56 protein-coding genes, 1 tRNA gene and 1 pseudogene (2 of these 58 cut by a window edge) are annotated in these 57,671 nt (G+C 37.1%); 37 read left to right on the plus strand and 21 right to left on the minus strand.

Annotated elements, in window-relative coordinates:
• The 3 genes from ACSHZO_RS09530 to ACSHZO_RS09540 form a co-directional block, all read right to left on the minus strand.
• Nucleotides 1–116, minus strand: the 5' portion of a protein-coding gene (locus ACSHZO_RS09530; protein WP_435066987.1) for a phosphoenolpyruvate carboxylase. It extends 2,458 nt beyond the left edge of the window; only the first 116 of its 2,574 coding nucleotides appear in the window; the start codon lies at nucleotides 114–116; the stop codon falls past the left edge of the window.
• A 90-nt stretch (nucleotides 117–206) separates the two neighbouring features.
• A complete protein-coding gene (locus ACSHZO_RS09535; protein WP_026916117.1) occupies nucleotides 207–686 on the minus strand; it encodes an Lrp/AsnC family transcriptional regulator in 480 nt (159 codons plus the stop codon).
• Nucleotides 687–758: 72 nt separating this feature from the next.
• Nucleotides 759–1,916, minus strand: a complete 1,158-nt coding sequence (locus ACSHZO_RS09540; protein WP_298247211.1) for a M14 family zinc carboxypeptidase — start codon at nucleotides 1,914–1,916, stop codon at nucleotides 759–761.
• 280 nt (nucleotides 1,917–2,196) lie between these two features.
• Between ACSHZO_RS09540 and ACSHZO_RS09545 the strand changes: the two genes are divergently transcribed.
• Complete coding sequence (locus ACSHZO_RS09545) at nucleotides 2,197–2,616, plus strand: helix-turn-helix domain-containing protein (RefSeq protein WP_298247212.1); 420 nt, start codon at nucleotides 2,197–2,199, stop codon at nucleotides 2,614–2,616.
• A gap of 30 nt (nucleotides 2,617–2,646) precedes the next feature.
• Complete coding sequence (locus tag ACSHZO_RS09550; RefSeq protein ID WP_298247213.1) at nucleotides 2,647–3,027, plus strand: DNA topoisomerase IV; 381 nt, start codon at nucleotides 2,647–2,649, stop codon at nucleotides 3,025–3,027.
• 2 nt (nucleotides 3,028–3,029) lie between these two features.
• Here the strand turns inward: ACSHZO_RS09550 and mscL are convergent, their stop codons facing one another.
• The 6 genes from mscL to ACSHZO_RS09580 form a co-directional block, all read right to left on the minus strand.
• Entirely contained in the window at nucleotides 3,030–3,476 is a 447-nt protein-coding gene (mscL, locus tag ACSHZO_RS09555) for a large conductance mechanosensitive channel protein MscL (RefSeq protein ID WP_295180269.1), read from the minus strand.
• Nucleotides 3,476–6,124 (minus strand): DNA gyrase/topoisomerase IV subunit A, encoded by a 2,649-nt coding sequence (locus ACSHZO_RS09560; RefSeq protein WP_298247214.1) that lies wholly within the window; start codon nucleotides 6,122–6,124, stop codon nucleotides 3,476–3,478. Before ACSHZO_RS09560 ends, mscL begins: the two co-directional genes overlap by 1 nt.
• The gene (locus ACSHZO_RS09565; RefSeq protein ID WP_298247215.1) at nucleotides 6,124–6,615 is read right to left on the minus strand and encodes a hypothetical protein; all 492 of its coding nucleotides are present in this window, start codon (nucleotides 6,613–6,615) and stop codon (nucleotides 6,124–6,126) included. The genes ACSHZO_RS09560 and ACSHZO_RS09565 overlap by 1 nt, the downstream gene beginning before the upstream one ends.
• A complete protein-coding gene (locus ACSHZO_RS09570) occupies nucleotides 6,612–8,474 on the minus strand; it encodes a DNA topoisomerase IV subunit B (RefSeq protein ID WP_295180266.1) in 1,863 nt (620 codons plus the stop codon). Before ACSHZO_RS09570 ends, ACSHZO_RS09565 begins: the two co-directional genes overlap by 4 nt.
• 155 nt (nucleotides 8,475–8,629) lie before the next feature.
• Nucleotides 8,630–9,724, minus strand: a complete 1,095-nt coding sequence (ychF, locus tag ACSHZO_RS09575) for a redox-regulated ATPase YchF (RefSeq protein WP_298247216.1) — start codon at nucleotides 9,722–9,724, stop codon at nucleotides 8,630–8,632.
• A 148-nt stretch (nucleotides 9,725–9,872) separates the two neighbouring features.
• Nucleotides 9,873–11,069 carry a hypothetical protein gene (locus tag ACSHZO_RS09580; protein WP_298247217.1) on the minus strand — a complete coding sequence of 399 codons (1,197 nt, stop codon included), beginning with the start codon at nucleotides 11,067–11,069 and terminating at the stop codon, nucleotides 9,873–9,875.
• 277 nt (nucleotides 11,070–11,346) lie between these two features.
• On the opposite strand from ACSHZO_RS09580, the gene ACSHZO_RS09585 reads away from it, so the two are divergent.
• Nucleotides 11,347–12,627 (plus strand): carboxypeptidase-like regulatory domain-containing protein, encoded by a 1,281-nt coding sequence (locus ACSHZO_RS09585; RefSeq protein WP_298247218.1) that lies wholly within the window; start codon nucleotides 11,347–11,349, stop codon nucleotides 12,625–12,627.
• Nucleotides 12,628–12,692: 65 nt separating this feature from the next.
• Here ACSHZO_RS09585 and ACSHZO_RS09590 read toward each other — a convergent pair whose 3' ends face one another.
• Entirely contained in the window at nucleotides 12,693–13,277 is a 585-nt protein-coding gene (locus ACSHZO_RS09590) for a hypothetical protein (RefSeq protein WP_298247219.1), read from the minus strand.
• A gap of 212 nt (nucleotides 13,278–13,489) precedes the next feature.
• On the opposite strand from ACSHZO_RS09590, the pseudogene ACSHZO_RS09595 reads away from it, so the two are divergent.
• Nucleotides 13,490–14,366: pseudogene (locus ACSHZO_RS09595) on the plus strand (AraC family transcriptional regulator).
• Nucleotides 14,367–14,408: 42 nt separating this feature from the next.
• Here the strand turns inward: ACSHZO_RS09595 and ACSHZO_RS09600 are convergent.
• Complete coding sequence (locus ACSHZO_RS09600; RefSeq protein ID WP_298247220.1) at nucleotides 14,409–14,759, minus strand: 4Fe-4S dicluster domain-containing protein; 351 nt, start codon at nucleotides 14,757–14,759, stop codon at nucleotides 14,409–14,411.
• A gap of 134 nt (nucleotides 14,760–14,893) precedes the next feature.
• Between ACSHZO_RS09600 and ACSHZO_RS09605 the strand changes: the two genes are divergently transcribed.
• The 8 genes from ACSHZO_RS09605 (at nucleotide 14,894) to ACSHZO_RS09640 (ending at nucleotide 22,077) form a co-directional block, all read left to right on the plus strand.
• Nucleotides 14,894–15,958: an acyl-CoA reductase gene (locus tag ACSHZO_RS09605; protein ID WP_435066994.1), complete on the plus strand. Its 1,065-nt coding sequence runs from the start codon at nucleotides 14,894–14,896 to the stop codon at nucleotides 15,956–15,958.
• A 74-nt stretch (nucleotides 15,959–16,032) separates the two neighbouring features.
• Complete coding sequence (serC, locus tag ACSHZO_RS09610; RefSeq protein ID WP_298247221.1) at nucleotides 16,033–17,100, plus strand: 3-phosphoserine/phosphohydroxythreonine transaminase; 1,068 nt, start codon at nucleotides 16,033–16,035, stop codon at nucleotides 17,098–17,100.
• 17 nt (nucleotides 17,101–17,117) lie between these two features.
• Nucleotides 17,118–18,071, plus strand: a complete 954-nt coding sequence (locus ACSHZO_RS09615; protein WP_298247222.1) for a D-2-hydroxyacid dehydrogenase — start codon at nucleotides 17,118–17,120, stop codon at nucleotides 18,069–18,071.
• Nucleotides 18,072–18,077: 6 nt separating this feature from the next.
• Nucleotides 18,078–18,626 (plus strand): hypothetical protein, encoded by a 549-nt coding sequence (locus ACSHZO_RS09620; RefSeq protein ID WP_298247223.1) that lies wholly within the window; start codon nucleotides 18,078–18,080, stop codon nucleotides 18,624–18,626.
• 30 nt (nucleotides 18,627–18,656) lie between these two features.
• On the plus strand, nucleotides 18,657–19,076 hold the full coding sequence (locus ACSHZO_RS09625) for a DUF6146 family protein (protein ID WP_295179202.1): 420 nt from the start codon (nucleotides 18,657–18,659) through the stop codon (nucleotides 19,074–19,076).
• A gap of 29 nt (nucleotides 19,077–19,105) precedes the next feature.
• On the plus strand, nucleotides 19,106–19,411 hold the full coding sequence (locus ACSHZO_RS09630; RefSeq protein WP_298247224.1) for a DUF6787 family protein: 306 nt from the start codon (nucleotides 19,106–19,108) through the stop codon (nucleotides 19,409–19,411).
• Nucleotide 19,412: 1 nt separating this feature from the next.
• Complete coding sequence (locus ACSHZO_RS09635) at nucleotides 19,413–19,739, plus strand: hypothetical protein (protein ID WP_298247225.1); 327 nt, start codon at nucleotides 19,413–19,415, stop codon at nucleotides 19,737–19,739.
• 28 nt (nucleotides 19,740–19,767) lie between these two features.
• A complete protein-coding gene (locus ACSHZO_RS09640; protein ID WP_298247226.1) occupies nucleotides 19,768–22,077 on the plus strand; it encodes a TonB-dependent receptor in 2,310 nt (769 codons plus the stop codon).
• Between the two features lie 56 nt (nucleotides 22,078–22,133).
• On the opposite strand, the gene ACSHZO_RS09645 is transcribed toward ACSHZO_RS09640, so the two are convergent.
• Genes ACSHZO_RS09645 through msrA form a run of 3 tightly spaced genes read right to left on the minus strand, consistent with a single transcriptional unit; the run spans nucleotide 22,134 to nucleotide 23,631 of the window.
• On the minus strand, nucleotides 22,134–22,439 hold the full coding sequence (locus tag ACSHZO_RS09645) for a hypothetical protein (protein ID WP_141877847.1): 306 nt from the start codon (nucleotides 22,437–22,439) through the stop codon (nucleotides 22,134–22,136).
• A 42-nt stretch (nucleotides 22,440–22,481) separates the two neighbouring features.
• Nucleotides 22,482–23,078, minus strand: coding sequence for a GTP cyclohydrolase I FolE (folE, locus tag ACSHZO_RS09650; protein WP_298247227.1), 597 nt, complete (start codon nucleotides 23,076–23,078; stop codon nucleotides 22,482–22,484).
• Complete coding sequence (gene msrA / locus ACSHZO_RS09655; RefSeq protein ID WP_298247228.1) at nucleotides 23,068–23,631, minus strand: peptide-methionine (S)-S-oxide reductase MsrA; 564 nt, start codon at nucleotides 23,629–23,631, stop codon at nucleotides 23,068–23,070. Before msrA ends, folE begins: the two co-directional genes overlap by 11 nt.
• A gap of 147 nt (nucleotides 23,632–23,778) precedes the next feature.
• Between msrA and ACSHZO_RS09660 the strand changes: the two genes are divergently transcribed.
• From ACSHZO_RS09660 to ACSHZO_RS09700, 9 genes are all read left to right on the plus strand, one after another.
• On the plus strand, nucleotides 23,779–26,214 hold the full coding sequence (locus ACSHZO_RS09660) for a DUF5916 domain-containing protein (RefSeq protein ID WP_298247229.1): 2,436 nt from the start codon (nucleotides 23,779–23,781) through the stop codon (nucleotides 26,212–26,214).
• Nucleotides 26,215–26,265: 51 nt separating this feature from the next.
• Nucleotides 26,266–26,946, plus strand: a complete 681-nt coding sequence (locus ACSHZO_RS09665; protein ID WP_298247230.1) for an ABC transporter ATP-binding protein — start codon at nucleotides 26,266–26,268, stop codon at nucleotides 26,944–26,946.
• The gene (locus ACSHZO_RS09670; protein ID WP_298247231.1) at nucleotides 26,943–27,713 is read left to right on the plus strand and encodes a TIGR02757 family protein; all 771 of its coding nucleotides are present in this window, start codon (nucleotides 26,943–26,945) and stop codon (nucleotides 27,711–27,713) included. Before ACSHZO_RS09665 ends, ACSHZO_RS09670 begins: the two co-directional genes overlap by 4 nt.
• Before the next feature lie 56 nt (nucleotides 27,714–27,769).
• The gene (locus ACSHZO_RS09675) at nucleotides 27,770–28,987 is read left to right on the plus strand and encodes a GAF domain-containing sensor histidine kinase (protein ID WP_298247232.1); all 1,218 of its coding nucleotides are present in this window, start codon (nucleotides 27,770–27,772) and stop codon (nucleotides 28,985–28,987) included.
• A 61-nt stretch (nucleotides 28,988–29,048) separates the two neighbouring features.
• Entirely contained in the window at nucleotides 29,049–30,251 is a 1,203-nt protein-coding gene (locus tag ACSHZO_RS09680) for a sensor histidine kinase (RefSeq protein ID WP_298247233.1), read from the plus strand.
• A gap of 44 nt (nucleotides 30,252–30,295) precedes the next feature.
• On the plus strand, nucleotides 30,296–32,197 hold the full coding sequence (locus tag ACSHZO_RS09685; protein ID WP_298247234.1) for a BatA domain-containing protein: 1,902 nt from the start codon (nucleotides 30,296–30,298) through the stop codon (nucleotides 32,195–32,197).
• Nucleotides 32,194–33,447 carry a dihydroorotase gene (locus ACSHZO_RS09690; protein WP_298247235.1) on the plus strand — a complete coding sequence of 418 codons (1,254 nt, stop codon included), beginning with the start codon at nucleotides 32,194–32,196 and terminating at the stop codon, nucleotides 33,445–33,447. The genes ACSHZO_RS09685 and ACSHZO_RS09690 overlap by 4 nt, the downstream gene beginning before the upstream one ends.
• A gap of 2 nt (nucleotides 33,448–33,449) precedes the next feature.
• Nucleotides 33,450–33,773 carry a hypothetical protein gene (locus ACSHZO_RS09695; protein WP_298247236.1) on the plus strand — a complete coding sequence of 108 codons (324 nt, stop codon included), beginning with the start codon at nucleotides 33,450–33,452 and terminating at the stop codon, nucleotides 33,771–33,773.
• Nucleotides 33,773–34,429, plus strand: coding sequence for an alpha/beta hydrolase (locus tag ACSHZO_RS09700; protein WP_298247237.1), 657 nt, complete (start codon nucleotides 33,773–33,775; stop codon nucleotides 34,427–34,429). Before ACSHZO_RS09695 ends, ACSHZO_RS09700 begins: the two co-directional genes overlap by 1 nt.
• On the opposite strand, the gene ACSHZO_RS09705 is transcribed toward ACSHZO_RS09700, so the two are convergent.
• Both ACSHZO_RS09705 and ACSHZO_RS09710 read right to left on the minus strand, forming a co-directional pair.
• Nucleotides 34,426–34,917 carry a hypothetical protein gene (locus ACSHZO_RS09705; RefSeq protein ID WP_298247238.1) on the minus strand — a complete coding sequence of 164 codons (492 nt, stop codon included), beginning with the start codon at nucleotides 34,915–34,917 and terminating at the stop codon, nucleotides 34,426–34,428. The genes ACSHZO_RS09700 and ACSHZO_RS09705 overlap by 4 nt on opposite strands.
• A gap of 1 nt (nucleotide 34,918) precedes the next feature.
• On the minus strand, nucleotides 34,919–35,680 hold the full coding sequence (locus ACSHZO_RS09710) for an MBL fold metallo-hydrolase (RefSeq protein WP_298247239.1): 762 nt from the start codon (nucleotides 35,678–35,680) through the stop codon (nucleotides 34,919–34,921).
• 104 nt (nucleotides 35,681–35,784) lie between these two features.
• Between ACSHZO_RS09710 and ACSHZO_RS09715 the strand changes: the two genes are divergently transcribed.
• A complete protein-coding gene (locus tag ACSHZO_RS09715) occupies nucleotides 35,785–37,245 on the plus strand; it encodes a TonB-dependent receptor (protein WP_295179167.1) in 1,461 nt (486 codons plus the stop codon).
• A 77-nt stretch (nucleotides 37,246–37,322) separates the two neighbouring features.
• Here the strand turns inward: ACSHZO_RS09715 and murA are convergent, their stop codons facing one another.
• The 3 genes from murA to ACSHZO_RS09730 all read right to left on the minus strand — a co-directional run bounded on the left by murA (nucleotide 37,323) and on the right by ACSHZO_RS09730 (nucleotide 39,691).
• Entirely contained in the window at nucleotides 37,323–38,636 is a 1,314-nt protein-coding gene (gene murA / locus ACSHZO_RS09720; RefSeq protein ID WP_298247240.1) for a UDP-N-acetylglucosamine 1-carboxyvinyltransferase, read from the minus strand.
• A gap of 12 nt (nucleotides 38,637–38,648) precedes the next feature.
• Nucleotides 38,649–39,296: a DUF4290 domain-containing protein gene (locus tag ACSHZO_RS09725; RefSeq protein WP_295179163.1), complete on the minus strand. Its 648-nt coding sequence runs from the start codon at nucleotides 39,294–39,296 to the stop codon at nucleotides 38,649–38,651.
• Between the two features lie 101 nt (nucleotides 39,297–39,397).
• The gene (locus ACSHZO_RS09730) at nucleotides 39,398–39,691 is read right to left on the minus strand and encodes a DUF493 family protein (RefSeq protein ID WP_295179161.1); all 294 of its coding nucleotides are present in this window, start codon (nucleotides 39,689–39,691) and stop codon (nucleotides 39,398–39,400) included.
• An 80-nt stretch (nucleotides 39,692–39,771) separates the two neighbouring features.
• Here ACSHZO_RS09730 and ACSHZO_RS09735 point away from each other — a divergent pair, with 80 nt between their 5' ends.
• The 5 genes from ACSHZO_RS09735 (at nucleotide 39,772) to ACSHZO_RS09755 (ending at nucleotide 44,297) form a co-directional block, all read left to right on the plus strand.
• Entirely contained in the window at nucleotides 39,772–40,305 is a 534-nt protein-coding gene (locus ACSHZO_RS09735; protein WP_298247241.1) for an ATP-binding protein, read from the plus strand.
• Nucleotides 40,306–40,310: 5 nt separating this feature from the next.
• Complete coding sequence (locus ACSHZO_RS09740; RefSeq protein WP_298247242.1) at nucleotides 40,311–42,215, plus strand: RecQ family ATP-dependent DNA helicase; 1,905 nt, start codon at nucleotides 40,311–40,313, stop codon at nucleotides 42,213–42,215.
• Nucleotides 42,208–43,158 carry a methionyl-tRNA formyltransferase gene (gene fmt, locus ACSHZO_RS09745; protein ID WP_298247243.1) on the plus strand — a complete coding sequence of 317 codons (951 nt, stop codon included), beginning with the start codon at nucleotides 42,208–42,210 and terminating at the stop codon, nucleotides 43,156–43,158. Before ACSHZO_RS09740 ends, fmt begins: the two co-directional genes overlap by 8 nt.
• Before the next feature lie 185 nt (nucleotides 43,159–43,343).
• Nucleotides 43,344–43,616, plus strand: a complete 273-nt coding sequence (locus ACSHZO_RS09750) for an HU family DNA-binding protein (protein ID WP_006990442.1) — start codon at nucleotides 43,344–43,346, stop codon at nucleotides 43,614–43,616.
• 120 nt (nucleotides 43,617–43,736) lie between these two features.
• Entirely contained in the window at nucleotides 43,737–44,297 is a 561-nt protein-coding gene (locus ACSHZO_RS09755; RefSeq protein WP_298247244.1) for a YqgE/AlgH family protein, read from the plus strand.
• Here ACSHZO_RS09755 and ACSHZO_RS09760 read toward each other — a convergent pair whose 3' ends face one another.
• Complete coding sequence (locus ACSHZO_RS09760) at nucleotides 44,298–45,143, minus strand: aminotransferase class IV (RefSeq protein WP_298247245.1); 846 nt, start codon at nucleotides 45,141–45,143, stop codon at nucleotides 44,298–44,300. It abuts the gene before it with no gap.
• Nucleotides 45,144–45,194: 51 nt separating this feature from the next.
• Nucleotides 45,195–45,581: an START-like domain-containing protein gene (locus tag ACSHZO_RS09765; RefSeq protein ID WP_141877870.1), complete on the minus strand. Its 387-nt coding sequence runs from the start codon at nucleotides 45,579–45,581 to the stop codon at nucleotides 45,195–45,197.
• 190 nt (nucleotides 45,582–45,771) lie between these two features.
• On the opposite strand from ACSHZO_RS09765, the gene ACSHZO_RS09770 reads away from it, so the two are divergent.
• The 10 genes from ACSHZO_RS09770 to ACSHZO_RS09815 all read left to right on the plus strand — a co-directional run.
• Nucleotides 45,772–45,848: transfer RNA gene (locus ACSHZO_RS09770), tRNA-Met, on the plus strand.
• Between the two features lie 715 nt (nucleotides 45,849–46,563).
• Nucleotides 46,564–46,917: a single-stranded DNA-binding protein gene (locus ACSHZO_RS09775; protein ID WP_298247246.1), complete on the plus strand. Its 354-nt coding sequence runs from the start codon at nucleotides 46,564–46,566 to the stop codon at nucleotides 46,915–46,917.
• A 76-nt stretch (nucleotides 46,918–46,993) separates the two neighbouring features.
• Complete coding sequence (locus ACSHZO_RS09780; RefSeq protein WP_298247247.1) at nucleotides 46,994–47,443, plus strand: JAB domain-containing protein; 450 nt, start codon at nucleotides 46,994–46,996, stop codon at nucleotides 47,441–47,443.
• Between the two features lie 401 nt (nucleotides 47,444–47,844).
• Nucleotides 47,845–48,378 (plus strand): BfmA/BtgA family mobilization protein, encoded by a 534-nt coding sequence (locus tag ACSHZO_RS09785; protein WP_298247248.1) that lies wholly within the window; start codon nucleotides 47,845–47,847, stop codon nucleotides 48,376–48,378.
• Nucleotides 48,378–49,403: a MobB family relaxase gene (gene mobB / locus ACSHZO_RS09790; protein WP_298247249.1), complete on the plus strand. Its 1,026-nt coding sequence runs from the start codon at nucleotides 48,378–48,380 to the stop codon at nucleotides 49,401–49,403. The genes ACSHZO_RS09785 and mobB overlap by 1 nt, the downstream gene beginning before the upstream one ends.
• A 10-nt stretch (nucleotides 49,404–49,413) precedes the next feature.
• Entirely contained in the window at nucleotides 49,414–50,997 is a 1,584-nt protein-coding gene (locus ACSHZO_RS09795) for a type IV secretory system conjugative DNA transfer family protein (RefSeq protein ID WP_298247250.1), read from the plus strand.
• Between the two features lie 55 nt (nucleotides 50,998–51,052).
• Nucleotides 51,053–51,565, plus strand: a complete 513-nt coding sequence (gene parS, locus ACSHZO_RS09800; RefSeq protein ID WP_298247251.1) for a type II RES/Xre toxin-antitoxin system antitoxin — start codon at nucleotides 51,053–51,055, stop codon at nucleotides 51,563–51,565.
• Nucleotides 51,565–52,023 (plus strand): RES family NAD+ phosphorylase, encoded by a 459-nt coding sequence (locus tag ACSHZO_RS09805; RefSeq protein ID WP_298247252.1) that lies wholly within the window; start codon nucleotides 51,565–51,567, stop codon nucleotides 52,021–52,023. The genes parS and ACSHZO_RS09805 overlap by 1 nt, the downstream gene beginning before the upstream one ends.
• A gap of 582 nt (nucleotides 52,024–52,605) precedes the next feature.
• Nucleotides 52,606–56,271: a DUF7149 domain-containing protein gene (locus ACSHZO_RS09810; RefSeq protein WP_298247253.1), complete on the plus strand. Its 3,666-nt coding sequence runs from the start codon at nucleotides 52,606–52,608 to the stop codon at nucleotides 56,269–56,271.
• A 36-nt stretch (nucleotides 56,272–56,307) separates the two neighbouring features.
• Nucleotides 56,308–57,671, plus strand: the 5' portion of a protein-coding gene (locus ACSHZO_RS09815; RefSeq protein ID WP_298247254.1) for a KAP family P-loop NTPase fold protein. Its footprint extends 544 nt past the window's final position; only the first 1,364 of its 1,908 coding nucleotides appear in the window; it begins with the start codon at nucleotides 56,308–56,310; its stop codon lies off the right edge, out of view.

A 57,671-nucleotide genomic window follows, 5' to 3' on the forward strand; every position in this document is an offset into this window, starting at 1 on the left:
AGCGCTCCGGTCTTTTGTATCTCATCATACGGCAAGGTTAAAAAGATACTATTATAGACCTGGTATTTTGCCAGCACATTATCATTAAATCTATCTAAACGAGGTTCTCTATTCATAATTTCAATATTTTTCGACTGACTTAAAAGTATAAAAAAACCCTCTAAACAGCTAGGTTTAGAGGGTCTTTATTAAAAGTTTAGTATAAATTACATCTCTTTAAATATGGAATGCATCAAACGTTTTTTATCATTGATACTTTCCTCCAGAGAAATCATAGTTTCTGTTCTATAAACACCCTCGATATCATCAAGTTGGAAAATGATTTCCTTGGCATGTTGAGTGTTTTTAGCACGTATTTTACAGAACACGTTAAACTTGCCTGTAGTTACATGAGCAACCGTAACGAAGGGAATTTCGTTAATTCTCTCAAGTACAAATTTGGTTTGTGAAGTATTCTTCAGAAAAACCCCTACATAGGCGATAAACGCATATCCAAGTTTCTTGTAATCCAGAGTTAACGATGATCCTATAATGATTCCAGCTTCTTCCATTTTCTTTACACGAACGTGGACAGTTCCAGCTGATATCAGTAGTTTCTTCGCTATATCGGTGAATGGAGTTCTGGTATTCTCGATAAGCATGTCAAGAATCTGGTGGTCGGTGTCGTCTAATTTAAACTTAGCCATCTTGAAGTTCTATTTTTAATGAAATTTAAAATTAATACAAAATCATTGAATTATTGCTAAATAAAAACACATTTATTGGGAATTTAGCTCGAAAATCTCATCATTTAAGAATATTTTATTAACTATAACGTTTTCGGAAATTGCCCCCTCCTCCATCAAACTTAACTTTTTACCAGCTGCATCAATTTCACGATGTCCATATAAAACTGAAGCCTCTTGAATATCTTCGATAACCGGCACAAATCGTATTCGATCGTAAACTAATGTTTCTTTGAACTGTATCAAAATATCCTTTTTTCCTCCTTCAATATTCACATTTCTTAATATCACGTCCCGAAAACATTTAGCATTCTCAGGTATTTTAAAATATTGATGGTAATCGACAAGTGTATCATTCATTATTTGATCCAGGCAACTTCTCAAAGCTTTGAAAACGAACTTTCGCGTTACATCCCTGTTATAATCTTCAGGATAATGACCAGCTTCAAAAAGAATAGTTGGAGTTTCAAAACTCTGAAAGGTGTCACCAGCACAATTAAGATTAAAACCATCATCATATCTACCTATACTTTCCCCGAGTTCATCTTTTAAATCTTTAACCATTCCAGCGATTAAAGACATACTATTCTTACGTGCTACGGTTATACTGCGGTCTATATCGCTTGAAGGCGTCAAAAAAGACAATATTGCCGGTAGATTCGTTTCTCCTGCACTAAAAATGGTGCGTTGATCATGTAGGTTTAAGCAAAAATCAGGTTGGAATTCCCGGTAAACCTTCATGAGCAACCTGCTTTCTGGCTGACTAAGATCCTGCATGTCCCGATTAAGGTCTATAGCATTGGCATTGACTCGTGTATAATAAGCTGCGCCATCTGGATTAAGGATTGGAATAATGTATAAGGTAGTACGTTCAAGCAAAGACTTATTATAAGGGTTATCAGCATCTACCACTATAGAATTTAAAAAATCTAGTACAGCTTTTGTTGTTGTAGATTCATTCCCGTGCATTTGCGACCACATCAAAACCTTCTTTGATCCAGATCCAATTTGCAGCCCGTAGATATTTTTATTCTCTACGGAAGCTCCTATAGTTTGAAATTCCAGTTTACCTGAATGGGTAGACATGAAATCTTCCAGATGATTATTATGAAAATAGCGGCCTGCCACTTTTCTGAATTTGGCACTATCATAATCGTGATTACTAAGCCATAATTTTGCTTGTTCTTTCATGTTTACAAAACTAAACAATCAAATATTTACAATTGTATACAAGTAAAAATCGCTCCATAGTTTACAGTTGTAAATAAGTTGATCTTAGCAATAGTAGTGTGGTTAGGAATTTATCCAAACCGTATATAAATAAGAGTTATTTATTTATTGATCAAGCTATTATGTTGGTTAAAATAAAGTATTTGTTCAATATGAATCTTGTCGTTTACAGATGTGTATTTACACAGAAATATGGTATATTTACATTTGTAATCATAGCTTTAATCAGAGGTAATTTACAATGGTAAACACTGAACAATTTGGAACCAGGCTGCAACGCATTCTTGAGTATTACGATCTTTCAGCAGCTTCTTTTGCAGATAAAATTGAGGTTGGTAGGTCTTCCATTTCACATATTCTATCCGGTAGAAATAAACCAAGTCTGGATTTTGTAATGAAAGTCGTGAAGAATTTTCCTGAGGTAGAACTATATTGGTTGTTAAATGGAAAGGGTTTATTCCCTCCCAAACCCGAATCAGGTAATGATAAAATTGTACATCAAACAAAACCTGATCACTCAACGCCAGGAATCCAGACCAGAAATGCTGAAGTTAATATTTCGAAGGATGTTCAGTTATATCAGGAATCTTCGAGTAACAAAAAGGTGAAACGAATAGTATTTTTTTATGAGGATGGTAGTTTTGAAGCCTTCGAAAATTGACTCTCATTTGATTAAAACTTACCTTGCAGTATGAACAAAATGATTTCACTCTGTTTTATCCTGTTACTCACATTGAGCTCTTGTTTTGAAGCCAACAGGAACTGTGCTGATTTTAGAACTGGCACTTTCGAGTTCGAAACTTATATAAACGGAGAATTACAAAAATCCACTTTCGTAAGGAATGACTCGATAGAAATTGAGTTTTTTCAGGGAAATACAGATACGAGTTCCGTAAGATGGATCAATCCCTGTGAGTATATTATCAAGAATACAAATCCTAAAAATATGGCTGAACAGAAACCAATCCACATGAAGATCCTCACTACTTCTAAGAATAGCTATACTTTTGAATACGGTCAGGTTGGCGAAACCCAAAAGGCCCGCGGGGAAGTAAAAAGAGTTTCAGAATAACGTTAAGCTCGCTTTTCCCGCAATAATTTATTCTGCTCTTCCATTAACTCATTTAAGCTGGATAGCAATTCGATATCCTTGGGAGTAACGACCTCAGGATTTTTTGGGTCCTGAGCTTTGTTCCGGAAACGATTCATGAATTTTACCACTATAAAGACAACGAAACCAATGACTAAAAAATCTACCATGGTTTCAATAAGCAGTCCGTAACCAATTGAAACTTCATTTACATAATCTGCCGCACCTTCAGTACCAACACCATCTCTTAGAATGATCTTCCTGTCAGCGTAATTTACGCCATCTGTAATCATGCTTAATGGCGGCATTATAATCTGTTTTACCAGAACATCAACCACTTTATTGAAAGCCGTACCAATGATGATACCTACGGCCATGTCTATCATGTTGCCTTTTACAGCAAACTCTTTGAATTCTTTAAATAATCCCATTACTCGTCAAATAGTGAAGGTTGACCATCGCCGCCAGATTTTTTATCTGGTGCCTTGATCGTCCCATTTTTAATATCCTCTGCTGTTATATTTTCTTCGGAATCTTTCGACCTTTTATCCTCGTCAGTTTCATCTTCATTTTGTCCTTCATAAGGTATTGGATCCAGAAGATTGATCTGATTTACTTTTTCAGAAGTGAGTTGATTTCCTAAAGCCTTTATACCTTTTACTGCGATGAATTCTTCTATATTGATCTCTTCGTTATCGCGACGCTCTTTTCCTTTAGGTTTGGTATAAACAATCTCGGCCATTGGGAAATAATCTGTTGAAACCATTTCCAGAAAGGATTCTTCGTGTTCACTAATAAATTTCTCTTCTTTATCAGGATGTTCGATTATAAATCTCTTGACATAAAAACGTTCTTTTTCAGGTTCCCAGTAAATTGCAGAAACTGGCTTATTCTTCACCCATTTCTCCAGAATGACCATTTCTTCATCAAATCTGGTCGTTAACTCCGGTCTTATTGTTTTTGCAACACCATCTTGTGTAATGATCAGTAATCTATCTTCTCCTCTAAATTCTCCTAACAATTCTCCTCTTTCGTCAACGTTCAGACGTTTGACTGTCTCGTCGAACCAGATTCTTCTAGGTTTTAGCGTTGAGACACCTTCTTCTTTCAGCTCAATACGCTTTACAGAATATTTAGTGACAATATTTCCTTTAACATTCCGACCTTTAATAGAAATATCTGCAAAATCTACATCGAATTTTACTTTTCTTATACTTCCAACCTGTCTAAGTAAAACTGTAATTACTTCAGCTTCTCCATTCGGATTCGGTGTGAAATACAGGACTTTACTATCCTTTTTACCCTGAGTTAAATTATATTCCCGATCCCTGGTAACTGAAGTAACAGCAAATCTTTTTACGTATGTATTCCCAGCCTTCCCGTCACGGTAGATCATATTGTAGATCGTACGTTTATCTTTTTTCTTAAAGATTGCTACGTGAATAATATCCTTACCAATAAAAGTTTTAGCATCAACTTTGGTCACCATCATTTTACCATCGGCTGTAAAACAGATAACATCATCAATATCTGAACATTCAGTTACATATTCATCTTTTTTGAGACTGGTTCCCACAAAACCTTCTGCTCTATTCACATAAAGCTTGGTATTTCGAATAACTACTTTTGTCGCCTCAATATCTTCAAATAACCTGAGTTCTGTTTTTCGTTCTTTGCCGGTACCGTAGTCTTTCTTTAATTTCTGAAAATAATCTACCGCAAAGTCTATAAGGTTGTCAAGATGATGTTTTATCTGGGCGATCTCATCTTCGAGCGCATCTATCTTCTGCTGTGCCTTATCTATGTCGAATTTTGAGATTCTTTTAATTCTAATCTCAGTAAGTCTTATAATATCTTCCTCGGTAACCTCGCGTTTTAAATGCGTTGTAAAAGGTTTCAATCCTCGATCTATCGCCTGAATTACCCCATCCCAGGTTTCTTCTTCTTCAATATCCCGATACACCCTGTTTTCGATAAATATTCGTTCCAGCGATGCAAAATGCCATTGCTCTTGGAGCTCATCCAGTTTTATCTCCAGTTCTCGTTTAAGAAGATGAAGCGTATGATCTGTTGATCTTCTTAAAACTTCTGAAACTCCCAGGAATATTGGTTTGTGATCAATAATTACACAACCTAATGGTGATAATGAGTTTTCACACTGAGTAAATGCATATAATGCATCTATAGTTCTGTCTGGTGAAATATTGTTAGGCAAATGTATCAGGATCTCTACCTGAGCAGCGGTATTATCTTCGATCTTTTTGATCTTGATCTTACCTTTGTCATTTGCCTTCAGAATAGAATCGATCAAACTTCCGGTATTAGTTCCGTAGGGAACCTCATTTATTACCAGTGTATTTTTATCTAACTGATTGATACGTGCGCGAATTCTTACGCGTCCACCACGTTTCCCGTCATTGTAATTGGAAATATCTGCGATACCTCCCGTTGGGAAGTCTGGAAATAATTTAAAGGTTTTACCACGAAGATGTTTGATCGAGGCATCAATAAGTTCATTAAAATTATGTGGTAGAAATCTTGTACTTAAACCTACGGCAATACCTTCTGCACCCTGGGCAAGCAACATTGGAAATTTTACCGGAAGATTTACCGGTTCCTGCTTTCTACCATCGTAAGACAACTGCCATTCAGTTAATTTCGGACTGAAAAGTACTTCCAGAGCGAATTTTGAAAGTCTCGCCTCAATATACCTTGGGGCGGCAGCTCGATCTCCAGTTAAGATATTTCCCCAGTTTCCCTGGGTGTCAATTAGAATATCCTTTTGCCCAATTTGAACCATGGCATCTCCTATACTGGCATCACCGTGAGGATGATATTGCATGGTGTGACCCACAATGTTCGCCACTTTATTGTAACGGCCATCGTCCAGGTCTTTCATAGAATGCATTATACGGCGTTGAACTGGTTTAAAGCCATCTTCAATTGCTGGTACGGCTCGTTCCAGGATTACATATGATGCATAATCCAGAAACCAGTCTTTGTACATTCCGGTTACCTTTATTAATTCTTCCTTATTTTCAAATTGCTCTTCCTGAGCTCCATCAAGGTTTTCTTCCATTAGGCAGTCACTTTGGGGGTGTTTTCAAGAACTTTATTCAGTGAATCCACTAAACCCCTTTTCTTTTTTCGGTTTAAAAATGTGGTATTGAAAGTATATTTCCGGTATCCTTTTTTTCTTCTTGAGTTAATATAGATTGTAAGGGCAGAATAAATTCCGACGTCGTAAAACTTGAACTTCCCTAATTTTCTCTTCGGAAATTCAGCCTTCTTGACACGATATTCCATGAATTTTGAAAGAAAAACTCCATTGTTTTTAAAGTTCAAAGTTTCTCCATCACTATCAAAATCGAACGCCTGTCCAATCCGGTGAACGTATAGACCTAATAGCAAGGTGACGATATTGGGTAGAAAATGACTGAAGGTTATCTCCTGTTCAGAATCTGAAGCCATGATCTCTATATTTACGAATAGATTCGTAACGAATACCGCAACAAGCACGATATAGATCGATGGGATTATCTTAACCTCGCTTTTATTGGTAAATCTCATACGCCAAGTTCATTGACCAGGTCAAGTTCAAATTTGAGATTATCAATAATAAATTCCTGTCTGTCTGGTGTGTTCTTGCCCATATAGAAGCTAAGCATTTCTTCTATAGATTTATCTTTATCCAGCATTACAGGATCTAAACGAATATCTTCTCCTATAAAATGTACAAATTCATCTGGCGAGATCTCACCTAACCCCTTAAATCGAGTAATTTCAGGCTTACCTTTCAATTTTTCCATTGCCTGCTTTCGCTCCATCTCACTATAACAGTAAATAGTTTCCTTCTTATTCCTTACTCGAAACAACGGAGTCTGTAAAATATATAGATGATTTTCCTTGATTAGTTCCGGGAAAAACTGAAGGAAAAATGTGATAAGCAATAACCTGATGTGCATTCCATCAACATCAGCATCCGTTGCTATTACGATATTATTATAACGCAGGTCTTCCAGAGAATCTTCGATATTCAGGGCTGCCTGTAGCAGATTGAATTCTTCATTTTCGTAGACGATTTTTTTAGTAAGTCCGTAGCTATTCAAAGGTTTACCCTTCAAACTAAATACTGCCTGGGTTACCACGTCCCTGCTTTTGGTGATCGAACCTGATGCTGAATCTCCCTCTGTAATAAATAAGGTGGTTTCAAGACATCGTTGATGCTTACTATCTCCAAGATGTACTCGGCAATCCCTTAATTTCTTATTATGCAGACTCGCTTTTTTAGCTCTGTCTTTCGCTAGCTTCCTGATTCCGGAAAGATCCTTGCGCTCGCGTTCTGCCTGAAGAATTTTTCGTTGAAGATTCTCTGCTGTTTCCGGGTTTTTATGAAGATAATTATCAAGGTTTCTTTTGATAAAATCGTTGATATAGGTTCTTACCGTTGGAAGCTCCCCTCCCATATCTGTAGACCCTAGTTTTGTTTTCGTTTGACTTTCAAAAACCGGCTCCATCACTTTTATACTGATGGCGGTTACGATAGATTTTCGAATATCGCTGGCTTCATAATTCTTGCCATAAAATTCACGAACGGTTTTGACGATCGCTTCTCTATATGCAGCAAGATGTGTTCCTCCCTGTGAAGTATTCTGGCCGTTAACGAAACTGTGATATTCCTCGCTATATTGTGTTCTGCTGTGAGTGATCGCTGCTTCGATATCATCCCCACGAAGGTGAATAATAGGATACAACATATCTTCTTCGCTAATGCTATCTCCTAAAAGATCTTTTAATCCATTTTCAGAATAAAATTTCTCTCCATTAAAAACTATGGTTAAACCTGGATTCAGGTACACATAGTTCTTAAGCATTTTCTCTATATACTCATTTCTGAATTTATAGTTTTTAAATATAAGCTCATCTGGAATAAAAGTGATCTTTGTACCTCGCCTTCTTGAAGTTTCGTCAAGATGCTCTTCATCCTGAAGTTCTCCCTTTGCAAACTCGGCAGCATGGCTTTTGCCATCACGAGAAGATTCTACTCTAAAATAAGAAGATAAAGCATTTACAGCTTTCGTACCTACACCATTTAATCCTACAGACTTTTTGAAAGCTCTGCTATCATATTTACCACCGGTATTCATTTTGGACACTACATCCACAACTTTACCTAGAGGTATCCCTCTACCAAAATCACGAACGATCACCCGCTGATTTTGCACAGAGATTTCGATGGTCTTTCCAGCACCCATCACGAATTCATCGATACTGTTATCGATAACCTCTTTCAATAATATATATATACCGTCGTCCTGGCTGGATCCATCTCCAAGTTTCCCGATGTACATACCAGGTCGCATACGGATATGCTCCTTCCAGTCTAAAGACCGAATATTATCTTCGGTATATTTAGTATTGTCGCTCATATAGATTCATGGAGTTTCGGTCTAAATATAAGGTAATAGCCGAAAAACTGAAACAGTTCCAGAGGAAAGTAATTAACAAAGATTTTAGATACGCTGTTAATTAAATGGATGAACCCAAATTGAAGTGTTGTTCATTATTTTTTCAATACTAGCAACTAGACGTTGAATCTAAAATGCATTACATCGCCATCCTTAACGATATAATCTTTTCCTTCTACGCGCATTTTACCAGCTTCCTTCACTTTTGCTTCACTTCCAAAACTTACATACTCGTCGTAAGCTATAACCTCAGCACGAATAAAACCTTTTTCAAAGTCGGTGTGAATTACACCCGCAGCCTGTGGAGCTGAAGATCCAACGGGAATCGTCCATGCCCTAACTTCTTTAACTCCGGCGGTAAAGTAAGTTTGAAGATCAAGCAACTTATAAGCTCCTCTAATTAGTTTTGCAGAACCAGGCTCTTCAAGCCCAATATCCTGAAGAAACATCTGTCTTTCCTCGAAATCATCAAGCTCAGTGATATCAGCTTCAGTTCCAACAGCAAGAACAAGAACTTCTGCATTTTCTTCTGCTACAGCTTTTCTAACTCTCTCTACATGTTCGTTACCATCAACAGCAGAACCTTCATCTACATTACAAACATACATTACCGGTTTATCTGTGATAAATTGTAGAGGCGCGATAAATTCTTTACGTTCATCTTCAGTAAGATCGATCGCTCGAACAGATTTTCCAGCTTCAAGGCCAGACTTCACTTTAAGCAAAGCGGCTTCCTCTTTCTGGGCTTCTTTATTACCTGTTCTGGCTGCTCGTTTAACTTTTTCAAGTTTCTTATCTGCAGTTTCCAGATCTTTCAACTGCAGCTCCATGTCTATAGTTTCCTTATCTCTAATAGGATCTATGGAACCATCTACGTGTACGATATTATCATCTTCAAAACATCTGAGAACGTGGAGAATAGCATCGGTTTCACGTATATTACCTAAAAACTGGTTTCCAAGTCCTTCTCCTTTACTCGCTCCTTTTACTAGTCCAGCAATATCAACGATCTCAACCGTTGCAGGAATAACCCTTTCAGGATCTACGAGTTCTTCAAGCTTCAGCAGTCTCTGGTCTGGAACGTTTACAACTCCCACGTTAGGTTCTATCGTACAAAACGGAAAGTTTGCACTTTGTGCTTTAGCATTACTAAGGCAATTAAAAAGTGTCGATTTTCCTACGTTTGGCAGTCCTACAATTCCGGCTTTCATATACTATAATTTAGATGCTTTGTTTTTGCGGCTGCAAAGATAGGTATTAGATTTGAGAATAACATACATCCTTTACGCAGCTTGACCGAATAAAAAAAGCCCTGTGAATATATTCAACAGGGCTTTTATAAACATTGAAATAATTTAATTACTCCACAATATACATTTCGTTGGAAGCTCTTATATATTCCTGTGGATTAAAAGTACTTTCGAAACTATTTCTTACCAGATCTAGTTTTAATCTTAGATTTTTCATCTCATCCTTCAGGAATGGGTCATTTTCATACTTAGCGATCAGTTTTTCGTATTTTTCAAGATTCTCCAGAATCCTGAAAGTCAGCATCCCGAAACGTATCTTAAGATTCTGTACCGTTAGCATCTGGTCATGATATTCCTGCTTCCAGTTTTCCGGATTGGTCTTTCGCTCTTCTACGATCTTATTTTCAGCAATTTTGGAAATATCCAGAATATACTGTGTTCGCTTTTTAGCATCAGTTTCGTTCGTGAATTTTTCAGTAAAACCATTGCGGGAGATTCCGAGGATCTCTACCAGGTTGTCTTCAATAGCTTCCTGTTGCAATTCTTTAAGTTCATTCAGGTTCTTATTAATTCCTTCCCATTCGGTTTCGATAAGATCCTTATCATGGGTAAATTGCGAAATACTAGTGGTAAGCTTCAGCATTTTAATGCTTTTCTCTCTTAACTCTTTGTCTCTTCTATTTAGTGAACCAACAAACTGACTGATCCCATCAATCAGGCTTCCTGCAAACATTCCCGTAAATGGTGTTCCTTTTGCCAGATCCCCTGTCACCTGCAACATATGATTCAGCGCTTCCAGCTTAGCATCGTCCTCCTTCTCTTCTTCAATGTACCCTTTGAATTTGCCAAACCATTGCTGGTATCCTTCATAATTCATAGGATTACTTACTTTATCCAGTGTAGAATAGAATTCACGCGAACTATTAAAAAGACTTAGAGGTTTTATTTCGCGCTCCATAGAAGCAAGATTAAGAACCGCTGAGCTATAATTGTACTTATAAACACTTACCGTATTCTTATCAATCTCTTCCTGTCGCTGCTCTAAAAACTTAACTCGCTCCAATAGTTTCTCTACTTTTTCTGAAGCCGAATTTGAAGTACGAATACTTTCGTCCAGATTAGTGATCTTGGTATCGATCTCTTTAATTCTGAATTCCAGATTCTGACTTAGCAACGAACGTTCCCGGTTAAGTTCTTTTAATACCTGCTCAGTAACAGATGCACTCTGATCTTCACTATATAATTGTGCTGAAGCTGAAATACTTCCGAAGAAAACGAAGAGAGCGGCGAAATATATTTTATGCATAGTTGATTGGTTTTAAAATCCTTTGATAACGAAGAATTGATGGTCATATTTCATGCCATACGAAAAAATGATTGTTTACAGATGAGCTTTGAGTTCAATGTGTGGATAACTGAAACAATATACATGTGTGGTTTAAAATTTTTCAGGACTACAACTATTATTTGAAATATGTGCATATTGAAAGATTAACAATCGTTCAGTTCAATAATTAGCTAATTCACATCTTTATAAGCATTTAAATAGTTATATTGTATAAGTTTAAGTAAACTTTAATAATATGACTATGAATGCAAAACGTTTAAACCCTATTTCAGGAAAAAGTAGCCTGCTATTTTTTCTAAGTTTTATTCTAGGTTCATTACAGATTTATGCTTTTCAGCCTTCGGCTAAAGCGTTTAATGAATATAAAGGTGAAGTGGTGAATGAGAGAACCGGAAGGCCTATTTCTTCAGCATACCTTTCCCTGAATAATAGTAACATTTCAACCATCACGAATGCTGATGGTGTATTTTCTCTCAAGGTTCCAGAGGATATGACTGAAGCTACCGTGACCATATCTGTTCTTGGATTTCAGAGTAAAACTCTTCCTCTGGATTATTTTAAACCGGAAGATACCCGTATTGAACTTTCAGAAACTATGGAAGAACTTACGGAAGTTAGCTTATATAAGGCAACGAATCCACGTTTACTGGTTCAGGATATGCTAGACAAAAAGGATGAAAATTATCTTTCAGATCAAAGTATTATGACTTCCTTTTACCGGGAAACAATCAAGAAAGGATGGAGTAATGTTAGCTTATCTGAAGCAGTTGTTAAGATCCACAAAACTTCTTATAAGGACAGTAAGAAAGATCTTGTGTCCTTGTATAAAGCCAGAAAAAGTACAGATTATGATAAACTGGATACATTGGCGTTAAAATTACGCGGGGGCCCATTTAATACATTATACCTGGATATGATGAAATACACAGAGTATGTACTTAGACAAGGTATGATGGATAGTTATGATTTTAGCTTTGATGAGCCTGCCAAGATCAATGATCGATATACCTATGTTGTAAATTTCAGAGAACGTGATGAGTCAGATCCATGGTATTACGGGAAACTTTTTATCGATGCTGAAACTTCAACTCTGGTCAAGGCAGATTATAACCTGAACGTGGATAATAGAAATGCAGCTCAGGAAATGTTTGTAAAGAAAAAACCAAACGGAGCGAAAGTTTATCCTACTGAACTGAATTATCAGGTTGATTACGCACAGAATAACGGCAAGTGGCACTTTGCTTATGGAAAAGCGCAGATGGATTATGTAGTTAATTGGAAGCGAAAGATATTCAATTCTAAATACAAGATCAATAGCGAAATGGTGGTGACCGACTGGCAGCCATATTCTGAAGAAGAATTTAAAATGAACCAGGAGCTAATTAGACCTAATATCGTGATGATTGATGATGTATCTGGTTTTTATGACTCCCAATTCTGGGGTAATAACAATATTATCGAGCCTGAGAAATCTATTCAGAATGCGATCGATAAGATCAAACGCAAAATGGATTAAGCTTAAAATATAAATTAAGAAACCCGCCAGTTGGCGGGTTTCTTAATATCTCAAAATCGAATTGACTATCCTATTTCGATAACTTGCTCAAAACTATCTTCAGTAGTTTCAATTATAAAGGTGTATTTACCAGAATCCACTTCAGAGAAATCAAACGCCTTTCTAAGTTCTGGTTCTCTGGTTTCAAAATTGCCAACCTTTATTCCTTTCTTATCGAAGACTTCAACACTAAGTTTTGATTTATTTAGATTGGGCATATATACCACTACCTGATCTGCTTCGATTTTAAAGCAAGGTTTGAAAGCGAATTTGTAATTAGCCTGGTCAACTTTAATTTGATCATTTAATTTAGTAATCACCGTGGTAGACTTACAGTACATTTTATTCAGAACCAGTAAATATTCACCATCTTTTAGCGAATCGAAATTTAACTTCTTCGAAAACCTGGCGTTTTCCTCCAGTTGATCTCTGAAAATAACCTCTGCATTTTGACTTAAAAGACTAAGCTCAGACCCATATTCAGTTTTCTGTATGTCTACGATGAGATCATATTGATTTTCTACTTTTAGATTCACACCATCTGTGGCAGAACTACTTAATGATACCAGTAACATGAATGCTACTACGAAATTGTTGATTGTGTTTTTCATAATCTAATGTTTTAAGTTATACATGGATTGACTGATGTAAACTTACCCTAGATCTACCTCCTAAAGTAGCGTTGGATAATCCAGTTTATGTACTCAATTACCCTGACGAAATCCATTTCAAACGTTATCGGTTAATCCAGCACATATAATTGCTAATTTTGTTCCACAAGCAATTATTCTTCAGATGTAATTTTAGACGTAATCTCAATAATATGAATACAACATCGAAACCAAGGCTGGAAAGAATAGAACCTGGATTTGGAAGTTCATTTTCATATAGAACCCATGATAAATTCCAGGTTGGTTCAAAAAAGACCTTTTGGCACTATCATCCGGAGGTCGAACTGGTTTACGTGAATGGCGGCTGCGGAAAGCGGCAAATAGGAAGTCATATATCTTATTACAGGAATGGTGATCTTATATTGATTGGATCGCTTCTCCCGCATTGTGCTTTTACCGATGGGCTCACTAATCATAATTGCGAAACGGTGATACAGTTTAGAAATGATTTTCTTGGAAATGATTTTCTGAACACACCTGAAATGTCACGAATCCAGGACCTCCTCGAAAGAGCGAAAAAAGGAATCGTTTTACATAGCGACACTAAGCGTCGTATAGGAGCTATCATTGAATCCTTACGAGAGCTTAATCCTTTTCAGAAATTGCTTGGATTACTGGAAGTTTTAAATTCACTTGAAAAAACTGGCGATTATACGATTTTGAATGCTGAAGGTTTTTTACTGGAAACTAACTTACAGGATAATGACCGATCAATATCATTTTTAATTATGTAAAAGAGCATTTCCAGAGACCAATTAGTTTAAAGGAGATAAGTGATAAGGTTAGTATGACCAACCCGGCATTCTGCAGGTATTTTAAAAGAATTACCGGAAAAACATTTACTCAGTTTGTGAATGAGTACAGACTTGCGCATTCAGCGAAACTATTACACGAAAGACAGATAAGTATAACCGATGTTTGCTTTGAAAGTGTTTTTACAATTTTAGTCATTTCAATAAGCAATTCAAGGCATTTACCGGGAGGTCACCTTCAGTCTATAGAAGTGAACTAAAATTTAGCATCACATAAAAAAACCCGCCAATTGGCGGGTTCGTATTTATAAATCGATCTTTAATCGTGATGCATAAAACTTTGTTTCTGAAGTAATTTTTCTTCAGATTCAACATGCTCATCATCTGGAACACAACAATCTACTGGACAAACTGCCGCACATTGAGGTTCTTCGTGAAAACCTTTACATTCGGTACATTTATCTGGTACTATATAGTAAATTTCGTCGCTTATAGGTTCCTGAGCTTCATTTGCGTTGGCTTCTTTCCCTCCGGGAAGTACCACATCACCTTCTAGATCGGTTCCATCTGCATATCTCCAGTCATCTGCACCTTCGTAAATTGCCGTGTTAGGACACTCTGGTTCACAAGCACCGCAGTTTATACATTCATCGGTTATTACAATTGCCATAGCTCTGTTTTTATTGGTAAATTTAAGTACTGAGCGAAAAAAGACCTGAGCTTTTAGAGAAAATTATGGTTAATAGCTTCGGAAACTTTAATTTCGCTGCACAAATTTAAGATAGGCCACCCTCATAACCAAATATGAACATGACAATCGAAGAGCATACTTCAAACCTTGTTGCATTAGGAAAATTTCTAGGTCAGTTTCAGAACGATGGAGTTCAAAGACATCCAGATTTTTCAGAATTAGATGAGCTTACTAACGAAATGCATGAGAAGATCGATGCTTCCATTCATCGTAACGGATGGTTTACCCGGGAAAATATTGTGTTCTCACTTCAGCAGTGGAACGAAGCATTAAAATTCGAGAATATTAAAAAATGGATAGGTCGCTATGATCTTTCAAATTCTGGCGGAAAAAAAATCGGGATCGTCATGGCTGGAAATATTCCGCTGGTTGGTTTCCATGATTTTATTTCCACGATCATCTGTGATCATAAAGTACAGATAAAACAATCCTCCAGTGATGAGCTATTACTACCTCTTATCGCTCGATTTCTTATCGAGCAGAATTCAGAATATAAGAACCGGATAGAATTCACCAAAGGGAAACTAGAGAATTTTGATGCGGTGATCGCCACAGGAAGTGATAATACAGCCCGGTATTTTGAATATTACTTTAAAGGAAAACCAAACATTGTTCGCAAGAACAGGAATTCTATAGCTATCCTTACTGGTAATGAATCTAAAGAAGAACTTGAGGCTTTAAGTGAGGACATCTTTCTTTATTATGGTTTAGGATGTCGTAATGTATCTAAATTGTATGTGCCTGAAGGATATGATTTTGACCAGTTCTTCAAGGCTATGTATTCCTGGAATACTATTATCAACGAAAATAAATATGCCAATAATTATGATTACAACAAGGCAGTTTATTTAATGAGCGAATACAAGATCCTTGATAATGGTTTTCTAATGCTGAAAGAGGATGAAAGTTTTGGTTCTCCAATCGCAACAGTCTTTTACCAGACCTACAAGGATGAGGATAACCTGAAAGAAGTTCTAGAATCCAATTCCGAGAAATTGCAGTGTATAGTAAGGAAAAATCCAAAGCCTAATGAAGTTGCATTTGGTAAAACACAAAAACCAGAATTGTGGGATTACGCAGACAATATTGATACTATAGAATTCCTTAGTAAACTTTAATCTTATCATTTCGATAACAGCAAAGACCTTCTAAATTTGGCATCTTTGTGAATACACACTTATAATACACACTAATGAAAAAGCATAATTTCAGCGCAGGTCCGTGCATATTACCACAGGAAGTATTTCAGGAAGCTTCCCAATCGATTCTGGATTTTAATAACTCTGGTCTTTCGATACTGGAGATTTCTCACCGTAGTGCAGATTTCGTGTCGGTTATGGAAGAAGCCCAGAATTTAGCTCTTGAACTTTTAGGGTTACAGGATAAAGGTTATAAAGCACTTTTTCTTCAGGGAGGCGCGAGTATGCAATTTTTAATGACTGCTTATAATCTACTGGATAGCAAAGCGGCCTATCTTAATACCGGTACATGGTCCTCCAAGGCGATCAAGGAAGCCAAATTATTTGGTGAGGTGATAGAAGTAGCATCCTCAAAAGACAAGAACTTCAATTATATTCCGAAAGACTATTCAATTCCTGAAGATGCAGACTATTTTCACTGCACTAGTAACAATACAATTTTTGGAACACAGATAAAGGAATTTCCAAAAACTGATGTTCCCATCGTTTGCGACATGAGTAGCGATATATTTTCTAGACAACTTAATTTTCAAGATTTTGATCTTATTTATGCCGGAGCCCAAAAGAATATGGGACCAGCCGGAACTGTTCTTGTCGTTGTAAAAGAAAACATCTTGGGCAATGTTGACCGGCAGATCCCAAGCATGATGGATTATCAGGTGCATATCTCAAAGGATAGTATGTTTAATACACCTCCTGTTTACGCGGTATATGTTTCCATGCTTACCATGCGATGGATCAAAAAGAATGGTGGTATCGCTGCCATGGAAAAAAGAAATGCAGAGAAAGCAGCTCTTTTATATGACGAAATTGATCGTAATCCTTTATTCGAAGGCTTTGCCGCTAAAGAAGACAGGTCCCCAATGAACCCTACTTTCAACCTTAAAGATGAGGCTCATAAAGATCAATTCGATAAATTGTGGAAGGATGCTGGCGTGAATGGTCTTAGCGGACATAGAAGTGTGGGTGGATACCGAGCATCCATGTACAATGCATTATCAATTGAAAGTGTGCAGGTAGTAGTAGATCTCATGCAGAAATTAGAAAAAGAAATAAACTAATCCAGACATAAATTAGAATGAAAGTATTAGCAAATGACGGTTTATCACAAAGTGGTGTACAACTATTAAAGGATGCCGGCTTTGAAGTCATCATAAAAAAAGTTGCCCAGGATCAACTGGAAGATTACTTAAAGAATAATGGTATTAGCGTACTTCTTGTACGCAGTGCTACAGAGGTTCGCAAGAATATTATAGATAATTGTATACATCTTAAAGTTATTGGACGTGGCGGTGTCGGGATGGACAATATCGATGTGGAATACGCCCGGAGTAAAGGTATTACCGTGATCAACACTCCTGAAGCTTCATCAGCTTCCGTGGCAGAACTTGTTTTTGCTCATCTTTTTGGAGGTGCCAGAAAATTGCATGATTCCAATAGAAATATGCCTTTGGAAGGTGATTCCAGATTTAAGGATCTCAAAAAATCCTATGCCGGAGGATCTGAATTGCGTGGCAAAACACTTGGAATTATAGGTCTGGGCAGAATTGGTCGTGAAGTGGCTAAAATTGCTTTGGGAGTTGGTATGCGTGTGGTTGCCAGCGATAAGGAAGTTGGAGAAACCGAGATCACACTGGATTTTTATAATGACCAGAAGGTTACCATTCCTATTAAGACTGAACCTGTAGAGCAGCTAATAGAACATGCAGATTTCATTAGTTTACATGTTCCCGCACAGTCTAAACCAATTATTGGTAAAGCTGAATTTGATAAAATGAAAAAAGGGGTGGGAATCATTAACACCGCTCGTGGTGGTATTTTAGATGAAGAAGCGCTTCTGAATGCGATCGAAGATGAAAAGGTTTCTTTTGCTGCTTTGGATACTTTTAAGAACGAACCTTCCCCAGCCATAAAATTATTGATGAACGAAAGTATTTCACTTAGTCCGCATATTGGTGCTGCAACTAGTGAGGCTCAGGAAAGAATTGGAGAAGAACTGGCACATCAAATTATCAAAATAATTAAAAAATAGAAGGCAATGGCAAATATTCTGGATCTTTTCAAAATTTCAAAGGGTAAAGAGCTCATCCAAAATACTCATGCGGAGTTAAAACTGGAAAAAGAATTGGTCCTGCAAATATTCGCATGCCTTTTGCCATGGACTATATCCAGGCTTGAACTATCTAAATCCAGTTCAGCACTGGCAAAATTTAGTGATTTAAAGTTTGCAGATTTATTGAAGGAAAGTTCTATTATCTCTTCGGAAGATAAAAAAGTGATGAACTCATTACTGGAAGACACATTCAAGGTAGAGTCTCATAGTTCAGAAAAATTTATAACTATTGCTGAAAACATTACGGTTTCGATCATTTCTGAAATCCTATCTCTAGACGGCAAATTGGAGCTTACTGAAATTAAACAAACGTTATTAGGTGCTTCTGAAAAAGCTTCAGAAGAATTTATAAAAGTAATTACGAGCGGATCAAATGATACCGCAGATCATATCAAACCTGCCGGAAGAATTGCTCTGGAAGATAAAGACTCTTCCGAAGACAGTATTTTAGGAGGTTTTACAGGAGGGAAATAGGGAATGCTTATTGCAGCTAATTAAATTATTATGAAGAATCTAATTTACATTTGCTTACTGGCCTTATTTATTTATAGTTGTGGCTCCGGTAGATCCAGAGATTTTAAGGATAGGGATGCAACTAATGATACTGTTCGTATCGCCAATGATAGTCTCGAATATGAAATTATTATCATTGAACCAGGATTCAATTTGTTCATCAATTCCTATGCTCGACCGAGAGGATATCATACGCAGTCTTATCTGGAAAATAAAAACCAATTTCTGGTTACTGAATATAATACAAGGGTTATGCAACCACAAACCTACGATCCTAATTTATATATTAATCAAATAAACTACGATTCGAACATTGATTATGGGTATGAGGTAAATTATTTGCTGTACAATTATTTTGTTTTTTTCAGCAGGCATTACAACCAACGATTTAGTGTTCCTACACGAATTTGATTTTTTAAGCAAAATCGTATATTTGCCGTATGAAAAAACTGAAGGCTAGATGGGGAATTGATGATAACTGGCAGCTCTTTGTAATATTGCTGGTATTTGCCATCACGGGTTCTTCTTCTGCGAAAATTGCCGGTCCACTCTGTGAATTTCTTGGAATTACTTCTGAAACTACACACTGGAGCATTTACTGGACACTTCGAATTTTATTGATCTTTCCAATATACCAGGTTTTATTGGTAAGTTTTGGTTGGATCTTTGGTCAGTTTGAATTTTTCTGGGCTTTCGAAAAGAAAATGTTGAGCAGGCTGGGTTTCGCTAAAATGTTTAATTCCTAATATGGCTTTACTGAAGAACATACTCCTAATTTTTACGGCGGTACTCATACTGCTTCCTACAGGAGTGAGTTTTTCACATACATTCTCAGATCATGGACATAAATTATGTGATAATTATGCAGATCAGCATTATCATGATAAGTCTTTAGATTGCGAACTTCATAAGTTTCAAAAGAATCCAATTATATCTCTGGACGTCCAGAGTTTTGAATTTGCTGAGGTCATCTATACCTCTACTCTTACCTACGATTATTATCGATTTTTAAATGATTATGAACCATTGTGCTATGAGCTACGTGGTCCACCTGCTTTATCTACTACAGGATAATTCAGTTTTAATCATTTTAAATATTTCAATGTGTAACACAATGTTATTGACACTGCTATTGGCAGTGCAGTCCATTATATATGGACAGAATTCCCTGAGCGGAAAAATCACCGATCAGGATACTCAGGAACCAGTTCTTAGTGCAAATATCTATTTCCCTGCTCTTGAAAGAGGGACGATGACAGATCTTGATGGTAATTTTAAAATATCAGATCTGCCTAGCGGGAATTTCAAAATGGTAATTTCCTCCATAGGATATGCCAGTTATACCCAGGATGTGGTTCTACCTTCCCAGGATATAACCATTACTTTAAAACCTTCAGCAATAGAAATGGAAGAGATAATAGTATCCACACCTTTTCACCAATTACAAAGCGATAATGTGATGAAGGTGGAACGTGAAAGTGTTTCTGAACTTTCTAAAAATGGAGCTGTAAACCTTTCCGAAGGAATTACTCAAATAGCGGGAGTTGAAAATCTAACGACTGGATTGGGTATTGGAAAACCAGTAATTAGAGGATTGAGTTCTAATCGTGTGCTAGTGTATACTCAGGGAGTTCGTTTAGAGAATCAGCAATACGGCGATGAGCATGGGTTGGGAATTAGCTCTAAAGGGATTGCCAGCGTGGAAGTTATAAAAGGACCTGCCTCTTTACTCTACGGAAGTGATGCAATTGGTGGAGTTTTATATCTGAATCCCGAAAGATACGCCCCTGAGAATAGCACGAAAGCAAGTCTGGAGTCAGATTATTTTACAAATACGCTAGGGTATCAAACTAGTTTAATGGCTTCTAGTGCTGGTGATCGACTAAAGTTTATTGCACGAGGAAGTTATGCGGCTCATAGTGATTATGAAACGGGAGATGGAGAAAGAGTTAGCAATACTCGTTTCAATGAGAAAGATATCAAAGCGGGAATTGGTTTCCAGAATAGTGTTTATAAAGGAGATCTACGATACAACTTTAATAATTCAGAAATTGGTATTCCGGAAGAACTGGGTGTTCAATCCACTAATAAACAGCCACTTCTACCCTACCAGAATATTGACAACCATATCCTGAGTCTTGATAACAAGTTCTATCTGAATAATTCCAGTATCGACCTGAAAGTTGGTTACCAGTTTAACGATCGCCAGGAATTTGAAGACCACCATCATCACGAAGATCATGAAGGTGAAGAGCACGAAGAACACGAGGGCGAAGAGCATGAAGAGGAAGAACACGAAGGTGAAGAGCATGGAGATGAGGAGCATGAAGGCGATGAACCAGCTCTTGAGATGCATTTAGAAACTTTGAACTATAATCTAAAATACAATTTCCCCAAGTTCGATAACCTGGACGTTATTGCCGGAGTACAGGGAATGTGGCAAAGCAACGAGAATTTTGGTGAGGAAATTCTAATACCTGATGCGACAACTACTGACTTTGGTGTATTCGCCACTGCTCATTATCACTTACCACGAATTGACTTTCAAGGAGGAATTCGATATGATAATAGGTCTATTGAAACGGAATCTTATATTGCAGAGGACGGTGATATACTTGATGAAGTAGATCGACAGTTCAATAGCTTTAATGGAGCTTTAGGTGCAAAATTGGATATTACCGAATATCTTACCGCCAGGTTAAATCTTGCCAGTGGCTTTAGAGCGCCTAATTTATCTGAACTAACCTCTAATGGTTCTCACAATGGTGCTAACAGATACGAGATTGGAAATCCTGATCTGGATAATGAACAGAACTTCCAGATCGATCTTGCCGTGGAATGGAGAAATCAACATTTCGAAGCTTTTGTAAATGGGTTTTCTAATAATGTAAACGACTATATATTTATAAGTCCGTCAGGAGAAATTATAGATGACGAGAATGTATTTCGTTATCAGCAAGATGACGCTAAATTGTATGGTGGCGAAATAGGTATCCACCTTCACCCACATCCATTGGACTGGCTTCACCTGGAAAGTAGCTTTGAAACAGTAACCGGAAAACTGAATAATGATGATTACCTTCCTTTAATTCCAGCAAATTCTCTTACGAATACATTCAGGGTTGAGTTTGATAAAGGGAAGTTATTATCGGGTTCTTATAGTTTTATAACACTAAAGAATGTTTTTGATCAGGAAAACCCTGGCAGTTTTGAAACCCGAACTGGTGGTTACAGCCTGGTGAATCTGGGTGCCGGAACTGAGCTTAGAACAAACAGCGCGTTATTTGAATTGCGACTAAGTGTAAACAATCTATTTGATAAGAATTATTTTTCACACCTGTCCCGATTAAAGAATGATAGCATATCTAATATAGGGAGAAACATAATGCTCTCTGCTAATATTCATATTTAAATAAAAAAAAGGGCTACTGAAATTAGTAGCCCTTTTTAATTTATATCTGGTAAATCCTAGTAACTTTCTACTTCGATTACCTGTGGTTGCATCATAGGTTCCTTCTTCCAAACATAGGTGTATAGATACATTAATGTAAACGTCGGAATTATATCAGTTCCTGGAAGGATCTCTTCAATAAAAACGAGTACGGAGGCTAATTTACCTTTTCTACCCGGATACATATCTCTCATCTTTTTAGCAGCATATGGCGCCCATAGTAAATCCAGAAATGGACCTACGAATGGAATGGCAACAGTTGCCATCCCTACAAGGTCGTATACCAGACCTTTTGCAAATAATTTATTTTTAAATAGCTTCATGTTTTTTGTTTTGACTATTTAAAAGCAAATAAGGTGCCAAATCTATTTAAGGTCGGAGCTTATAAGTTTCAGGAACTCATTCCTGGTTTCAATTTCTTTGAACTGACCACGGAAACCCGATGTTGTGGTGGCACTGTTCTGCTTCTGCACTCCGCGCATCATCATACACATATGTACCGCTTCGATCACCACAGCTACTCCCTGAGGTTGCAGTGTATTGTTCAAACATTCCAGAATATCATGGGTTAGTCTCTCCTGTACCTGTAACCTTCGGGCAAAAACGTCCACGACACGAGGAAGCTTACTCAGTCCTACGATCTTTCCGTTAGGGATGTATGCTATATGAGCTTTTCCGAAGAATGGCAGCATATGATGTTCGCAGAGTGAATATAATTCTATATCCTTCACTACAACCATTTCATCATAATCTTCAGAAAACATAGCTTTCTTCAGAATTTTTTCCGCATCCATTTCATATCCCTGAGTTAAGAATTGCATTGCTTTGGCAGCTCTTTCAGGAGTCTTAACGATTCCTTCTCGTTCGGGATTTTCTCCAACGCCCACAATGATGTCCTGAAAACTCTGTTTCATTTTCCCAGTAACCTCCTGGTTGTATTCTTCAAAAAATTTATATGCCATGATTGTTAGTTTGCTTCAGCTTATCTGAAAAATACTTTTTCAGCTTTGATATTTTCGGGTCAATTATAAACTGGCAATATGGTTGTTGCCTGTGTTGATTGTAAAAATCCTGATGTTCCTGTTCTGCAACATAAAAAGCGGAAGCTTCAGTAACTTCGGTAACGATAGGATCGTCAAACGCATTTTCTTCTTCAATTACTTCTATGGTTTTTCTCGCTATCTTCTCCTGTTCTTCATCATGGAAGAATATCGCGCTTCTATATTGGGTTCCAACATCATTCTGCTGCCTGTTAAGTGTCGTTGGATCATGGGTCGCAAAAAACACCAACAGTAATTCGTTGTATGCAATCTTATCTGGATCGTATGTAATCTGTATTGCTTCTGCATGCCCGGTGCGACCTGTAATGATCTCTCTATAGGCGGGATTCTTGATCGCACCCCCTGTAAAACCTGATACCACTTTTTCTACACCATTCAATCTCTGAAAAACAGCCTCTGTACACCAAAAACATCCTCCGGCAAGGGTCGCTTTCTTCAAATTATCTTCATTCATAACCTGCAATATAATTTTTGTTTATCAAATTTAAGGTCTAATTAAACAAGAAATACCTTGTTTAACGGGAATTTAATGAAAAACTTTGCCGATAAAATTTTAGCATTTACTTTTACGTAAATATCAATATTGAACATTCATCAATAAATGTCGAAAAAATACTGGCTGCTTTTCATTATTATCATCAATTGCAGCATTTTATCCTCACAAAATTCAGAAATTAGGAAAAATTACGAGTCAACTCGAATACAGGAAGCTCCAAAGATCGATGGACTAGCTTCGGAAGAAGTATGGAAGAAAGCTGCTACAGCTGAAAATTTTGTAATGGTTGAGCCTGGAGATGGTACTCCAATTCCCGAATCCCACGCTACAGAAGTCAAGATCTTATATGATGATCTTGCGATCTATATTGCTGCGACCATGAAGGAAAGTGATCCAGATAAAACGATAAGGCAATTTACTCAGCGGGATAATCTTCAACAATCTGAATATTTTTTGATGGACATCAACACTTATGATGATGGTGAGAACCAGACCAGGTTTATAGTAACCTCTGCTGGAACGCAGGCTGATGCCCGCATCACTGGATCTCAGGAGGATTATGGTTATAATGTAGTATGGGAGTCGGCAGTTTCCCAGGATGCAAATGGTTGGTATCTTGAAATGAAGATCCCTTATTCTGCTTTGAGATTTCCGGAAACTGAAAAACAAAGATGGGGCTTGCAGTTTTCGCGTGAGATCACGCATAGAAATGAAACATATGTCTGGAACTATATCAATAAGTCGGTAGGACAAATGGCACAGTACACAGGTTTACTTACTGGGATTAGTAATATTGATCCCCCTGTTCGCCTGAGTCTGTATCCATTTATACAATCTGCTTTTGACTCCTTTGACGGCAGTGATGATTTTAGTTTCAACGCCGGAATGGATCTGAAATATGGTATTAATGATTCCTTTACCTTGGATATGACTTTAGTGCCAGACTTTGGACAGACAGCTTATGACGAAGTTGAATTGAATCTGGGTCCTTTTGAACAGATCTTTGGTGAGAACCGCGCTTTCTTTACTGAAGGAACTGAGCTTTTTAATAAAGGAAATTTATTTTATTCCAGAAGAGTTGGGAGTACTCCTATTGGTTTCAACACGGCCCAAACCAATAGACTTGATAGCGAGGAAATTATTGAAAATCCGAGCAGAACAGATCTTATTAATGCGCTGAAAGTTTCAGGAAGAACAGATCGTGGTTTAGGTATAGGAGTCTTTAATGCAATTACCAGCGAAGCGAAAGCAGTATTTCGTGATACTTTAACTGGCAACACAAGGTCCAAGATCACTGAGCCACTTGCCAATTATAATATTGTAGTTCTGGATCAAAGGTTTAATAAAAACTCATCTATAACACTAATTAATACAAATGTTACACGTGATGGAAACTTTAGAGATGGAAATGTGACAGGCTTCCTGTTTGACGTGTACAACAAGGCGAACAGTTTTAATGTTGAAGGACAGGCAAAGATGAGTAACGTCAACCTTCCTGGACAGAATCTTACTGGTTTTGCCTCCTATTTTGCGGCACGTCGTACGAAAGGAAATTTTAGGTATAGAGTTGCTCATGAGTTCGCGAACGAGACTTTCGATATTAACGACCTAGGTATCAACTTTACGAACAATTACAACAATATTTTTTGGGGGACTTCCTACCAGATCTTTGAACCACAGGGTAATTTCAATAATTTTCAAATTAGTCTATACGGCCAGCACCTTCGAAGGTACAAACCAGACAAAACGATTAATACTGGAATGGGCGGAGATTTCTTTGCGATGACTCGCGAGCGTTTTGCTTTTGGAGGGTCTCTGGATTTCAACTCAAAGTTTAGAGATTATTTTGAAACCAGGGCTGAAAATACGTATGTCACCTACAAACCTTTTGCAAGTTCAAGATTTTTTATATCGTCAGATTATCGAAAGAAATTTGCAATTGACTCCAGGATCTCTGTGGAAGAATATTTTGATACAGATTATGCCTATTATGGATTGAGCATTGAACCAAGATTCAGGTTTAGTGACAGGTTCAATATGGTTTATGAGTTTGATTTCGGACTGCAACAAGAACGACCTAGTTTCGTAAACAAAGTAAATAACAATATCATCTTCGGAATAAGAGATCAAAAAACCGTGGAAAATTCTATTCGAGCGAATTATAATTTCAATACAAAACAAGGCTTAAGTTTGAGTGCGAGACAATTCTGGTCTACGGCAAGTTTTGGTGATAACTCCTTCCAGAAATTGATAGCAGAAGGTGAACTTGAACCTACCAGTTATGATACTAATACATTCAGAGATCCAGACGCGAATTTTAATATCTGGAACCTGGATCTAAGCTACCGCTGGCAGTTTGCGCCCGGTAGTGAAGCCGTGCTCCTGTATCGAAACTCGATTTTTAATGAAGATAAACTGAGTGAGCTCAATTATTCAGATAGCCTGGATAATTTATTTTCAAAACCTGCACGGCACAATTTCAGCCTTAGAGTCGTTTATTTTATAGATTACAATAACCTCCGAAACATATTCCGCAGTTAACTTGGGGAATGCGTGTAATTTGGCTAATTTCGGAATGTTTATTTCGCATTCATGATAATCGCAAAGAAGATACATAAATATTACGGAGATCTGCACGTATTGAAGTCGGTAGACCTGCATATCAAGAAGAAAGAAATCGTTTCAATCGTTGGAGCTTCAGGTGCGGGAAAAACCACATTATTGCAAATCCTGGGGACTCTGGACAAACCGGGAAAAGATAAAAATTCAGAACTTCTTATTAATGGTACTGATATTTACGGACTCAAATCCAGAGAACTTTCTAAATTCAGAAACAAGCATATAGGATTCATTTTTCAGTTTCACCAGTTGCTTCCAGAATTTACAGCATTGGAAAATATTTGCATTCCAGCATTTATCCATAAAACTCCAAAAAAGGAGGCTGAAGACCGCGCTATGGAATTACTTGAATTTCTTGGTCTTACAAACAGGGCTTCTCATAAACCTGGAGAATTGAGTGGCGGAGAACAACAGAGAATCGCGGTAGCCAGAAGTCTTATTAACAATCCTGCAGTGATCTTTGCAGATGAACCATCAGGCAACCTGGATTCAGAATCTGCGGAAAATCTTCACCAGTTATTTTTCAGGCTCAGAGATGAATTTGATCAAACTTTTGTGATTGTTACGCATAATGAAGAACTGGCGAATATGGCAGATAGAAAACTTACGATGGTAGACGGTAAAATTGCTCCTGAAATAAAAACCAGTATTTGAAAAAGTCAGAATTAAAAGAATTTCTTGATTTTAAAACGGCTCAGTACAACACACCAGCATTCATTGCGGAGGACCCGGTTAGTATTCCGCATTTATTTCAGAAGAAGGAAGATATTGAGATTTCGGGTTTTCTGGCAGCAACCATTGCCTGGGGAAACCGCAAAAGCATTTTAAAAAATGCTAACCAGATGATGAAATTAATGGATTATGCTCCTTATGATTTTATTTTAAATCATTCAGACCAGGATCTTGAAAGATTCGAAGGTTTTGTTCATCGTACTTTTAATGCGAATGATCTAAAGTATTTTTTAAAAGCACTTCGGAATATTTATCTTGAGCATGGCGGACTAGAGGATATTTTTATCAAATATCAAACTGAAACCGATCTTCAGAATGCCATCCATGAACTAAAAAAGATTTTTTTCGAATTAGCTCACCAGGTAAGAACCGAGAAACATGTAAGTGATCCGCTGAAAAATTCAGCAGCAAAAAGAATCAATATGTATTTGCGCTGGATGATTAGGAAGGATAAGCATGGCGTGGATTTTGGAATATGGGAAACCATTCCTGCAGCAAAACTTAGCTGTCCTTTAGACGTTCATTCTGGTAATATTGCAAGGAAACTCGGAATTTTGCATAGGAAAGCGAATGATGCTAAAGCAGTTAAAGAGCTCGACTTGGAATTGAGAAAAATGGATCCTTTGGATCCCGTTAAATATGATTTTGCACTCTTTGGTCTAGGTGTTTATGAAAAAGATCAGTTATAGTATTTTTAACATCAGTATATTTATCTTTCTTTGTACCTAAAAAACAGGATGCATATATGATAACTCCGGAAAAGCCAGTGAATGAACTTCAAAGACTTGAGTCTCTGCGAGAACTCAACATAATGGATACTCTTCCGGAAGAGGCTTATGATAATATTACCAGGCTCGCTAGTTATATATGTAAAACGCCAATCGCGGTGGTAAATATGATCGATGCCGATCGCAATTTTTTCAAATCCAGTTATGGAACAGATTTGAAAGGTTCCACTCGAGATGTTTCCTTTTGTGGTCATACCATTACAGATCCTGAGAATTTACTGGAAGTTCCAAACGCGTCGAAGGATAAACGCTTTTTTGATAATCCTTTCGTTACTGCAGATACACCTATTAATTACTACGCAGGTATTTCACTACTGGATCCAAAAGGCTATCCTATGGGAACGCTTTGTGTTTATGATTCCAAAGAGCATCATCTGGACGAAGAACAGAAAATGGCATTGAAATCTTTAGGGAAACAGGTGGAGCTTTTACTTGAAACGCGCAGAGCTAACAGTGTGCTTGAAAAAATGAAAGAAGAGCTTGATGAAAGCTATAAAGTATTGCAACAATTTGCGAGCACTGTATCTCATGACCTTAAGATGCCTCTTGCAAATATGATCATTACTGCAGATGTTCTCAAAGCAAAGTATGCTGTGAAATTAGGTGAAGAAGGAGCGAAATATATCTCTTACCTTAAGGATTCCGGGCTTACTCTAAGTGACTATATAAACGGCTTACTTGATCATTATTCCAACGAACACCATAGTGACAACAGTGTAAAAGAATTCTTTTTGAACGATATGCTGGAGGACATTATAGATCTTCTCCAAATCGCGGATAACTGTGAGATCAATCTACCCGATAATAATCTATTGATTGATGGAAATGCCTCAGCTATAGGGCAGATCTTCATGAATTTGATTAATAATAGTCTTAAATACAATGATCAGGAAAAAATAGTGATCGATATTGATTGTACAGAAAACGAACACTTTTTCAATTTCAAAATTAGTGACAATGGGATAGGTATCGCACAGGAACAACAATCTAAAATCTTCGATCTTTTTACTACGGTGGCAAAACAGGATCGTAGAGGTAAGAAAGGTCATGGAATTGGACTTTCCACAGTGAAAAAGCTGGTAAACAGTCTTGGAGGTTCTATTACGGTTAATTCCGAAGAAAATAGAGGTACTGTATTCGAGTTCAGCGTTTTACGACATAACATCCCGGTTTAAGTTTTTATTCTGAAAAAGTTATTTAAATTTAAATAACTTTAAATCAAGAATGTAAGGGGAAATGCAGAAAAATTCAGGCACTTTTAATGAGAAATTAAGGCGGGCCGCTTTAAAGGAATATCAAATTGTAAATTCAGGACCAGACGAAGATTATGATAATCTTACATTCCTGGCCACAGTCGCCTGCGAGGTTTCGGTTGCCAAAATAAACATCGTTGATCGGGATCGTATCTGGAACAAATCTGTACATGGAGCCGAATCTACTGAGGTCGAACGAGAGCATTCTTTTTGTGACCTCACGATCAAAAGTAAAACTCCTATTCTCTGTCTTAAGCGCTCAGAAGATCCCGAAATATTTGAGTCGGCCACAGGATTGTATTCTACTGAATATAGTTTTTATGCCGGTGTCCCATTATATAATCCTGATGGTTATGCTATAGCGGTATTCTGTATTTTCGATACCTTCGAAAAAGAGCTTAGTTCCATGCAGGAAAAAGCGCTGTTAGCCTTATCAAAACAAGCCTTAAAGTTATTTGAATCAAGAAAGCAGAAACAGAAACTTTTTACTGTTCAGAATAAACTGGAAGAAAAGTATAAGGAGTTAGAGAAATTCGCGAGTCTGGTATCGCATGATTTAAAGTCTCCCCTTGCGAATATCATATCACTCAGTGAATTGCTTAAAGATGAAAACAAGGAGAAATTCGATGAAGAAACGAACCAATACCTGCAATTTCTGGTTGAAGCCTCTTATTCTCTGCGGAATTATATTGATGGTATCTTAAGCTTTTATCGCAGTGATCATGTCATCAAAAAAGAAGCTTCTAATGTAAATTTAGGCAAGCTTTTAAAGCCTATCGTAGATCTTTATACGGTTTCCAACAATATTGAGATCAGTTACCCAGAAGATATAGAGTTGACCGCTGTCAACAAAGCAGCGCTCACACAGGTCTTCATGAATTTGATTAGTAATGCACTCAAATACAACGATAAGGATATAAGAACAGTCAGGATCGCTTTCACTTCAGAAGAAGAATTTTACTACTTTGAAGTTATAGATAATGGAAACGGAATTCCTGCGGAAAGATTTGAAAAGATCTTTGAATTATTTGCTACGCTCGATACCGCCGATCGTGATGGAAATGTAGGTAGTGGAATTGGGCTTGCTACAGTGAAGAAGTTAGTGGAATCCATGCATGGGAAAGTGAGTATTTCATCTACCGAAGGTGAAGGAAGTAATTTTAAATTTAGCGTTCCCCGACACTAAAACTTCTGAGTCTTTAGCTATATTTGAGAAACAGCTTTGTTTCTATGCAATTTGAACATCCGGAATTACTGTATGCACTGTTTTTACTTATAATTCCTATTCTGGTTCACCTTTTCAAACTACGCAGATTTCAGAAGCAAGACTTCACCAACGTTAAATTCTTAAAACGTGTCGTTCAGCAGACACGCAAAAGCTCTCAACTAAAGAAGTTTCTGGTTCTTTTCTCCAGATTGTTTCTGCTAGGCTTTCTAATAATTGCTTTTGCCAAACCCTATTTTCCCGCAGAATCTGGAGGCTCCACTAAAAATTTGATCATTTACCTGGATAATTCTTATAGTATGCAACTTAAGAATCAAGATGACGAACTCCTGCAAATAGCCAGAAACCAGCTTCTTGAAAATCTCGATGTTACTTCAGAATATAGTCTGGTCACAAATGATGCCTTTTATACTAAAAAGTCTGGTAATGAATTAAAAGGTATACTTCAAGAGATAAAATATACCTCCACACAATTGGACCTGAAAAGTGTTCTATTGAAAACCCAGCAACTTCGCGAAATTGATTCTTCAAATCTGCTGCTAATTTCAGATTTTCAGAAAATATTTGTTAGTCAAAAAGAAATAGACGTTCCTTACAAAAATATTAGTAGTATAAAACTAACCCCTGAAAGTACCCGGAATTTAAAGATTGATTCTCTTTATCTGGTAAATTCCAAGGCAGGAATTCTTGATATTGAAGTTCTATTATCCGGAAATACAAAAAGAGATGGTTTAATTATATCCATGTATGACGGATCTCAACTCCTAAGCAGGAAAACAATCGATGCCAAAAACACCAATATCAGTACAATATTTTCCATACCATCACAAACCATCCCCAACGGAAAAGTTGTAATAGACGATGAGGGCTTGAAATATGATAATATTATCTACTTCAGTATTTCTGAACAAACCCCAATCAATGTTCTGGCAATTTCTGAAGGTGATTCAAATTATCTACAAAGATTATATACAGAACCAGAATTTAATTTAAAAGTAAGCGAAGCGAATAAAATTGAATATACCGATTTTCAGCAGGCTAGTTTGATCGTTTTAAATGAAGTAAGTGAATTAAGTGCTGCGAACCTGAACAATATCAAACAACGTTCAAACAAAGGTTCCAGTGTTCTATTTATTCCAAATTCAAAAAAGAGCAATGAATTAATTCGGTTTTCAGAGAAATTTCAATTGGGATTCAGGCCTGAATGGAGCGAGGGCGAAAAATTGATTGCTACTATTAACTTTGATCATCCACTGCTGGACAATGTATTTCAAAAGAAGATTCAAAATTTCGAGTATCCCCGAGTTGATGGATATTTCAGTAATATCTCAGGTAACAGTATTCTAAATTTTCAGAACAATGATCCTTTTCTTATATCTAAATCCAATACCTATATTTTTACAGCTCCATTAAATCAGCAAATATCAAATTTTCAGAATTCGCCGTTAATTGTACCTATTCTATACCAGATTGGACTGCAAAGCCTCCCTCCTGCTCAACTTTATTACCAAACCTTAGAATTAGAAGAAATATCTATACCGGCAAAAATTGAACAGGATCATGTGCTTCATCTTACCGGTGTTAACCTGGATTTTATTCCGCAGCAGCAAAGATTTGCAGACCGGGTTTCCATAAGTGTTGGTTCAGAAAATTTGGATGCCGGAAATTATGAAATCAAGAGCCAGGACAATATTATATCAAATTTGAGTTTTAACGAACCTAGAAAAGAGAGTGAGCTCGAATACTTAGATCCGGAGATATTTTCAGTTCAGAATCATGAATCTATAGCACAATACTTTTCCGAAGTAAAAGCAGGAAACGAAAGCAGCTCGCTTTGGAAATGGTTTATTATTTTTGCTATCATATTTCTGGCAATTGAAATGCTATTATTAAAACTTCTGAAATGAAATTACTTCTAAAAGCGGTTACAATTATTGATGAGTCTTCGCCTCTGAATGGGCAAACGACCGACATCTATATCGAGAATGGAGTAATTGCTGAAATTGGGAAAAATATACTAAAGGAGGATGTTAAACATGTAGAGATCGAAGGTTTGCATGTTTCCAGAGGATGGTTTGATAGTAGTGTTTGTTTTGGAGAACCTGGCTATGAAGAAAGGGAGACCATTGAAAACGGACTCGAAGTCGCAGGAAGCTCAGGATTTACAGGCGTTGCACTAAATCCTTATACCAATCCTGTACTTGACCAAAGCGGGTCCATATCTGCCGTAAAATCTAAAAGTTCGGGACACCCGGTAAACCTTTATCCTGTTGGTGCCCTGACCATTAAAAGTGAAGGTATAGATCTGGCCGAATTACTGGATATGCAACAGGCCGGTGCGATAAGTTTTGGAGATTACAAATCACCTTTAAAAAATCCTAATCTTCTTAAGATCGCCTTGCAGTACGCGCAGAATTTTGAAGCTTTAATACAAAGTTATCCTCAGGAAAATCGAATTGCGACTAACGGTATGGTGAACGAGCATGAGCATAGTACTGCCCTTGGCCTGAAAGGTATCCCGAATCTAGCTGAAGAACTTCAGATCATCCGCGACCTATATATTCTCGAATATACTGGTGGAAAACTACATATTCCTACAATTTCATCGGCAAAGTCGGTTAAACTTATAAGAGAAGCAAAGAAAAAAGGGCTGGATGTTTCCTGTAGTGTGGCGATCCACAATCTGCTTCTTACAGACAAAATGCTATCGAACTACGATGCCAATACAAAGGTTCTACCTCCATTGCGAACTCAGGTAGATAATGAAGCACTAATACAGGGATTGAAAGACGGCACTATAGATATGGTTACTTCAGACCATAATCCAATAAACGTGGAAAATAAAAAAGTGGAATTTGATAATGCATTGTATGGTACTATTGGGCTTGAATCGGCTTTCGGCGCCTTGCAAACTATTTTTACTACTGAAGAAACCATCAAGTTTCTAACTTCCGGAACAGAGCGCTTTAAGCTTGAAACATCAAAACTTGAAAAAGGTAATCCTGCCAATCTTAGTCTATTCCTGCCAGATGTAAACTATACCTTCGGAAAGAACGATATTCTATCTACTTCTAAGAACAGCATCTTTCTGGATAGTCAATTAAAGGGAAAAGCTGTTGGAATTGTAAACAATTCAGGATTAATTCTAAGATCATAAACATGAAAACAGAAGGTAACGCAAATACCAGTGCAATTATCTCTTATATCACTATTGTAGGAACCATAATTGCCTATTTCATGAATATGGAAGAAAAGAATGAATTTGCTAGTTTTCATATAAGGCAGGCATTTGGGATCAACATCACCTTTTACCTTATTGGAGCTCTAATGGGACTATTTGACCAGGTGTTTATCATAGGAGCCTTCTACCTGTTTTTTATAGTACTTTGGGGTTACGGAATTATTACAGCAATACAGGGTCAAACCAAAGAAGTACCGATTCTTGGTGCCTTATTTCAAAAATTTTTAAGTACAGTTAAGTAATGCAAGACAATTTTGTTTTAGATCATATTATAAGAAAACCTAAAGTAAGCGTTGAAAATGCGCCTGCGCTTATCCTCTTACATGGCTACGGAAGCGATGAAAACGATCTTTTTTCATTTGCAGAGGAAATGCCAGAGGAATTATTTATAATTTCAGCTAAAGCGCCCTATCCAATGCAACCATTTGGAAACGCGTGGTATGCTATACACTTTGATAACGAGAATGGAAAGTTTAGTGATGATATACAGGCTATTAAGTCAAGAGATACGATCGCTACTTTTATTGATCAGGTTATCGAAAACTACCCTGTAGATGCTTCGAAGATCAATCTTTTAGGTTTTAGCCAGGGAAGTATCTTGAGTTATGCCGTGGCGTTGACTTACCCGGAAAAGATCGATAATGTGATTGCTCTTAGCGGTTATATCAATAAAGAAATATTCGGGCAGGATTACCTCAAAAATGATCTTAGTCAGCTATCTTTCTACTGCTCGCATGGATCTGAAGACCAGGTGATTCCTGTAGACTGGGCTCGCAGAACAAAACCATTCTTGGAAAACCTTGGCGTAGATTTTACTTATTCTGAATTTCCAGTCGGCCACGGCGTTGCTCCACAGAATTTCTTTGAACTCAAAGAATGGCTTCAAAATAGACTCTAATATTTAGGATATAGGAATGATTTCTCAGTATTAAATACCGGAGTCCCGTCTTCCTGAATAGTGTAAGTTAAGAACACTTCCCCCCAGTAAGATCCATCGGTAAAGTCGGCAATGATCCATTTATGGTTAAGCACTTTGATCTTATTGATCCTCATGGAACCTTCCATACCAGCATGTGGAACCAGAGGATTATCATTTGAAGCGCTGTTCTTAGAAATGATCGCATCTTCGATTTTTGTGATAAGTCCCTCGGTCTCTATTCCGTTATTCTGAAAGTAAGTGATTGCATCTTCATTATCCTTCAAATTGAAGTAATCCTCTGTTGCCATAGATTGTTGCTCTTGATTGAGTTCTACTTCAGAAAGCTTATCTTCAAGCTGCTCGATCTTTTCCTGCTTTGAATCCAGAATTCTTTTATCATTTACATAAATAAATATGCAGAATAATAAGGCGAAGATGAACAGATACATTAGGATCTTGCTACGCATGCTAAATTTCAATTTTTAAGTTGTCATATGCGAGATGAACGTTTTCGGGAAGTTCTTCCTCGACTTCCGCATGAAATCCCAGCATATGACTTATGTGTGTAAAATATGTTCTTTCCGGCTTCACCATTTCTACAAACTTTAGAGCTTCTTCAAGATTGAAATGTGAATGATGTGGCTCTCTTCTTAATGCACTTACTACCAGAACTTTTAAATCCTTCAGTTTGGCGATCTCTTTTTCAGAAATCGTTTTAATATCGGTTAGATAGGCAAAATCTCCCAGTCTGTATCCAAATACCTGTAATTTATTATGTTTAAAATCTACAGGTATAACATTCAAACCTTCGAATTGAAACTTCTCATTACGCACTACATTCTCAATAACTGCAGGAGCTCCAGGATATCGATCTTCCGAAGTAAAAATATAATCGAACTTTTTTCTTAGCGAATCTAAAACTCTTTGATGTGCGAAAATAGGAATGTCTCCCTGCCTGAAAAAGTATGGTCTTATGTCATCCAGACCGGCAGTATGGTCATTGTGTTCATGTGTATAAAAAATAGCATCCAGTTTTTTCACATTATTGGCGAGCATCTGCTGTCTAAAATCTGGTCCACAGTCAATCAATATATTTTTTCCTTTCCAGCTAACCAATACAGAGACACGAAGCCTTTTATCGCGAGGGTCATCGCTGTAGCAGACCGGGTGATCCACCCCAATTATTGGTATACCTTGTGATGTTCCAGTACCTAAGAATGTAACTTCCAAATGCTGTTATTTTTGACACAAAAGTAAATATATTTTTTTGTATGCCTACCGCTTTTAGTACTTTTGGAGTACGCAATTAACAATGCTTACCTAAACAATAAAATATGCCAATTACCATAATGGGCGATAAGGAATTTGAAAATGTTCCTTCTATTAATAGTAAGGCCCTGCGTATCAATCTTAACGAAAATATCTACGGAACTTTTTCTGAAATTGGTGCCGGGCAGGAAACAGTGCGAAACTTCTTTCGTGCTGGAGGTGCATCTGGAACCATCGCTAAGGCCATGAGTGCCTATGACAAGGATTTTAGTGACGCGATCTATGGAGTTGAAGATGACAGGCGATATGTTACTGAAGCAAGGCTGAAGAAAATGCTGTCTCACGAAACTCATCTTATTGAAGAGCGTATTTCTCGTGAAAAACATCCAAATAAATTATTTTTTACTTACGCCAATACTGTTGCTACCATAGATTTCGCGAAGAAATACAAAGGTCATGGTTGGGTAGGAATTAGATATCAAGTAGATCCTAAAGAAGATTATAATGAGATCCTGCTACACGTACGATTTCATGAGAATGACGCCCGTCACCAGCAAAACACCTTAGGAATACTAGGTGTTAACCTTATTTACGGCGCTTATTACAAGTACGATAATCCAAAAAAACTACTACGTTACCTGTATGATCATATAGATAAAGATCAGATCGAGATTGATACGATCAATTTCTCGGGTCCTCGTTTTGAGAATGTGGATAACAGGCTAATGAGCTTACAGCTGGTCAAGAATGGAATGACCGATGCGGTAATGTTCGGACCTGATGGAAATAATGTACTTCCTGCGAAAATACTTTACAAAAAGAATATTCTTGCGCTGCGTGGTAGCTTTAGACCTGTTACCAAGGTAAACATGGATATGTATGAAAGATCTAAAGAATTATTCTTCAACGAGAGTAAGGTTTCTGAAGAAAATACTGAGATCATTTTCGAAATCACACTATCCAACTTGAGAGCTGAAGGAGAGATCGATGAGCGTGATTTCATGGATAGAGCTGAACTTTTATGTTCATTAGGACAAACAGTTATGATCTCTAACTTCCAGGAATACTTCAAGGTAGTAGAATATTTCTCCAGATACTCTAAACAGCGTATGGGCCTTACCATGGGTGTTCAAAATCTTGTGGATGTATTTGATGAAAAATACTATAGACATCTAAGCGGTGGTATTCTTGAGGCCTTCGGAAAATTATTCTTTAAAGATCTTAAGGTGTACTTATATCCACTGAAAGACGAGGAAACTGGTGAACTTACTACCAGCGAAAATCTGAAAGTACACCCAAGAATGAAAGAATTATTCAAGTTCTTTAAATATAATGGACGTGTTGAGGATATCAAGAATTATAATCCAGATACGCTGAATATATATTCTCGCGAAGTATTAAAAATGATCAGCGAAGGGAAAAGTGGCTGGGAAGATATGCTTCCGGAAAAAACAACAAAAATGATCAAGGAGCAAAATCTTTTTCATTATAAGGAACATAAGGAACAGGCGAAGTCAGAAGTCTAATCTGAATACATAAAGCATAAAAAAAGCTGTTCTAACGAACAGCTTTTTTTATACTTTAATTTCCGAGGGAAAAACCGTTAGGCTATTCTGGTGATCTTCGCTCCTATCGCTTTTAACCTCTCTTCAATATTTTCGTAACCTCTGTCAATTTGCTCGATGTTGTGTATCGTTGAAGTTCCTTTGGCTGAAAGTGCAGCAATCAACAAGGAAATTCCAGCTCTAATATCTGGAGAGGTCATGGTAGTAGCCTTTAACTGAGATTGAAAGTCATGGCCAATTACCGTGGCTCTATGTGGATCACAAAGTATGATCTTCGCTCCCATATCTATAAGTTTATCTACAAAAAACAACCTGCTTTCAAACATTTTTTGATGTATCAATACGCTTCCTCTTGCCTGAGTTGCGATTACAAGGATGATACTCAAAAGATCTGGGGTAAACCCTGGCCACGGAGCATCACTGATGTTCATGATCGAGCCATCAATAAAGCTCTGTACCTCATAACCTTCAGAATGTTCAGGTATAAAAATATCGTCACCTTTTCTTTCGACAGTAATTCCCAGTTTCCTGAAGGTCGTCGGGATGATGCCCAACATATCCCAGTTCACATTCTTGATAGTGATTTCACTTTTGGTCATTGCGGCAAGGCCAATCCATGATCCAATTTCGATCATATCTGGAAGAATTGTATGCTCACAACCTCCTAGCTTCTCTACACCGTCTATGATAAGCATATTGGAGCCTATTCCACTAATGTTTGCACCCATACGGTTCATCATTAGGCATAATTGCTGTAAATACGGTTCGCAGGCTGCATTATAAATGGTCGTTTTTCCTTTTGCAAGAACAGCAGCCATTACAATGTTGGCAGTTCCGGTTACTGATGCTTCTTCCAGTAACATATAACTTCCGGTTAAACCTTCAGGAGCTTCAACTCCGTAAAATCGTTCTTCTTTATTATATCTGAAATCGGCACCCAGCTTCATAAAACCTTCAAAGTGAGTATCGAGTCTGCGTCGACCAATTTTATCGCCACCAGGTTTAGGAATAAAACCTTTTCCAAATCTTCCCAGCATAGGCCCTACGATCATGATAGAACCACGAAGTCCTCCTCCATCGATCTTGAACTGTTCACTATTCAGGTGCTGCATGTCCAGATCATCACTTTGAAAGGAATAACTTCCTTTACCCAGCTTTTCGATCTTAACACCAAGATTTTTTAGTAAGTTGATTAGTTTATTAACGTCCAGTATATCTGGAATGTTATTGATAACCACCTTTTCATCGGTTAACAATACTGCACATAAAATTTGCAGCGCCTCGTTTTTTGCTCCTTGAGGTTGTATTTCCCCGCTCAAACGATGACCGCCTTCTATTTGAAATGTTCCCATTAAAGAAAAATATTAGTGGCGTTTACGACCAGGCTTACGGCCGCCGGTATGTTTTTTGTTTTTCGAGTATTTCTTCTTGTTGGATCCGCTTCCGCGAATAAGTTCTGAAGCCTGGGTTAGATCCTCATCAGCATTTTTGAGATTGATCTTTCCACCACTCAATTCTTTCAAATGATTAATGATGACTTCATCATCTACAGAATCACGATTCCAGTTCAGGTAAGATTTTTTCATGTGATTGGCGATAGTCATCACCAGGGCATCTTTGAAATCCCCTTCTTCCTTATCTTTTGCCGCATCGATCATGCGCTTGATATTGTTTCCGTAGAACCTGTACTTGGGATTATTCTCTGGATAATCAAGCATTTCGGGACGCTCTGTAAGCATTTCCCTCGTCGGTTTTGGAAAAGGAGACTCAACATCCAGCTTAAAATCACTTATTATAAATAACTGATCCCATAATTTATGCTGAAAATCTGGCACATCACGAAGATGCGGATTCATATTACCCATTACAGCAATAATTGAATTAGCAACTTTGTTACGTTCTTTATCATCTTCGATTTCTACAGCATGTTCGACCATTTTCTGCAAATGTCTGCCATATTCAGGAATGATCAGTTTACTCCTTTCAGAGTTATATTCTAAAGCGTTTGTCAAAATTGAGATTTAATTAGGTAATTTAATAGAAGTTTTCTCCTGCGTGCAAAATACTAAATATTCAGTAAGAATGACAAGAAAATAGCGCAATTGTGCGATCTTTAAAGAGAAATAACCCCTTCAACTTTATCAGCCACCTCTTTATATTTTTCAATCACATGATCAGGATCTTTCATCCTAACATTAATGGAAACACTGGTATATGTTCCTTTTTTAGATTGTTTGGTATTGATGACAGCTCCCATGTTATCAAATATATCCTCAACCTGTGTTACCTTCTCCCCTTTTGTAGGAACAATAAATTTGTAAAGATATTCTGCAGGCCACATGGCAGTATCCTGAAGCTGTTTTTTAAGTTTTGCGTAAAATTCCTCCGGATTTGTCGAATCACTCATAGTTTTCTCCTTCTTTTATCACAAAGATACAAGGAAAGACAACATTTTTATAATCAAATTCATTTACCGAAATTTGCCGGGTGAAAACTATGAAAATTGTTATTACCGGTGGACCCGGTACTGGAAAGTCTTCCATTATACACGAACTGGAAGCTAAAGGAGAAAACTGTATCCATGAGATCTCCAGGCAGGTAACCCTTGAAGCACAAAGAGATGGTATCGATCAGCTCTTCCTGGAGCAGCCCTTGCTATTCAGTGAAAAATTACTTGAAGGGAGATTAAATCAGTTTAAGGAAGCTTCTAATTCCTCAGCAAATCGCATCTTTCTAGATCGTGGATTGCCCGATGTTGTTGCCTATATGGATTATTTTAACACTGTTTATCCCGAGATATTTAATGCGACCTGTAAGGAGCATACCTATGATAAAGTTTTTATCTTACCACCATGGAAGGAGATTTATAAAAGCGATAATGAGCGTTACGAAACCTATGAAGAAGCGATAAGAATTTCAGAATATTTGTATGACACTTACAGACGCTTTGGCTATAGTCCTATTGAAATTCCTAAATCAAGTGTGGCAGAAAGAACTAAATTTATACTGAACCAACTATAAATCTTTTGCAAACGGAAGCTTTAAAAATTCTAGAAAAATATTGGGGCTTCCAGAAATTCCGGCCTTCACAGCTGGAAGTGATCGAGGCTATCCTCGATGGTCAGGATACGCTGACCTTATTTCCTACCGGTGGTGGGAAATCTATCTGTTTCCAGGTACCAGCGATGATAAAAGAAGGAATTTGCGTGGTAGTATCACCGCTAATTTCTTTAATGGAAGACCAGGTACAGGCTCTTCAAAAAAAGAATATCAAAGCGATGGCTATTACTGGCGGAATTTCTTATGCCGATCTGGATAGAAACCTTGACAATTGCATCTTCGGAAATTTTAAATTTTTATATCTCTCTCCAGAAAGGCTTCAGCAGGATATTGTTAAAGAACGACTGAAGCAAATGAACGTGAACCTGATTGCTGTAGATGAAGCACATTGTATTTCTCAATGGGGACATGATTTCAGGCCAGCGTATCGTAATATTTCAGAAGTTCGAGAAATTATACCTGAAGTACCTGTGGCAGCATTTACGGCTACGGCAACAAAAATGGTAGTGGAAGATATCTGCGAGCAGCTTCAGTTGAAGAACAGGGCAGTATTTAAGAAATCATTTGAAAGAACCAATCTGTTCTACGAGGTTGTCAAAACTGAAGATAAATACTTTCGATTAACGAGGCTACTGGGAAATGATTCTGCCATTGTTTATGTAAGAAGCAGAAATGCCACCCGGGAGATTACAGACTTTCTTAATAAGAATGGGATTACGGCCGCTGCATATCATGGCGGAATGAAAAAGGAGGACAAAACTGCAAAGTTTAGATCATGGATGAACAACGATACCAGTGTAATGGTTGCAACAACTGCCTTTGGAATGGGTATTGACAAACCAGATGTTCGTACCGTTGTGCATATTGATCTACCTGAAAGTTTAGAAAGCTATTTTCAGGAAGCAGGAAGAGCAGGAAGAGATGGAGAGATTTCTAAAGCCGTTATACTGACCAATGCTGGCGACATTCCAGTTCTAAGGAATCAGTTTATAAACAATCTCGCGTCTGTTGAAGATGTCAAATTTATCTATAGAAAACTAAACGCTTATTTCAGCATAGCATATGGTGAAGGTGAAAATCAGGTGTATGATTTTAATTTTGCCAGCTTCTGTAATCAATATCATTTAATTTCAGGTAAGACCTATAACGCGTTACAACTTTTAGATCGTTGCAGTGTCCTTAGACTGTCTCAGCAGTTTCAGAAGAAAACTGAAATAATGATAAAATTAAGCGGGGATCAACTGGAAATTTATCTTGATGACAATCCAAAATATGCGCACCTTTTAAGAACTCTGTTAAGAAACTATGGTGGTGTATTTGATAACCTGGTCAACTTTAATATGTCATCTGTAGCCGAGAAAGCAGATCTCCAGGAAAATGAATGTCTGAGCTTTTTTGAAGACTTACAGCAACAGGAAATCATAGAGTTCTCGATTGCCAAACATGACGCCTCTATCACCTTTCTGGTACCCAGGGAAGATGAATCCACTTTAAATCCTGTTTCTGGATTTATAACCAAATACAATAGAACAAAAAGAGAAAAGATATCGGCGGTGCTCGATTTCGTCCAGAATGACCAGGTTTGTAAACAAATACAGTTGCTGAAGTATTTTGGAGAAACTAAGCCTGAAAAGTGTGGCAGGTGTTCGGTTTGCAATGCTGAAACTGATGGTTTAAGTCGTGATGAAATGAATGAAATTTTTCTGGCGCTACAAAAATTATTAAAATCCAGGGCATTAGACACTAAAGAGATATCTTCTCTATTAAACTATAAAGAATCCTCTATTCTAAAGGTAATACGGTTACTGGTAGAGCGAGGCATTTTACAAAAAACGATAACTAACAAGTACAAAATATCAATAAATGACTGATCTCAGAATAGTATTTATGGGAACTCCGGAATTCGCCTTGAAAAGCCTTGAAGCAATTCTTGAAGCCGGCTATAATGTCGTTGGAGTGGTTACTGCTCCAGATCGACCAGCTGGCAGAGGAAGAAAGTTAAGAGAAAGTGCCGTAAAGACTTTTGCTGTTTCTAAAGATCTTAAAGTTCTACAACCTACTAATCTTAAATCTGAAGAATTTCAACAAGAGTTAAAGCAAATCGATCCAAATGTGCAGGTAGTTGTAGCATTTAGAATGCTGCCTAAATCTGTATGGGACTATCCTGAATTTGGCACTTTCAATTTACATGCGAGCTTATTACCTCAATACCGGGGAGCTGCTCCAATTAACTGGGCGATTATGAATGGTGAGAAAGAAACTGGAATATCCACTTTCTTCCTGGATGAAAAAATTGATACCGGCGCCATGATCATGCAGGAATCTGTTATTATCGGGGAACATGAAAACCTGGAGAACATACACGATAGATTGATGAACAAAGGATCAGGGCTGGTTGTAAAAACATTAAAAGCTATCTCTGAAGGAACTACCAAGCCAATAGCACAGAAAGACTCCGCAATGCTTAGAGAAGCGCCAAAATTGAATCGCGAGAACACCAAGATCAATTGGGATAAACCTTTAAATGAAATATACAATCATATACGCGGACTCAATCCCTACCCTTCTGCCTGGTGTTATTTAGATAATGGTGATGCGCAGGAACAGACTGTAAAGATCTACGATGTAATTAGCCATAAAGAAGAACATGATCACTTCTACGGAAAGGTCCTAATTAAAGAAAAGCAATTGCTGGTTGCTGCGCATGGCGGTTTCATTGAAATTAAACAGATCCAATTGCCTGGAAAACGTAAAATGGAAACTCATTCACTTTTGAATGGCTTTAAATTCTCAGAAAAAGCGAAAATGCGCTGAACCCTTATTAATGCTGATTTGGTTGCATTTTAATAAAAAACAATTATCTTTATTAACAAATCAACCGAGTTATCAACAAATACAGGCTTTTCCCTTGTCATTACTTGCGTGGACGGGAAATCCGTATAAATTTGTAAACCAGTTTAACAGAATGTTTAACCAACAATTAATTTAAAATTCAAATTATGAACAAAACAGATTTAATCGACGCAATGGCTGAGAATGCTGGAATTTCTAAAGCAGCAGCTAAAAAAGCACTAGAATCTTTTCTAGAAAACGTTGAAAAATCTCTTAAAAAAGGAGATAGAGTATCATTAGTAGGATTTGGATCTTGGTCTGTATCTAAAAGAGCTGCTCGTGAAGGAAGAAACCCACAAACCGGAAAAACTATCAAGATCGCTGCTAAAAACGTAGTGAAATTTAAAGCCGGAGCTGATTTACAAAAAGCTGTGAACTAATAATTTGCATTGTAAATATCATAAGCCTTCCCTTAGGAAGGCTTTTTTTATCTAAAATATTTAGATATGTATTGCATTTTTAACAGAAAAAATATAGTTTAGTTCTAAAGACTGCTACAAATGATTGCGTTGAAACCAACCAAGGGCCATCTTCTCGTTGCAGAACCATCCATAATTGGAGATGTCTCTTTTAATCGCTCGGTGGTTCTACTTGCCGACCATTCCGAAAACGGATCGGTTGGATTCATCCTGAACAAAATTCTTGATTTCACACTTAAAGATCTTATCCCGGAAATCAAGGGGAATTTTGAAGTCTATAATGGAGGTCCCGTAGAACAGGATAATCTGTATTTTATACATAAAATCCCAGATCTTATCCCTGATAGTATTGAGATCGCTCATGGAATTTACTGGGGTGGTAATTTTGAAGCTGTTATGGAACTTATCTCTAAAGATCTAATTTCAGATAAGCAGATAAAGTTTTTCTTAGGATATTCAGGCTGGGATGCACAGCAACTTGATGATGAGTTAAATTCTCATTCCTGGGTGGTCACTGCAAACGAGGATAACAAGGACCTTCTTGAAAAGCCCTACTCTTCCTTCTGGAAGGATAAAATGCTGGAATTAGGCGGTGAATACATGTTATGGTCAAACTCACCAGAGAACCCTTCTTACAACTAATTAGCCCAACCTTGCTTTTACATTTAACTTACTAAGCAGGCTTTTAGCTACAGTCGACTCGTAGTGTTTCTTACGATATTTCGACACCGGCTGAATACCAACCGCAATATTAGTGATAAAGAGTTCATCAGCTTTTTGTAATTCGAAAGGCGAAATTGAAGCTTCTTCTAATTCGTAATCTTCAGTTTTTTTGATAATCTCCAGTAATTGTTTCCGAATGATTCCGTTTAAAACACCATCTGTAAGTGGTGGCGTTTTGATTTTGGAACCTGAAACTAAAAATAGATTACCATTCAGAGCTTCGACTACGCTCTTTTTCTCATTAAGAAGCAAACAGTTGTGGTAATCATTTTCTTTAGCATAAATGCTTCCCAAAACATTGACCGCACGGTTATTCGACTTGATCGTTGATAACAGTCCGCTACCCACATAATGATCTTTAAATAATTCGATCTCGTAATCCTCTGTATTTAATAAGTAAAACGAGTTCTCCATTTCCACTACGGTCATCACATAAGCGATCTCTCTGGTTGCAGGTGTATAAAAACCACCTTCTTCACGGTATACGGCGAATCGTACTCTTGCAGCTTTTTCATTAAGATCATTTTTCTCAACGATGCTAACAATTTCTTTCTCCAGGAATTCTGGTGAAAAGCTGGATGGGATTTCCATTCTCATAATTCGCATGGAAGCCATCATTCTAAAATAATGGTCTTCCCAGAACATTATTTTTCCATTAATAACTCTTATAGTTTCGAAAACTGAATCTCCATAAGCAAAACCCCTGTTGAGAACTGAAAGATTAGCTTCTGAATCCTGAACTATATTTCCATTTAAATTGATCATAAAAAAACCCCGTTTAAAACGGGGCAAAGGTACTATTATCTTAAGACTTTTCTAGGCAGAACCTAATATCTGTTTTAGATCTGAAACCATATTTTCCCATAACATTTTTCCTTCATCGATCTCATCCTCTTCAGCAAAATCTGTAATCATAAGGGAAACATCTTTGGTGATATCATCCACTTGTATTCTTAATTCAAAAAAATATGGCGAATCTTCATCTTCAACCCACTTGAACTTGATTCGTTCATCGCTTTTCTTACTCATTAGTTTGGCTTTCTCCTCACTACCTTCCCAAATAAAAGTAAAAAATTCCCCACGGGAATTTACGTTATCTGCATACCACTCGCTTAAACCTGAGGGAGTCGAAATATATTGATACAATAGCGAAGGAGAAGCCTGAATTGGAAACTCCATTTCGTATTTTGTCTTTTCTTCCATTCTAAATTAGTTAGTTTCGGGCAATATAGATATTAATTAGAAGGATTAAAAGAAATCAAAATAAATATTTTAGAAAATAAAGTTTGCGACAATACAAATTGTTTTTATATTTGCACCCGCATTAAAGAAATCATGCGAGGTCTTAAATAGCAAGGCTTCTGAAAGCTTCTTTTAAATGCAAAATTGTTAAGGCGAGGTAGCTCAGTTGGTTAGAGCGTCGGATTCATAACCCGGAGGTCACGAGTTCAAATCTCGTTCTCGCTACCAGTAAACACAAGGCTTTCGAGAAATCGAGAGCCTTTATTATTTTTAGGGGGTACAGAATAGGTACAGAATCACATTATTTTTGACACCCCATTTTAATTGATCTCATTTGATTTCATTTGAATACAAATAATACTAGTTCAGCACATTCCCCTGCATTTCGTTATCACTACATTCCGAGAAAAGAGCTTCACAAAAAAAGTCTTGGACACCATCCCCCTTTCCATTTCTGTTTCGTACACTGTTCATAATGAAAGAAAATAGTGCGCTGCTATCAAAATTCTAAAAGGGGAATGGAGTCCGCCGGATTGTTATATTATAATAATCTTTCTTCCACTTCAAATTTTTTCATACTCCTCATAATTATTTAAGACTACTACCCAGCCATCCCGATTTACCTTTTTTGTCATGCAAAATACCATGATTTAGAAGTTAGCCGGAGTGCATAACCGGTCGGCTACGCTTTCCCTTTTATAACTCCTCTCTAATTCTAAATCATGAAACTGTATCGGCATCAAAAAAGGTAACAGCGACGGCACTACGGGAAGTAAATTTTAAATCAGAAATCATGAAATCGTATCAAATCCATAAAACTGAAGCGGAAAGAAAGTTAAAAAATCAAAAAAGGAAAACGCTCAGGATACAATAAGTAAATTTTTAAACCTACCCGTGGGTGAAAACGGGATTCATAAATATTTTAATCTAAATTTTTTCAATCATGAGTACACTTAGAAACAAAGTACAGTTAATCGGAAATGTAGGGAACGCTCCCGAAATCAAGAACCTTGAAAGCGGTAAAAAAGTAGCCAGTTTTTCAATTGCCACCAATGAATTTTATAAAAATTCCAATAGTGAGAAAGTGCAGAATACCCAATGGCATAATATTGTGGCATGGGGTAAAACTGCCGAAATCGTTGAAAATTATGTAGGTAAGGGAAAAGAAATCGCTATTGAAGGCAAACTGACTTCCCGCTCTTATGAAACCAAAGAAGGTGAGAAACGACATGTAACGGAAATTCTTGCCAGCGAAATTCTTCTACTGGGTGCAAATGCCAGTAATAATAACAATTAGTCTTTAAATTAAAGAGGGCGGCCTTGCTCAAAGATCCGCCCTCTTTTCATTATTAATCCAATTAAACAAGATCAACATGAAAACCAAAGTTAATGAAATATCGATAAAATATCAGGGGAATTTTAAAATAAGCCAGGCACCTAAAATAACTTCTTCCCTAAGTGCAACCGAACTTTTATTCTGTTCCTGGAACAAGGATCAAATAGGGCTGCAGGAATGCTTTAAGGTTATGCTTTTAAATAACGCCAATAAAGTAAAAGGAATATTTGAAGTCTCTACCGGAGGAATTACCGGAACACTAGTGGATCTACGTATTGTATTTGCAGTTATCTTAAAAAGCCTGACAACTTCTATTATTCTGGCGCATAATCATCCAAGTGGCACCTTAACTCCAAGTAATGCGGATAAAGCCCTCACTACTAAAATAAAAAATGCTGCGATCCTTTTTGATATTAAACTCCTTGATCATCTTATAATAACTCCAGATGGCGACTATTTTAGTTTTGCCGATGAGGGTCTTTTGTAAAATCAAAAACAAAATTTTAACCGGGTCTTTATCTTTAAGGCCCGGTTTTCTATTTGAAAAATTCGCAATCAATCTTTCTAATTCATGAGATTAATTTAAGAAGATAAACTTCTGCTTCTTAAAAAGTACAATTCATTATTCGGACATCTAAAAGGCTATTAAATTCTATTTAATAGTTGAAATTTTTGTCCCGAGTACTCGGGACAAAATGGTAAAGCAAGAGGATAACACGCTGCGCGATGTTAAGACATGTAATCATTATACAACATTCTGTTTATCAGTTGTTTATAATTTTATGCTGATTGTTTAGGAACCATAAAAATAGTATCAGGGGCCCCTACATCTGAAAAGCTCAATGAGAGTCATGATGGACCGAACCATAAAATCTAAAAACAGGAACCATGGAGATAATTTCGAGACTAAAAGTAAAACTTAGCATTGCAAAGCGGTTTAGAGATTTTGCAAAGAAAAATGGTACCAAAAATTCGGAAGCATTAGAATTAATGATAGACTTTTTCGAAAGAAATAACCTGTCCCCATTTGAAACTTTAAGCCCTTCCAAAGTAAGCCTGGAGAACCTAATCAAAAAACGAATTGATGGACTAATTGCAATTTTAAAAAATATCGAGAAAACGCAAATTCAGCCTTCGTTTGTCATTTTACAGATATTGGCAGGGAATCATGCCATATCGGGAAAGAATGTTCAAACGAAAATAACTAAAAAACAGATTGATTCTGATCCCAGAAACCGAGAAGAATTATCCCAGGAAATAATTCGTCTCCAAGAATCGAATAAGGCTTCAAGGCAAGATCTGGAATACCTCTTAAATAAAATAGAAATAAAATCAAACAGCTTTGGTCCTGATTATTTGAAACTGAATATACCTCGCTCAGAATTTGAACAATTTAAAGTTTCTATAAAACATAATTCATAATGTATATCTCAATTTCTCCCCAAAAATTAGGGGGCTCTTTCTCACAAAGCGTCGGGGACTTTGTAATCTATCTCGAAAAGGAGAATCAGGAAAAAAACCTGCAGGAAAATGAATATTTTTTTAATCAATATGATGATAAGATAAGGCCTTATGAAGTGATCAAAGAAATAGATGGAAACACAGCAAAATTAAAACAAACCGAACCTAAATACTATTCCATTACCGTTAACCCAAGCCAGTACGAATTAAAACATATTCATAATAATCCTGAAAAACTCAAAACTTATGTACGTGATTTAATGAAAGAATATGCCAGTGCTTTTAACAGAGAAATAAACGGACGCCCCATACATATAAATGACATAAAATATTATGCGAAAATTGAGCATCAACGCACCTATAAAAGCTATGATACCGCCATTAAGGAAAATGCCCCCTATTCCAATAAAATAGCTCACTTACAAAATAAACTAAGGAAGGTTGCACGTGGCGAAGTATCAGGGAATATGAACAGTATTCAAAATGAGATAAAAAAACTTAGCAGGGACGCGCCCTATAAAATCCAGGGACAGCCTATTGAAGAAGGAATGAAAAAGGAAGGTCTGCAAACCCATATCCATATAGTCGTGAGCAGAAAGGACGCCTCTAATTCCTACAGCCTATCCCCCGGCAGCAAATACAAAGCGTCGGAAGTAATGATGCATGGTAAGAATGTGAAACGTGGATTTGAAAGGGATCGCTTTTTTAAAAGTGCTGAGAAAAGCTTTGACCGGCTTTTCAGTTACAACCGGAATTATGTGGAAAGCTATATGGCAAGAAAAACCTTTACTCAAAATCCTCAGAATTACTTCTCCATCCTTATGAATTTAGCTATGAATGAAAAGAAAATAGCTTTTAAAATGCTCCGAGAAACAGGATTGCAACTCCCCATATTACATCTGCCCCAGAATAAAGTGGGTTTTGCTTATAAGCAACTGAAAAAAATTATTGAAACCGGTCTCAAATCAAGCTCGATCGGATATTAAAAATAAGTATATGTTATCTAATTTTCCTCTTATACTGTTCTTTAACTGCTGGGCCGCTGGTATTTTTTACTTTTCGCTGAAATATACACGTTGGGGTTATGTGATAAATCTCTCATTTATCTGTTTGCTATTTTTCCTGACTTTCCCCACCCACTTCGATTTTGATTTATTTTTTCAAATGGCAGGCCGCTACTTTTTTCCGCTGGCTATTATAAACTTTTGTTTGAATGAACGTATTAATAAACCCAATTCGGCTAATTCCCGAAAATACCGGATCAATGCTTCCTTAGCTAAGGGATATATAAAAATTCGTGATATTCGGCGTGGGGTATCTATTATCGGTTCTGCCGGCAGCGGCAAGACAGAAAGCGTAGTCGCTCATTTTCTTCAACATTTCAGCAGACATTCTTTCTGCGGAATTATACACGACTATAAAAATTTTGAACTTTCAAAGATCGCTTATCCCCTCTTTAAAAAAAGCAATGTACCGTTTTACATGATTTCCTTTGATACTATTTACAACCGTGTTAATCCAATAGCCCCACGCTATATGCAAAATGTAGAAAGTGTAAACGAGATCTCACGTTTGCTTTTAGAGAACTTACTGGAGAAAAAAGAAGATTTTTCAGGCGGAAGTTCCAAGTTCTTCAATGATGCTGCAGAAGGTATTATAGGAGGCCTAATCTGGAAACTTAAAACCGATTATCCACGGTTTTGCACTTTGCCCCACCTCATAGGTTTTTACCAGCATGCAAGCACATACCAGTTAGTCAATTTTTTAAATTCGAACTTAACTTCACAGGCTATGGCAAATGCTTTCCTGGGAGGAGTAGAATCTGAAAGACAAACCGCTTCCGTTAAGAGCACGCTTTCCAATGCTTTTAAAAAAATAAGCTCCAAAAATATATTTATGGTTCTTTCTACAGATGAGATACCATTAGATATCAATAATCCTGAAAAACCGGGTGTGATTTCTGTAGTAAACAATCCCAAATTTGAATCAGCCTACTCCCCTATTATTGCCACAATAATCCACACAATCACCAAACAAATGAGTGTACACGAAAAATTACCTTCCTTTATATTAATGGAGGAAGCACCTACAATCCGGTTACTAAACATGCACCGTATTCCCGCTACTTTACGCAGCTATAATATTTCCACCGTGTATGTGATGCAGGATAAAATTCAGAATGATATGCTATATGGCGATAAGGCCAGCAAAGCAATTCTTAGCAATCTTTCCTATCAATTCTTCGGAAAAGTGAATGATCCAGACACAGCAAAATATTATGAGCGATTTTTTGAAATAGTAAAAAGAGAAAGTATCAGTATTAGCAAAAGCGAAAACCTAAACTTCGACACCCGCATCACCCGAAGCGAGAGGGAGGTTTCAAAAATACGCGCCGATTTATTTTTTCGGTTAAAACCTGGTGAATTTGTCTCCTTTGCAGACGGGAAAGAACAAAAGATAAAATTTGGAATACCCAGCCTTCGAAAAGAATTGCCGATACCAAAACAGAAATTCTCGGAACAGGATCTTGATGACAATTTTGAAAAAATTTATCGGGAAGCGCAATCTATTATAGAATAATAAAATTGGTTTATTACGACAATTGTCTTATTTTTATAGACAAATATTCATTATTATGATTACCGAAGAGAAAGACAGTTCCGCATCACTAACTCTGGTAAATAAAGCTATTAAAAGATATGCAAAATCAGTCAGGGAATCCAGTAAGCTAAGTTTACGGGATAAGAACATTACCTATTCTGATTTTTTTCAGGATAAAATGCTGATCATCCACGCGATTAGAAAAGGACTTCCCTATTCCCTTTTTAACGAAATTCAAAAAGTCACCCCCTTTTCAGAAAATGACTGGGCGGAATTTCTGAATATTTCGGTGAAGACGCTGCAACGACATAAAAAAGAAAAGGACTATTATTTTAAGCCTATTCATACTGAAAAAATTATTGAACTGGCGGAAGTAACCCAATTCGGGAAAGAAGTTTTTGATTCAGCAGATCAATTTTATTCCTGGCTCAACACACCCTCCTATGCACTGGGTAATTTAAAACCCGCTGAACTCCTAAAAGATTCTTACGGAAAGGAACTGGTAATGGGTGAACTAAACAGGATTGACCATGGAATATTTGCATAATGAAGGTTTTTAGGTTATCGAAACAAAAATATGCACGGGATCTAAACGGTAAAGGAGCAGCCAGATTCGGAAATCGCTGGAACTCCAAAGGCACTGAAATGATTTATACCGCCGAAAGCAGGGCTTTGGCTATGGCAGAAGTGGCAGTTCATTTAACACTGGCAAACATTCCCAGTGATTATATGATGATAGAGCTTGAAATCCCTGATACTATAAAAATCAACACCCTACAAAGCGATAAACTTCCATTAGATTGGAATGACCATCCTCAAGGGATACATACACAAAAAATTGGAGACGATTTTATAGATGATGGTAATACTTGCGTTCTCAAAGTACCTTCAGCAGTAGTGAAGGGAGATTTTAATTTTTTGATTAATCCGCATCATAAGGATCTTAAAAAAATAAAAATTATCAGCATTACAGACTTCCCTTTTGATAAACGAATTTTTAAGTAAGACTCAAAAAGGAGGAGGCTTGATAGCTTTCGCCCTCGCGCCCCCATAAAATAAGTCCCGGAAAACCAGGACTTGATTGCAGATTAATATCCAACAGCACTGTCTTTATCAGCCGGACCCGCCCCCATCATCTGCCAGGTGTTGGCCGCTCCTTATACCGCTGTCTTCAACTTGACTTCTAATTTACTGAAATTAACTTTAAGACATTAAAATAATACTCTGACATTGAATTGAAGCAGTTGAGTTTACTATGATAGTTTAAGAAATCATTCAACTTTCAGAATTAAATAAGCTTCTACTATAAATACCTTGCCTCCTAAAATTAATGACGTTGCAAAGTTCATTTCAATTATTTGAAGTTTTATTTACATCCGTTTTTAGCACAAATGATCCTTTCACTCATAAATTTTCAATGATAATTAAGCTTTTTTCATCTTAATAGCTATCAACTTTTACATGTTGAAAGCTTTTTTGTCTCCAATGTTAAGGTTTTGAATCTTCTTTATATATTGTTAAAAATTAATGCAATTACAAATGGACAGTATTCCCTAAGCACTGCTCCAAAAAATAACCCATTTCTGCATGCAGCCTGAACAGGAAATCAATTCGGCGAACCTACAAATACTTAAACCACGGAAGGCTCTTAACAAAGCTTTCCTTAAGGTAAAGCCCAATCGGTCCCAGATAGAGCAATTCAAAGAGAATCTTAAGGAGTTGCTGGACAGAACAAATGACACCGAGTCTGAAGAGTTTCACAAGAACCTGGTCATAGATTTTTTAAAGAAGACTTATTACGATCCCAATCACTATATCAATACTAAAGGGCGTAACGACCTGGTGATCCATAACGGGAACAAGGCTAAAAGTGCGGTGGGGGTTATTATCGAAGCTAAGAAGCCTACTAATCGGGCAGAGATGCTCAGTAAAGAGAAGATTAATGTAAAGGCTTTCCATGAGCTTGTTTTATATTATTTTCGGGAACGAATTATTCAAAAGAATCTGGAGGTTAAATACGTGATCGCCACCAATATAAATGAGTGGTTTATCTTCAATGCAAATGTTTTTGAAAAAGCTTTTGCTCAAAACAAAAAGCTGGTAAAACAGTTTGAAGATTTTGAAGCGGGCAGGCTGGCTGGGAAAACAACTGACTTCTTCTATAAGGAAATAGCCGAGCCTTTTATTGCTAAAATGCAGCAGGAGGTGGAATTCACCTGGTTCGATATTCGCAATTATGAAAGACCGCTTCGAAACAACAACCCGAAAGACGATAATAAACTTATCTCTTTATTTAAGCTATTATCACCCGAGCACCTTTTAAAACTGCCGTTCATGAATGACAGTAATAGCCTGGACAAACGTTTTTATGGGGAGTTGCTGCATATCATTGGCCTTACCGAAACCAAACAGGGCGGCAAAAAAATCATTGAAAGGCAAAAGGAAGGTCAGCGTAACTCCGGCTCTTTTCTGGAAAACGCGATCATCCAGCTGGACAGTATGGATAAGATAGGCCGTTTGGAGAGTCCGTCGCAATTTGGGGAGACCAAAGAAGAACGATTGTTCAATGTGGGACTGGAACTAAGCATTACCTGGCTTAACAGAATCTTATTCTTAAAACTGCTCGAAGCGCAGTTGATCACTTATCATAAAGGTGATAAATCATACGAATTTTTGAGCCTTGACAGGATCCACAATTATGATGATCTTAATAGTTTGTTCTTCCAGGTTTTGGCGCGGCAATATTCTGAAAGAAACGAAGATGTAAAAGCACTTTTTGAAAAAGTTCCTTACCTGAATTCTTCGCTTTTTGAGCCTACAGATATTGAGCACGCCACATTGTTTATCAGTAATCTTCGTGATGATAAGACACTGCCTATCTATAGCGCCACCGTTCTGAAAGATAAAAAAGGTAAAAAACGCAGCGGGGAACTTAATGCGCTGGAATATTTATTTGAATTCCTAAATGCCTACGATTTTAGCAGTGAGGGCGGCGAAACCATACAGGAAGATAATAAAACGCTCATCAACGCCTCGGTGCTTGGGCTTATTTTTGAAAAAATCAATGGTTATAAAGATGGTTCTTTTTTTACACCGGGTTTTATTACCATGTATATGTGCCGAGAGACGATTAGGAAAGCGGTTGTCCAGAAGTTCAACGAAAACAAAAGCTGGGACTGTAAAGACCTGGATGAATTGTATGATCTTATAGAAGACCGTAAGGAAGCCAATGAGCTTATAAATTCTCTAAAGATCTGCGATCCCGCGGTGGGATCGGGGCATTTTCTGGTATCTGCACTTAATGAGATGATCGCCATTAAAAATGACCTGAATATCCTGCAGGACCGCCAAGGAAGAAGACTGAAAGAATATCAGGTGGAAGTGGTGAACGATGAACTTATCGTAACCGATGAAGACGGGGAACTCTTTGAATATAATCCAACTGCAAAGGAAAGCCAACGGGTACAGGAAGCTCTTTTCCACGAAAAGCAGCAGATCATTGAAAACTGCCTTTTTGGAGTGGATATTAACCCGAACTCCGTTAAGATCTGCCGACTACGTTTATGGATCGAGTTGTTGAAGAATGCTTATTATAAGAACGAAACAGAACTTGAGACGCTACCGAATATCGATATCAATATCAAATGCGGGAATTCGCTTATCAGCCGTTTTGACCTGGATGCCGACTTAAGTAAGGCGTTGAAGGATAGCAAATGGAATATAGACAGTTATCGTATAGCGGTAGATACTTACCGTAATGCCCGTACAAAAGAAGAAAAGCGGGAGATGGAAAAGATCATCCACGATATCAAGAACGATTTTAGGAGCGAGATCTCTGCCAATGACCCCCAAGTAAAACGGCTGCAGAAAGTAAAGGGTGAAATATTTTTGATGAGCAATCAGACCCAGATGTTTGAAATGTCCAAAAGGGAAAAAGCCACCTGGAATAAAAAGCTGAAAAAATTCACTACAGAAGCAGGTAAGCTGGAAACCCAAATACAGGAGATCAAAGACAACAAGATATTTGAAAATGCTTTTGAGTGGCGCTTTGAATTCCCGGAAATATTAAACAATGATGGTGACTATGTAGGGTTTGATATGGTGATTGGAAATCCACCGTATGTTAACTTTAGAGACATAAAGCAACAGGACGAGAAAAAATATCTTCTAAAAAAATACAGCACTTCCGAATATCAATCAGATCTTTTTATTCTATTCATTGACCTTGGTTTTCACCTTTTAATTGGCAAAGGGGAATTCTGTTTTATTGTTCCTAATTCCCTAACCAATAATCTGAATAATTCGAAGATTCGAGAATTCATTATTCAAAGCTCAAAAATTAATTTTATAATAGATACACCGATTGGTGTTTTTCCTGATGCTACTGTAGATACTATTGTTATTTCTACTTCCTTACCCAAAATAAATGTCAATGAAGTAAGATGTTTGGTTAGCAAGAATGAACAAATATATCTTCATGGCTCTTCTCTCCAGGCGGATTTTGAACAAAACGATAATTACTATTTTGATTTTCTAACCAGTTCCGAAAGTCGGAAAATTATTAAAAGAATGGAAGAAGATTCCGTTCTACTGGATGAAATCTGTGAATCTTCAAGTGGAATTAAGGAATATGAAACAGGTAAAGGAAAACCACCACAGTCGCAAGAAGATAGATTACAAAAGGTCTTCAATTCGTCAGAACAAATCGATGAAAAATATAGAAGACATATCTCTGGCTCGGAAGTAGAAAAATATGCCATTAACTGGAAAGGAGACTACATTTTATATGGTAAAAATTTGGCTGCCCCACGAGATTCTAAATTTTTTGAGGGAGACAGAATAATTATACGAGAAATACCTGGCAAAACCTCTCTAATAGCTTCCTTTACAGATGAAGATTACACTGTAAAAAATACTGCCCATGTTTTTCTGGTTAAAGAATTCTTTGAAGCTAAATACGTGCTTGCTCTGCTCAACTCCATCTTACTAGGATTCTATTTTAAAAATAAATTTTCGGAACGAGATGACGTTTTTCCAAAAGCCAAAATTGGCCAATGTAGAGCATTACCAATTAAAAAAGCAACTTTAGCTCAACAGGAGATTTTTCTTGCTAAAATTGATAAAATCCTGAATTTAAAAAAACAAAACCTCACCGCCGACACCTCTTCTTTAGAAGCAGAAATTGACCGGCTAGTTTATGAGCTTTACGAGTTGACGGACGAAGAGATTGGGATTGTTGAAGGAAGTGTTTAAAAATAGTATGATATAGTAAAATAAAGATTTATTAGAATGTGGTCAGACAACGAGACATCTCAAGATTTATTAGGTTTTAAAGTACATGCTGATCTTTTGACAGATGTAATTAAAGACGATTCAATATTACCTATTACAATTGGTGTTTTTGGAGATTGGGGAAGCGGAAAATCAAGTATCCTTAAGATCATTAAGGAGAAATTTGAAGATCCTGAGGGAGCAAACAATGATGACGAAACTCTTAGCATATATTTCAATGGCTGGACCTTTGAAGGTTATGATGATGCAAAAGCCGCTCTTCTGGATTCTATTATAAAAGAACTGGAAAACAACAAAAAATTAAGTCCAGAAATTAGAGAGACTGTAAAAACCAAAGCTAGAAAACTTTGGAAGTCGATAAACTGGATGAGAGGAGCAGGTTTGGTTATGAAAAATGTGGCATTACCAGCTGTTTCAGCTTATTTTACTGGTGGACTTAGCTTAGCCCCTTTTGCTATGCAAAAACTAGCAGAATGGAATATTGACAGTCCTCAAGGTTTGATTGAGAGACTAAATTCAGACGAGGGAAATGAATTTTTTCAGTCCTTGACAAAGGAAAATCATGAAGAAAAATCTAATGTTAATCCAGTCGCTGAATTCAGAAGTGATTTTAAAGATTTGTTGGAGGCTACTAATTTTAAAAGATTAGTAGTTATTATTGATGACTTGGACCGGTGTAAACCTGAGAGAATAATAGAAAATTTAGAAGCCATTAAATTATTTGTAAATGTTCCTAAAACTGCATTCATTATAGGTGCTGATCCACGAATAGTAAGACATGCCATAGAAATTAAATATGGAAATTCTAATCGTATTCAAGATGATAATTCCAGAATTATAGAAGATTACCTGGAAAAACTAATACAATTACCATATTCTCTGCCGAAGCTTTCAGAACCAGAAGTTGAAACTTACATTTCCATGTTGATATGTAAAAGAGAATTGGGGGATGATAAATTCAAAACTATTCATACAAATTTTCTTGATTTTAAATTGAAGGATAAGTATTCTGCTTACGGTCTTCTCAATATGCAGCCTCACCTTACTTCTGACGATTTTGAAAAAGTAAAAACTAATATTATATCCATACCTTCATTAGTTCCACTAATTACGCAAAGCCTATATGGCAACCCAAGACAAATAAAAAGATTTCTAAACACGTATATTATTAGGCAAAGACTTTCAGATGTAGCTAGGTTGAATGATTTCAGTTCGGCCATTCTGGCTAAACTTATGATACTCGAATACTCTGAATTGAGGCTTTTTAGACAACTATTCGATTGGCAGTTAGATCAGGAAGGAAAACCCAAAGAAATACTTCTCTTAGAAGAAATCTGTAACGATGAAGGAATTGAAAATAA

Source organism: Christiangramia sp. 3-2217-3z (genome assembly GCF_051195275.1).
Taxonomy (GTDB): Bacteria; Bacteroidota; Bacteroidia; order Flavobacteriales; family Flavobacteriaceae; genus Christiangramia; species Christiangramia marina.

Coding starts and splice junctions, on each gene's coding strand:
- ACSHZO_RS09535 (WP_026916117.1), bottom strand. CDS start 686: ATGGCTAAGTTTAAATTAGACGACACCGACCACCAGATTCTTGACATG.
- ACSHZO_RS09540 (WP_298247211.1), bottom strand. CDS start 1,916: ATGAAAGAACAAGCAAAATTATGGCTTAGTAATCACGATTATGATAGT.
- ACSHZO_RS09545 (WP_298247212.1), top strand. CDS start 2,197: ATGGTAAACACTGAACAATTTGGAACCAGGCTGCAACGCATTCTTGAG.
- ACSHZO_RS09550 (WP_298247213.1), top strand. CDS start 2,647: ATGAACAAAATGATTTCACTCTGTTTTATCCTGTTACTCACATTGAGC.
- mscL (WP_295180269.1), bottom strand. CDS start 3,476: ATGGGATTATTTAAAGAATTCAAAGAGTTTGCTGTAAAAGGCAACATG.
- ACSHZO_RS09560 (WP_298247214.1), bottom strand. CDS start 6,124: ATGGAAGAAAACCTTGATGGAGCTCAGGAAGAGCAATTTGAAAATAAG.
- ACSHZO_RS09565 (WP_298247215.1), bottom strand. CDS start 6,615: ATGAGATTTACCAATAAAAGCGAGGTTAAGATAATCCCATCGATCTAT.
- ACSHZO_RS09570 (WP_295180266.1), bottom strand. CDS start 8,474: ATGAGCGACAATACTAAATATACCGAAGATAATATTCGGTCTTTAGAC.
- ychF (WP_298247216.1), bottom strand. CDS start 9,724: ATGAAAGCCGGAATTGTAGGACTGCCAAACGTAGGAAAATCGACACTT.
- ACSHZO_RS09580 (WP_298247217.1), bottom strand. CDS start 11,069: ATGCATAAAATATATTTCGCCGCTCTCTTCGTTTTCTTCGGAAGTATT.
- ACSHZO_RS09585 (WP_298247218.1), top strand. CDS start 11,347: ATGACTATGAATGCAAAACGTTTAAACCCTATTTCAGGAAAAAGTAGC.
- ACSHZO_RS09590 (WP_298247219.1), bottom strand. CDS start 13,277: ATGAAAAACACAATCAACAATTTCGTAGTAGCATTCATGTTACTGGTA.
- ACSHZO_RS09600 (WP_298247220.1), bottom strand. CDS start 14,759: ATGGCAATTGTAATAACCGATGAATGTATAAACTGCGGTGCTTGTGAA.
- ACSHZO_RS09605 (WP_435066994.1), top strand. CDS start 14,894: ATGAACATGACAATCGAAGAGCATACTTCAAACCTTGTTGCATTAGGA.
- serC (WP_298247221.1), top strand. CDS start 16,033: ATGAAAAAGCATAATTTCAGCGCAGGTCCGTGCATATTACCACAGGAA.
- ACSHZO_RS09615 (WP_298247222.1), top strand. CDS start 17,118: ATGAAAGTATTAGCAAATGACGGTTTATCACAAAGTGGTGTACAACTA.
- ACSHZO_RS09620 (WP_298247223.1), top strand. CDS start 18,078: ATGGCAAATATTCTGGATCTTTTCAAAATTTCAAAGGGTAAAGAGCTC.
- ACSHZO_RS09625 (WP_295179202.1), top strand. CDS start 18,657: ATGAAGAATCTAATTTACATTTGCTTACTGGCCTTATTTATTTATAGT.
- ACSHZO_RS09630 (WP_298247224.1), top strand. CDS start 19,106: ATGAAAAAACTGAAGGCTAGATGGGGAATTGATGATAACTGGCAGCTC.
- ACSHZO_RS09635 (WP_298247225.1), top strand. CDS start 19,413: ATGGCTTTACTGAAGAACATACTCCTAATTTTTACGGCGGTACTCATA.
- ACSHZO_RS09640 (WP_298247226.1), top strand. CDS start 19,768: ATGTGTAACACAATGTTATTGACACTGCTATTGGCAGTGCAGTCCATT.
- ACSHZO_RS09645 (WP_141877847.1), bottom strand. CDS start 22,439: ATGAAGCTATTTAAAAATAAATTATTTGCAAAAGGTCTGGTATACGAC.
- folE (WP_298247227.1), bottom strand. CDS start 23,078: ATGGCATATAAATTTTTTGAAGAATACAACCAGGAGGTTACTGGGAAA.
- msrA (WP_298247228.1), bottom strand. CDS start 23,631: ATGAATGAAGATAATTTGAAGAAAGCGACCCTTGCCGGAGGATGTTTT.
- ACSHZO_RS09660 (WP_298247229.1), top strand. CDS start 23,779: ATGTCGAAAAAATACTGGCTGCTTTTCATTATTATCATCAATTGCAGC.
- ACSHZO_RS09665 (WP_298247230.1), top strand. CDS start 26,266: ATGATAATCGCAAAGAAGATACATAAATATTACGGAGATCTGCACGTA.
- ACSHZO_RS09675 (WP_298247232.1), top strand. CDS start 27,770: ATGATAACTCCGGAAAAGCCAGTGAATGAACTTCAAAGACTTGAGTCT.
- ACSHZO_RS09680 (WP_298247233.1), top strand. CDS start 29,049: ATGCAGAAAAATTCAGGCACTTTTAATGAGAAATTAAGGCGGGCCGCT.
- ACSHZO_RS09685 (WP_298247234.1), top strand. CDS start 30,296: ATGCAATTTGAACATCCGGAATTACTGTATGCACTGTTTTTACTTATA.
- ACSHZO_RS09690 (WP_298247235.1), top strand. CDS start 32,194: ATGAAATTACTTCTAAAAGCGGTTACAATTATTGATGAGTCTTCGCCT.
- ACSHZO_RS09695 (WP_298247236.1), top strand. CDS start 33,450: ATGAAAACAGAAGGTAACGCAAATACCAGTGCAATTATCTCTTATATC.
- ACSHZO_RS09700 (WP_298247237.1), top strand. CDS start 33,773: ATGCAAGACAATTTTGTTTTAGATCATATTATAAGAAAACCTAAAGTA.
- ACSHZO_RS09705 (WP_298247238.1), bottom strand. CDS start 34,917: ATGCGTAGCAAGATCCTAATGTATCTGTTCATCTTCGCCTTATTATTC.
- ACSHZO_RS09715 (WP_295179167.1), top strand. CDS start 35,785: ATGCCAATTACCATAATGGGCGATAAGGAATTTGAAAATGTTCCTTCT.
- murA (WP_298247240.1), bottom strand. CDS start 38,636: ATGGGAACATTTCAAATAGAAGGCGGTCATCGTTTGAGCGGGGAAATA.
- ACSHZO_RS09730 (WP_295179161.1), bottom strand. CDS start 39,691: ATGAGTGATTCGACAAATCCGGAGGAATTTTACGCAAAACTTAAAAAA.
- fmt (WP_298247243.1), top strand. CDS start 42,208: ATGACTGATCTCAGAATAGTATTTATGGGAACTCCGGAATTCGCCTTG.
- ACSHZO_RS09750 (WP_006990442.1), top strand. CDS start 43,344: ATGAACAAAACAGATTTAATCGACGCAATGGCTGAGAATGCTGGAATT.
- ACSHZO_RS09755 (WP_298247244.1), top strand. CDS start 43,737: ATGATTGCGTTGAAACCAACCAAGGGCCATCTTCTCGTTGCAGAACCA.
- ACSHZO_RS09760 (WP_298247245.1), bottom strand. CDS start 45,143: ATGATCAATTTAAATGGAAATATAGTTCAGGATTCAGAAGCTAATCTT.
- ACSHZO_RS09765 (WP_141877870.1), bottom strand. CDS start 45,581: ATGGAAGAAAAGACAAAATACGAAATGGAGTTTCCAATTCAGGCTTCT.
- ACSHZO_RS09775 (WP_298247246.1), top strand. CDS start 46,564: ATGAGTACACTTAGAAACAAAGTACAGTTAATCGGAAATGTAGGGAAC.
- ACSHZO_RS09780 (WP_298247247.1), top strand. CDS start 46,994: ATGAAAACCAAAGTTAATGAAATATCGATAAAATATCAGGGGAATTTT.
- ACSHZO_RS09785 (WP_298247248.1), top strand. CDS start 47,845: ATGGAGATAATTTCGAGACTAAAAGTAAAACTTAGCATTGCAAAGCGG.
- mobB (WP_298247249.1), top strand. CDS start 48,378: ATGTATATCTCAATTTCTCCCCAAAAATTAGGGGGCTCTTTCTCACAA.
- ACSHZO_RS09795 (WP_298247250.1), top strand. CDS start 49,414: ATGTTATCTAATTTTCCTCTTATACTGTTCTTTAACTGCTGGGCCGCT.
- parS (WP_298247251.1), top strand. CDS start 51,053: ATGATTACCGAAGAGAAAGACAGTTCCGCATCACTAACTCTGGTAAAT.
- ACSHZO_RS09805 (WP_298247252.1), top strand. CDS start 51,565: ATGAAGGTTTTTAGGTTATCGAAACAAAAATATGCACGGGATCTAAAC.
- ACSHZO_RS09810 (WP_298247253.1), top strand. CDS start 52,606: ATGCAGCCTGAACAGGAAATCAATTCGGCGAACCTACAAATACTTAAA.